A 57,671-nucleotide genomic window follows, 5' to 3' on the forward strand; every position below is an offset into this window, starting at 1 on the left:
CCACTTCGTTGCTCCAAGTAACGTACATATTGAAGTGGGTGTCGCTCATGCTGGACATGGCGGATATCATGCCCCCAAAGATAAAAAAGTGTCATCGATCGTGGTTGATTTTATTAGCCCTGAAACAGAAACCTCACATTGGTATTTTTGGGGAATGGCACGTAATTTTCAACAAGATAACCCGACCCTCACCGATCTCATCCGCGAAGGTCAAGGCAAAATCTTTACCGAAGATTTAGAAATGTTGGAACAGCAGCAACAAAATATTTTGCGAAATCCCCATCGCCAGTTACTGATGCTAAATATCGATGCTGGTGGCGTACAGTCACGTAAAGTGATTGACCGATTACTGGCACAAGAAAGTACGCTCACCCCTGAAACAACAAAACATAAGTTTCCAAATATTCGGGTGATTTAAAGGAGAATAAACATGGACGTTGTTATTGATAAAATTCATCAACTTACTCCATCAATTCGAGCATTTGAATTGATTTCAAGCAATGGTTCTGCCCTTCCAAGCTTTGAGGCAGGTGCACATATTGATGTACATCTCAAAAATGGCTTAACGCGTCAATACTCACTTTCAAACTGTTGTCGTGAAAAACATCGTTATGTGATTGGTGTTTTGCATGATGAGCATTCCAGAGGTGGTTCTCGTTGTATGCATACCGAGTACCGTGAAGGTGATCAATTACGTATTGGCACACCACGTAATTTATTTGAAATTCATCCTCATACCCAAAAGGCAATCTTATTTGCAGGCGGTATCGGTATTACCCCGATTCTTTCAATGGCTTATCGACTTAAATCCCAGCGGATCCCATTTGAATTGCATTATTTTGTACGTAGTCATGAAATGATTGCCTTCTATGGAAATTTAACCGAACACTTTACAGGTCAGATTCATTTTCATATTCAAGATCAACCAGAAACTCAATGTGATATGTCATCAGTCTTGGAGCAGAACGCATCCGATAAACATTTATATGTTTGTGGGCCAGCAGGTTTTATGGCATTTGTGATGGAGTCAGCTCAACACATGGGCTGGCAGACAGAGCAGCTACATCAAGAACACTTTGTCGCACAAAAGTCAGAGACATCTAACAATGCAGCTTTTACCATTGAAATCAAAGGCACTGACCGTCGAATTGAAGTACAGCCTCATCAAACAGCAACCCAAGCCTTAATTGAAAACGGCTTTGATGTCCCTATTTCTTGTGAGCAAGGTATTTGCGGAACCTGTATCACGCGTGTGCTTGCAGGAATTCCAGATCACCGTGATGTATTTATGACTGACGAAGAACATGCATTAAATAACCAGTTTACCCCCTGCTGTTCCCGAGCAAAATCTACAAGTTTGCTGATTGAATTCTAATGAAAAACAACCCTTTGATTCGATTAAAAGAGCTGCTTAGGGTCTGTTGATATTTCATTTCGGTTTTATTGAGACAACACATTTCTTAAGGTCTCGCCCAAAACCACAACACTGCTATGCTCACGCATCAATGTTTCAGCACGCCCGGCTTGTCTATGTATTAAGGCATCGTAAATTGAACAATGCTGTAGATGGGCATAATGTAAACGACGATATTCTGAAAGTGCCTGAGTTTGGTCATAAGTAATGGCTTGGGCCGAGGCCATGGGCAATTGATTGTTTTTGGCTAAGGCTTGGATCAGCGCAACATTTTGTGCACCTTGAATAATGGTATCGTGAAAAATCACATTAAAGTGATGATAACGTTCCAGTTCATGATCACCAAACTCAGTTTTTCCATCAAAAAGTTTTTCTGTTTCGACAATGCAATTTTGTAGTGTTTTTTTCTGCTCTTCTGTCAAACCTTGTTCTGCAATGGTTTTAGCTGCCAGTCCTTCAAGGATACCTCGTACTTCAAGTGCATCATTGACCAGCTTTTCTGAAATTTCTCGAACCGTATAACCTCGAGTCGGATTTTTAATCAGTAAGCCTTCTTGCTCAAGCAAACGAAATGCCATACGCACAGGCTGTCTGGACACCCCAAGCAACTCAGCCGTTGGGATCTCTGCTACTCTGGCACCGCCCTCTAGCTCTCCAGCAATAATCATTTTTCTAAGTTTAATTAAAACTTGTTGACCTGAAGACATTCACTGTCACACGCTATCAAAAATACCCTTTGATGCTAACAAGTTCATCTATAAAATGAAAACAAATTTTCGATTTGAATCTATTTGGTTTGAAGCTAATGTTTTGGTTTACGAAGTTACATTACAGGCATAAAACCTATTTAGTATTAAACTCAACCTTAACTATAACTATTGATCCCCTCTCAATTGATGCAGTTCTTTGATAAAAAAGCAACACGTGTGCTTTTTTATCAAATCTTTGACATATCAATTACGTAGGAGAATAATTCTATTAGTCAACAGCGATGATTGCAGGCTCGCTAGAATTATAATCAATATAGTGCCATCCATTTAAAACGGTTGAACAACTATAGTCATCACCACTTAAATCATAAAATGTAAATCCCCAACCTTTTGTATTACGAAATTGTATGCGGCATTGATATATCTTACTGATACCGCCTATTACATTCCCTTCAGCAATACCTAATGCTTTTGCGCAATCCGATGTATAACCTGGTTTTACATTGACTTCCCATTTCAACTCACAACGGCTTCCTTCAACTTTATCAATTTGCTTTTTATTCAATGTATTTGTCACTAGTTCTAAGCTATATCCTGCAGATTTTGGATAGCCAACCTCATAGCTTTTACCCTCATTATTTTTAAGGGAAACCACAATGTACTCTTCATTTTGATCAATACTTAAAATATTTAAATTAGTCATTTTAATTACTCTTTGAGTTATGGAGTAAATAAATTATTATTTTCCAATTGGTAAAAAAATACCCAATTCTTGGTATTTTCTCATTCTTAAGTATTTATTTTTATAAAATAATTTGTAACATCCAGAACCATTTGTTTTTTAAATCTCAAAATTCCAGTATTTTTTATCGCATTATTTATGAACAATCACACTACTTTTTTCTAATCTTAGTATCCTTTTCTTAACTATATCTTTTCATTGTTTATCAAAAAGTTGCTTAAAATACTTTTAAAAAAAACTTTAAATAAAACCATATCATTTTAAATTTAGCTTAATCATAAACATGAAGATCAAGCTTTTTATTTTGCGTTTAATTTGGTTAGCAACAAAAAAGTCACCTATATTTAATTAAGATTTAAAAACCTTGCTCAAAATAGGTAACTTTCTATTTTTCAAAATTAATGACTAACCAAGTCTGAACGACTACCCTGCATCTCATTAAATGTTTTAATTTCATAAGGTAAACCCACATAGTTTTCAGCCAATGTGGTTAAACCCGCATGTGAATCTAAAATATAACTCAATTCAGCCTGCTTAATTTTATGATCAAACTCACTTTCCGTTTCAAAATGATGTAATAAATGCGTCATCCACCATGAAAAACGTTCTGCTTTCCACACACGTTTTAAGCATTTTTCAGAATATTCCTCGATGCCTTGTTCTGAACCATTGAGATAAAATTCAATTAAGGCATTTGACAAATAAGCGATATCAGATGCAGCTAAATTTAAACCTTTTGCCCCAGTCGGTGGAACGATATGTGCCGCATCTCCTGCTAAAAATAGTTTCCCAAATCGCATTGGCTCTGTCACAAAACTGCGTAAAGGTGCAATACTTTTTTCAATTGAAGTGCCTGTAACCAAATTTTTACGACTTTCTTCATCAAGGCGATTTTTTAACTCATCCCAAAATCGTTGGTCAGACCACTCATCAACGTGATCCGTCACTGGAACTTGCAAATAATATCGGCTACGGGTTTTTGAACGCATACTACATAAAGCAAAACCACGTTCTGACTGCACATAGATCAATTCATCTGAAACAGGTGGAACATCTGCAAGTACACCTAACCAGCCAAATGGATAAATTTTTTCAAAAGTTTTGATTTTATCTTGAGGCACACTTGCACGACAGACTCCATGATAACCATCACAGCCTGCAATAAAATCACATCTAAGCTGGTACGATTGACCATTTTGCTGAAAGCTAACATAAGGGTTTTGCTCAAAATCATGAATTTGCACATTCTCTGCTTCGTAGTAAGTGCACAAACCAGCCGCTTCACGTGCATGCATTAAATCTTTTGTGACTTCCGTTTGTCCGTAAACCGTAACTTGCTTTCCCTGAGTTAACTCAGATAAATCCACACGATGCTTTAAGCCATTGGTTAAAATTTCAATACCATCATGCGCTAAGCCAAACTTGTTTAGATTTTCATCCACACCCGCTTGCTTCAATAAATCAACCGATACTTGTTCAAGTATCCCTGCTCGAATACGTGCAGCTACATATTCAGCACTGCGTTGCTCAATGATCACGTGCGAGATACCTGCTTTAAACAACAGTTGTCCAAGCAATAGCCCAGCTGGGCCTGAACCAATAATCGCCACTTGCGTGGTTAAATTTTCCATAACATTTTCTCCATATCCTGACCATTAAATTAATTTTTTTGATCTCTTTTTGATATGGTGAAAACTGGATAATCGCCGTATAGTGGCAACAATGACCGTATATCGGCCATAAAATTATAATCAGGAATGGATGAACGATGAGATACGATTTAATTGAGAACGAGGTTTCAGGTGAAACCATTAAGCAAGACGATTACATCGCTGGACTCGCCAAAGGACTGAGTTTGCTTGAAGCCTTTGGAGTTGATCGTCAAAAACTCAATTCGACTCAAATTGCGGAGCGCACAGGATTGAGCCGTACAGCGGCACGAAGATATTTACGCACTTTAAAATATTTAGGTTATTTAGAAACTGATGATCACTACTTTTGGTTAACTCACAAAGTATTACGCTTATCGAGCTCCTATTTAAGCTCTGCACATCTGCCTAAAGTTGTGCAACCTATTCTCAATCTGTTAAGCGCACAAACCAGTCTGACTTTTTCACTGGTGGTTTTAGATGAACATGAAGTCGTTCCAATTGCCCGAAGCTACCTACCTCAACACGATAATTTACGCCTCAGTCCTTATGGGATGCATTTGGGCAATCGTTTGCCTGCACATGCAACCTCAACAGGCAAGGTTTTATTGGCAGCATTAAATTTAGAAGAACAAAAACACTGGGTAAATAAATATAGTTTGAAGCGCCTCACCGCTTATACCATTCAAGATGAAGTCCAGTTTTATCAAGTATTGGCAGAGATTCAAAAACAAGATTATTGTCTATCAAAAGAACAACATGAATTAGGGGTTATTGCGATTGCAGTCCCAGTATTAAATGCACAAGGCAAAGCCGTCGCTGCATTAAACTGTATTGCACAAACACATCGTGTCACTGAAGAACAGCTGATTCAGCAAGTTTTGCCTTTACTGAGAAATACAGCCTATGAGTTAAGGAGTATGGTTTAAAACACGCTGAATAAATTTTAATGGGAGCCAATCTTTCAGCCGACATATCAATAGAACTCAAATATTTTTTTAGTCTGTAAGTATGCTTGTACAAAGCAACATAAATTTATAAAACATATAGATCCATATTGATTTTTACCACCAACTTAAAAGATAATAATTATTATTCGCATATTTATAAAAATCAATTTTATGATCCAATCTATTCTTATTCAGCCAATAGCAAATCGTGTACTCAGCTCTATAACTTTGGTCAGTTATAAAAATACAAACAGATGCTGCAAAACACCTGTTCCTGCTAAAAGCACTATCAGCCAACAATTAAACCTGAACTGAATTTAATCTCATTTTTCTGTAAATCATCAGTACCCATACTTGAGCAATCAATAAGTTTACTCGACTGGGGTAATCACATCACTGTTATCGAATAGGTCATTTTTCATGTTGAAGAAAACTTCTCTCTATTTGGCGCTAGGCATGTTGATCATGCAAATTTCAATACATACTTTTGCAGATAACAGCATTCGTATTGGAGAAACACAAAACATATCTTCCGCTATTTTAAATGAAAAAAGACCAATCCAGATCTATCTCCCTGCTACATATGGCAAATATCCCAAGCAAAAATATCCTGTGATTTATCTATTAGATAGCGAAAGTAACTTTCATTATTTGACAGGAATTGTCGAAAAATTATCGAAGTCACCTTACCCTTCGATTCCTGAAATGGTCATTGTGGGCATCGTCAATACAGATCGTGCCCGAGACTTAACCCCAACCAAGCAAAAGCCTGAAATTAATGAAGAACGACTGATTGAAGGTCAAACTGGCGGAAATGTCGCATTTTTTAAATTTTTAGAATCAGAGCTCATGCCTGATATTGAGAAAAAATATCGTACTAATGGGTTAAATATATTGATTGGTCATTCTTTTGGAGGTATTACCGCACTCAATCATATGCTCAATGGTCAACAAAATATCCAAGCCTATATTGTCCATGACCCTAGTATTTGGTGGGATGATGAGATCATGCTGAAACGTTTTAAGGAAGCGAACAATCAAGATTTTCAGCATAAAACTTTATTTTTAACCCAAGTTGGTGCCAGTGAAAATACAGACAGTTTAGACAACCATTACAAGGGTATCAAAAAGTTCAATCAATATTTAAGTCAACAGCCTTTTACTCAACTGAACTATAAATATGTCCAGTATGAGGGTGAAGATCACGGTACTGTACCAATCAAAGGTAATCTTGATGGTTTGCGTTATATTTTTGAAGGTATGCGAGTCAATATTAAAGCGATCCCAGAAAATCCCAATCTTATAAAAGAACATTATGCTCAATTAAGTCAAAATTTAGGTTTTGAGATACAACCCAGTGAGGCTTACTTAGATCGTGTTTTAGACTATTTAAAGCGTTCAAACAATCCAAAAGTGATACAACAATTTCAGGACTATATCCTTTCGATCTATCCTCAATGGCGTGTTAAAACATCATCATAAATGTTGTTTTATATAAATATACCCATCACTTTTTGGTAGATCTCAATGCTGCTATCACCCACCATTGCTTTGTATATTCCAAGTTTGATTCTTCAGCGAATTCAAATCCGTCGCAGATGCCTTGCTGGTTAATCCAGTGTTTACATCATTGACCTGACTATTCAAGCTATTGAAATCCGACTGTGACACTTTCGTCGCCAGCCCTGTGCTTGAATCATTCACTTGGTTATTTAAGCTATCAAAATCAACCTGTGATACCTTAGTGACCAACCCCGTAGAGGTATTATTAACTTGATCATCAAGGGTATTTAAATCATTTTTTGTTTGATTTAAATCAGTATTTACTATTGTTAATGAAACACCATTTGCAACTACATCTCCAGTTGCAGTTAAACTACCATTTACATTTAAACTCTCGTTAATATCTTGCGCTAAAATAGCATTTGAATTAACAATAAATAATAAAAACATCGAACCTTTCACAATTTTATTAATTTTCGATTTCTTATTACCTTTTACAATTTCAGAAACTACAACCCAGCTCCCTATTGCAGTATTCCAGACCAATTTATACACTTTATTCATGATATATATACCTAAATTTATAATGATGTTTTGATTTATTAATTACTTTTCAAATAAAATGCACAATATATTTATATTTTTCTATACTGTTTACCAAACGATACACTTTGCTAACACCAGAAAAACAAATATCCAATATTAAAATAAATAATATATTATTTTCAATAATTTATGATAAAACAACCATCGATACAAACACCTTAAAAATACAAAAGAATTTGTTTATATTTATTAAATTTATTTTTTAAATAAATTAACTTTTAATAAAAAATTACCAATCAACATAGTTACATTAGAAATAAATAAGAAATTCAAGCACAAAATAAAGGTTAGAATTTTTATTCAGTTAAGTAAAATTTAATATTCTATATATTTTTCATATTATTAAAATGAATAAAAAAACAATGAAATAATATATTTTAAATATGAGTGTTTTACACAACCTCGATTGATATAGTATTTTCCATTTAACGTAAAAAAATGAACATTCTATTCATAATCAAATATAGATTAAATAATAAAGGTGGGGCCGTAAAATGATTGAATGGCTACAAGGTGAATTAAAACATAGTCCTGAAATCCTATTATTTTTATCCTTAGCAATAGGGTTTTGGATCGGTCAATTTCAATTTGGAAAGTTTCAATTTGGTGGTGTTGCAGGATCATTACTTGTCGCTGTTATTCTAAGTCTTATTGGGGTACCAATCGACAATGGTGTAAAAGCGATTCTTTTTGCTTTATTTATTTACGCAGTCGGTTTTGAAAGTGGCCCACAGTTTTTTAAATCGCTTGGACCACAATCCATTAAAGAAATTTTGTTGGCTATTTTTATGGCTGTATGTGGACTCATTACGGTCTTAGTCATGGCAAAAATCTTTAATCTAGATAAAGGCTTAGCCGCAGGTCTAGCTGCAGGTGGGATGACCCAATCTGCGATTATTGGTACGGCGGGCGATGCAATTTCTCGTCTAGACTTACCACTTGCAGAAATTCAAAAACTTCAAGCCAATGTTGCGATTGGATATGCCGTGACCTATATCTTTGGTTCTCTAGGCGCAATTATTGTCTGTGTGAATATCTTGCCAAAATTTATGGGACGAGAAATTCATGATGATGCCTTAAAAGCGCAAGCGGAACAGTTAAAAGGTGCATTTGAACTGGCACCTGGTCAAGAATTGGCTATGCCTGAAATTGTTGGTCGTATTTACAAAGTCAAACAAGCATCAGGACACACCATTGCCGAACTCGAAACACAAGTACCGAGCGTCACCATTGAACGATTAAAACGCAAAGATCAATTTATTGATGTTGCGCCAGAAATTACCTTACAGAAAGATGATGTTGTTCTGGTCGTTGGTCGCAGGGCAAGTATCGTTTCCATTGCCGAGTTTATTGGATCTGAGTTGCAATCCTCACAAGGCATGGAAATGATCATGGACACCACAGATGTCATATTACGAAACTCAAAATATGCCAACCGTACCCTTGGAGATATCAAAGCTAATACACCAGATTATTTAAAGCATGGCATTTATGTACTTGCAATTAAACGTAACAGTGAAGCACAAGCTTTAAGTGATGATACGGTCCTGCGTCAAGGCGATGTGGTCACCGTATATGGAACTAAAAGTGATCTTGAGCGCTTAGTCAAAGAGGCGGGTAAAGCTTTACCAGAAAGCTTAAAAACAGACTGGATTTTCCACGGTGCAGGTTTAGTTGTTGGTTTAGTCATTGGCCTATTTGTTGTCCGTATTGGTGATGTTCCTTTAACCCTTGGTGCAGGTGGCGGTGCGCTGTTATCAGGTCTGTTATTTGGTTGGCTACGTAGCCGTAACCAAGTCCACGGCAATATGCCTTTAGCCGCTTCACAACTTCTCAAAGATTTAGGTCTTGCTGGTTTTGTTGCTGCTGTCGGTTTGCAATCAGGTTTACAGGCCATTCAAACCATTAAAGAAAGTGGCTTGTCCCTGTTTATGATCGGAGTGGTGGTCACACTAGTACCGCTGATTCTTTCAATGCTGTTTGCCCGTTATGTACTCCGTTATAACAATGTCGCCGTAATGGCTGGAGCATTAACTGGCTCACGCAGTGCAAACCCCGCTTTTGGTGGCGTACTCGACAAAGCTGGAAACTCAATTCCGACCGTCCCATTTGCGATTACCTATGCACTCGCAAATGTATTTTTAACCTTGCTTGGCCCTCTAATCGTCGGTTTGGCATAAATAATTTTATAAATTTCAAACTCATTCACTTCAAGATAATTAAGGAGACTTCCCATGGGGAACGTTGATTATTCAAAATATGCAAAACTTAGCCCATTTGAACTCAAAGATGAATTAATTGCTTTAGCACAAAGCCATACCGATCGTATGATGCTCAATGCGGGACGAGGAAATCCAAACTTTCTTGCAACTGTTCCACGGCGTGCCTTTTTCCAATTGGGTTTATTTTCTGCCACTGAATCAGAATTTTCTTTTTCCTATATGCCAGAAGGACTTGGTGGATTTCCTCGTGCGGAAGGATTGCAATCACGCTTTGACCACTTCATCCTAGAAAATCGTGACAAGCCAGGTGTTGTTTTTCTGGGTAAAGCGATTTCTTATGTTCGTGACCAATTGGGACTTGATCCCGATGCATTCTTACTCGAAATGGTCGAAGGTATACTTGGCTGTAATTATCCTGTCCCAGATCGAATGCTAAGAGTCAGCGAAAAGATTATTAAAGAATATGTTTTACGTGAAATGGGCGTACAAGGTATGCCTAAAGAGGAACTCGATTTATTTGCAGTGGAAGGCGGTACAGCTGCAATGGCTTATATTTTTAATTCATTAAAAGAAAATAAAATTATTTCACATGGTGATCGTATTGCCATAGGTTCGCCTATTTTTACCCCTTATCTCGAAATTCCAAAACTCAATGATTATCAGCTCGAAGAAGTACTCATCAAGGCTGATCCTAATCTTGGTTGGCAATACCCTGAATCAGAATTACGCAAATTAGAAGATCCATCGATTAAAGCATTTTTCTTGGTAAATCCAAGCAATCCACCTTCGGTTAAAATGAGTGATGAAGGTTTAGCGATTTTGGCTGATATTGTTAAAAAACGTCCTGACCTGATTATTTTAACAGATGATGTTTATGGCACATTTGCAGATAACTTTAAATCCTTATTTGCAATTTGCCCTGACAATACCATTCTGGTTTATTCTTTCTCTAAATATTTTGGTGCAACTGGCTGGAGACTTGGGGTCATTGCCTTGAGTAATCATAATATTTTAGATAAAAAAATTGCGGCGCTTTCTAAAAAAGACAAGAAAGAACTCGAAGAACGTTACTCATCCCTCACCACAGATCCATCTAGTATTAAGTTTATTGATCGCCTTGTTGCCGATAGCCGTAATGTTGCTTTAAATCACACGGCTGGATTATCCACACCTCAACAAGTACAAATGGTTCTTTTTGCTTTATTTAATATGATGGATTCTCGTCAAAGCTATAAAAAAGCAGTGAAATCTGTGGTTCGAGAACGTGATGCTGCGCTTTATAGACAGCTTGGCGTTGAAGTTCCGCAAGATCCGAATGCCGTTGATTACTATACCTTGGTCAATTTAGAAAATACCTCGCGAAAACTATATGGTGATGCATTTGCTGATTGGGTGATGAAAAATAAGAATCCAACAGAATTACTTTTCCGAGTTGCTGATGAGACAGGTGTAGTACTACTTCCAGGTTCAGGTTTTGGTGTTCAACACCCTTCTGCACGCGCCTCGCTAGCCAACTTAAATGAATTCCAATATGCAGCAATCGGGACTTCATTACGAAAATTTGCTGAAGAAGCCTATCTGGAATATAAAAAAGCCAGCAAAAAGAATAAATAAGCATGAATAGCTTAAGTATTTGTTTAAAAAAAAAGATCGCATTAATGCGATCTTTTTTGTTTGCGAATAGCTAACCAAGTTAAGCTCTATTTACTTGTAGTTATCAAATCTCATCACAGTATTCAAACAGTCTTAATTCTGCACTTTACATTTTATTGCTTTTGCGGGAGTAATATTGGTCGCTGAAACTAATTGAGTTGAATCAAAACCTTCAGTTTCCTCTATAAATAAATGATAGTCTTTAATTTGAATCGTTGCCTGTCCTTCATATTGGCAATAACCTTTTTTAATATTGTCTGGTAACTTAAAAGTCTTTTTTGCTGCATCAAAGTTGCTAAAGCAAAACCATACATCTCGTGTGTCACCTTTTGGGCGTGGAATAAGTGCAGCTGATGTTTTGTTGGGTTCAAAGCAAATATCATCGCCCATATAATCCAAATATTCAGGGTCTAAATTACGTGAAAATTTTCCTGTTAAAGTGGCTACTCCCTGATAATTTTTAAAACCAGACTCGGTGTTTTTGTATTTGAAGCTTTGTGCTTGTGCAAATACTGGCAATATCCCTAAGGCGATTACTAAAATTTTGTTCATCATCATCATCCTAATCTACATTTTATAAAGTGCTAAATTTGCAGTAATTTTACCCAATCTTAGCAAATAAAAGAACCACTTAGACATCTATGACAACAGCCTTTTACGCAACAGCTTGACTTGTTCAATTTGTTGCGTGCTTACTTCTTGTTGAATGGTCACTACGACTTTTGGACAATCGCTAATAAGAGCTTATAAAAATTATTTAAAAACAGATTTTTATTAAAATAAATCCCCATAAGTTGTGCACAACTCATGGGGATATTTTATGTCAAGCCACTAGTCTTGTGAGTCAGGATACAAAGGACGATTTCCGGGACTAATTCGATTGATATGTAAAAAGGTCATATGACGTTCGTACTTATCTAAAATGTCATTAATCACCTGCTCTTTTGTATATCCGACCAAGTCATTGTCCTGCGAACCTTCGTACAGGAAGGTTTCTAAACGATAGTAATGTTGCATACCGCGTTTACCACGTTCACTAAAGGTCGGCGCGATATAACGCACAGGCCAGATCTGATAAACGAAATTAAACTCTTCTTCGATGTAGATGGTTAAATCAAGATGATACAAGGTATCACTATCTTCCACTTCTCCCTGCGTTACTTCGATACTCATGCCACGTTTAACTAACTCATCCGCAACTGTCTGGACTGCAGGTTTACATACGCTGTCGAGCATACTGAGTGTTTCGCGACTACCGGGATGAAACATGACACGAGACAAACGTTGCTTCCAATTTAGAATATCAACATTCCCTACAACAGGTGCTGCATTTGAGCTACGGCTCGCTTTACGATAATCTTCCAAGCGCAAGGATTTATACAAACCCGCCATCACTAACAACATGACAAAACTGAAAGGCAATCCCATAATGATCGTTGCACTTTGCAAAGCGGCGATCCCATTAGCCATTAGCATGGCTACAGTCAGCAATCCGATTGCAATAGCCCAGAAGATACGCAACCAACGTGGAGCATCATGATCAACACTAGAAAATTTCGTCGTGAAGTTACCAAGTACTAAAGCGCCTGAATCTGCCGAAGTAACATAGAAGAGTAAACCTGTAATTGTGGCAATACTTGCAATAAAGGCAAAGCCTGGATACTGCGCTAGTAAGTCATAAAAGCCATGTGCAGGATTGGTCAATACCGTTTGTGCCAATGCGCTGTTACCATCGAAGATCACACTATGTAAGGCGCTATTACCGAAAATAGATAACCAAGTGATAGTGAACAATAATGGAATGATCAAGGTACCGCAGACGAATTCTCGGATCGTACGACCGCGAGAAATTCTCGCCAGAAATAAGCCTACAAATGGAGACCAAGCTACCCACCATGCCCAGAAGAATAAGGTCCAGCTATTCATCCAGTCTTTTGGCCGATCAAAAGCAAAACTTTCCAAAGCCAAACTTGGGAAGCGACTAATATAATCACCAAAGTTTTGTACCAGCGCATTGAGCAGAAATTCGGTATTTCCAAGAAACAATACGAACAGCATCAAACCAATTGCAGCATAGATATTAATTTCAGACAGAACCTTGATGCCTTTATTTACCCCTGCGGTCACCGAAATAATGGTCACAATCACAGCGACTAAAATCAGCGCAATCTGAATCCAGAGATTCTCTGGGATATCCAACAGCACATGTAGGCCATAATTGATCTGAACTACTGCAATACCACAGGTAGTAGCAATACCAAAGATCGTTCCGATCACAGCAGCAATATCAACAGTATGCCCAATAGGCCCATCAATTCTTTTACCAAAGATTGGATATAGCGCAGAACGAATTGTTAATGGCAAATTATAGCGGTAGCTAAAATATCCCAATGCCATACCAACCAAAGCGTACATCCCCCACCCTGTTAAGCCATAGTGGAACAATGTCCAGACCATACCCTGACGTGCAGCTTCATAAGTCTGCCCTTCACCTATGGGAGGGTTCATATAATGCGATAGCGGCTCTGCAACCGAGAAGAACATTAAGTCTGTCCCAATCCCAGCAGCGAACAGCATCGCTGACCAACTCAATAAACTAAACTCAGGTTTCGAGTGCTTTGGACCAAGTTTGATATCGCCATAACGTGAGAAAGCAATAAAAATTACAAAGATTAAATACAATGTTGCAGCTAATAAATAATACCAGCTGAATTTATCACTGACCCAAGCCAGTACCACATTCAGTAAGTGATTGGCAAAGTCGTTAAATAAAATCGTAACAAGTGCAAATGTTAAAATAAGTAGAGCTGAAATATAAAAAACCACACGATTTAAATGGTCTTTATTCGCTAATGTAGCATCATCAACTGCTCTTGGATTATCTGTTGCCATACAATCCTCAGGAAGTTAGAGAAGAAAAAGAAAATATTCATCCACGTCTTTCCATCGCTCAATCAATGAAAATAAATATTTGAATAAAAAATGAAAAACAAAAGTCATTTACTCAAATTAAAATGTTCCTGATTTTTCAGTTGTGTGATGTGATGACTGAATTCACTTCGTGATCACTTGCATTACTTTAGGACTAAATTGATCCTGTTTAAGCGCTTTGACTGAATCAAACATAAACAGCAAAATAATGATGGAGTATGATCAACCAGCGAGTATCACTGCGCTTTACCAGTCGAAACTTTCGAGCAACAGCTGTGAGATACAGACCATAGTAATCACCACAGACCAAAAAATGAGTAATCAAATTGCTGAGACACTTTTATTACGTCCTCTTTCGAGGAAAGATTTGCGACCTGAGTATAACAGAACCTATAAAGTCAAAAACAATACGAAACAAATCACAACACCCCATTTACATAAGGATTGAAAGATTAAAAGGAATAAATGAGACCGAGTCACCGAAGATTTTTGCTATTGTTCTAAGATAAATCACAATATTGCTTAAATCGGCATTCAATCACCAGATAAAGTTCGGCAGAAAAAAGCATAGACCGAGCATAGCATCACTTATGATCAGAATACTTCACCCCAAAATAAAACAGATATTCCCTAAAAAGGGAACTGCCAGCTCAAGTTTGAGCTAATACATATAAATCTTTCCCCCTTTTTACATCCCACTTCAATATTTAAGTCAAAGGGTAAAATCCGTAAAGCCTCATGTCGATATTTAATGAAAATTTCGACAAGTATATATAGATATGTTGATAAAACTTATAAAAATCGGCATGAGATATTAAATGTGTTGATGACATCAGCATAATGCAATTTGAATAAGGCAGCTATTTTTAAAGCAATTGCAATACATCCACTTAAACCTTAGCCACTTTCGCCTTCAAACTTTTTAAAACTATATTTTGGCTCTTTTATATCTTGGTATTGACTCGCCTTATGTGTTAATTCAAAAACAAGATAAAGTTAGAAATTTTCTTTCCAATAAAAATCTATCATTGAATAAACAAAATAAAGGATCAAAAAATGAAAAAATTCCTACTTCTCACCCTCTTAATTAGTGGTGGAACTTGGGCTGAGTTACCAAAATCCAAATCATCATGTCAAATCCAAGTTCAACAATTAAAATTTGCTCGTTTAGTTGCTCTTAGTAGTCTTTGTGATAAAGATGAAAATTCAACTTACGGAAAAAGCTTAAGTGCTTTGTTTTTAAAAAATCAAAAGAAATGTAAGGTTTCCCGTGAACAGATTGACCCTACAGATGAACAGGTAATGAATGCTTATGATGAACTCATTGGTTTACCTATAGAACAGCAAAAAATACGATGCAGAACGGCAGATAAACAGATCAAAGTCCACTTTTAAAAACTTAAGACTTACTCGGTAAAACTATTCCATCATGCCGAATTCTAGAACTGCTTTGGCTAAGATATAGATGTTGAAAGTAAGATTTCAAGTCACCTATATTATGATAATTTTACAGAAATCAGAATTATTGGCATTCTCGTATACTCTTATCCCGACTATTGAAATTCATAATTGAATTTTTTTTACTTAGACAGAAGTAATTTATAAATTCATATTGTCTAAAGGATTTTCCTTTTTTTAGCTCAATACGGATCTGAGTTTCTAAATAATTCGACATAAGCATATCTTTTGAAAGGCAAAAAATATACTTACTATCTTTATTAGACAAATTTTCTAAACTTTGTGCATATATTTTCTTTGATAATTCATCATTGAAACTTCCACTTTCATTTTTAAATGATGTGTCAAACATTGAAAACTCATTAGAATCATAAATTTCTTGGGGTTTTAATGAACAAATGCTCTTATCTTCTAATATTTCATATTGGAAATCAGCTACACGTTTCTCTTTACAACCAATTAATATTATTGATATAAAAAAAACACTTAATAAATTAATATTTTTCATGAGATGATAATTCAGTAAATTAAAGGAATTAATGGAGTCGGAGTAGAATTAGAAACCAGTGTATATCCTGAAGGATTACTTATAATCGGTTGCATTACCTGTCTTATATAATGTGAATTATCAGCTATATGATTTCGCCAAGCTAAACTGAAATTAATCTGATTATATCCTTCAATTCATCCAAAATAATCAGCTACAATATTAGCCTGTTGCTCAGGATTCAATTTTTTAAAATCTGTATCTTTATTTAATTCATAATCATATGGGTCATAGACAGAATCAGGTAAAGTCCACTCTAATGTTTGTAGCACTAGTCCTCTGCCAATTACATTGATATTAAAGCATAAGAAAGAAACAATACAAAACTTGATCACCCTAGTTCAAAACTTTCTCCATTAACAAAATGATTCCTATACGAAATAGCACCTATTTCCAGTACCAAACTAGAATCATCCATTAAACAAAAACCACCCGAAGGTAGTTTTATTTGTCTTAAAAACTCGCTTCAGCTCGACTCCGTAAACGTCTTCCCAAGCTTTGTATTTCATATTTTAATCGCAAAATAAAATACTTATGGAAGATTAAGCCTACGGCAATCTTCATAAATAATTTTGCATTGAGTCTCAGGATAGCCATCATAACGACACGCCTCTAAAACTTTTTTCCGTCCTAAAGCTTTTCTACTTCCTGGGACTAACATTGGAACAACATCGCTTACTTCACCCGCCGTTGTTCGTGCTTTATACAACCTATTTGTTCCTTCCGCTTGACCTACAGTCGCACAATGGTTGTCATCATAAGTAAACCAAATTCTGCAATCAGTCCCACCTTTTTTTTCACAAGCTTGCAATGCTTTCTCTTCTAACTTTCCGCGGAAAATTTTTGCAGTAGCCACACCGATTACACCATTTGTACCCGAAGCCACATAACCTTCTGTGCTTGGTGTCCGGTAGCTTGGAGCTGAATATCCTCCACTGCTTCCATAATTCGGAATAGGCGCACAGCCTTGTACACCTTGACCACCGACAGGATAATAGCCTGGAGGACAATTCCCCTCAGCATGCGCAACACCTGACATCGTTAAAGAAAATAGAGTAAGAGAAATTAACGATATAAAAAATTGTATGATCTGCGGTCTATTGTATTTAGCCATAATTTTTCATCCATGCCGTAAATTATTTTGTGAAATATCTATCATTTATAAATTAACTTTTAGTCGTTCTAAATCTTAAAATAATTCATCACTAAACTCAATTTTTGAATTGGCATTACTTATTTTCATTCTGATGATCATGCTCATCACAACTTGATATTTATAAAATATTCTCAATTAAATCAATATATTGAATAATAGACCCAATATAATAAAGTTTATTCAAAACAGCGCTCAATACAAGGATCGCGCCTTCTAAAAAGATCATCAATGGACTATGAGCAGAGGAAAGTTAACACCAAATTATTTTAGTGAGAATGGGCTTTTGACTATCAATATTTATGCGATATAATCGTGTGAAATATATACCAAATAATAAATTATGATGAATTAATATCTCGCTCTGCTCTGTACGTATAACATTGATTATTTTAGGAGTCTTTTCCATGCCTTTATTCAAATATAGTTGTGTCACCCTCATGGTGCTTAGTATCAGCGCTTGCGCCACCTTGGCCACCAAACCCAATGAAGTCGAAGTGGCTGCACAAAAACTAGTAGGGCAACCAGCCAGTAATGCATTTAAAATATTTGGCAAACCTGATCATGGTCTAGGTCCATCGTCGTATGGTAGCGGTGGCTTCTATGGGTGGAATCGAGTGCAGACTCATGTAACACCAGAAAAAGTTTTCGTGCAGACAGGTGTTGAGTATATTGGCCAAAAGACGACCATGGTTGGAATCGGTGGTGGTGGCGTGGTTGGCCAAATGCCAGTTGGTAGCGAACCTGTATATCGGAAGACTGGATATACAGAAAATCGGACTGTTATCGATTACTTTTGCAATATCACCCTGTACACCGATAAAAATAACATCATCACAGATGCCATAGTGATCGGTTGTGATAAAAAGAAGTGATAGCGTAACTTAAAGCCCATAATTTCAAATGAGCTTTAAGCTGGTTTAGTCTAACTTTAACACTTTATTCTTCACATCATTCAAAGCGCTACACTGATTTTGCTTAGCAACAGTATCAATACCTCAAAGTAAAATATCTTTACTCTGCCCTGATTCTAATTTTTGCGGTAAGGCGATTGATCTATAAAGAAACTATCTAGAATTTCTTATCACGACCATAATTTTAAATTGGTCTATATATTTTGCTATAGTGAATAGCGTAATGACTGATATAAATGAACATATACTTATTCGCCTAGCGACTGAAACTGACACTAAAGACTTAATCGCTATTGACAGTGTTGCCTCACACGATCCGCAGCGAATATTGCAAATCCACAATTGGTGTATGCAGGGTGTCTGCTTTCTTGTTGAAAAAAATGGAAAAGTAATGGGCTACGGCGTTCTAAATTACCATTTTTTCGGATGCGGTTTTATTGAGATGCTGATGGTCGGAGAACCTTATCGTCGTTGTGGTACGGGACATGTATTACTGAACGCATTAAAGGCTAAATGTCAACATCCGAAGCTTTTTACCACAACTAATCGATCTAACTTGCCAATGCAGCAGTTATTACTAAATTCTGGATTTATCGCGAGCGGTCACATAGATAATCTTGATGATGGTGATCCAGAGTTTGTTTATTTTTATTCTAACCATTTAATATAATTACGTTTTAACTTAATTTTTTAAGAGATACGGATGATTCGTAAATACTATGATAAAAACTTAAGTCAAAGACAACGAAAGATTATAGAATTGCTTATCACGATTTCAACCTGTAGAGAAGTTGAATTTTTAATGTGTTAAAAAAGTACCTTAAGGTACTTCTTTATAAAAATAAGTAAGTAAAAACTAGTTCAACACCAATCATACCTAAAAATATTCATCATCACTCCCCTACAGGAACAGAATATTTAAGTTGATTATTTTTCTGTTCTAAAGGCATCTGATTTTGCTTAATCATTTTCTGTTGATAATCGCGCTCTGAAATTACCCCTCTATTGCGGGCCTTTTGCAATGATTTTAGCTGTTGCTCGCTTTCATGTGCATTCAAAGCATAAGTATCGTTATTTTTCAGAAGATATTGAGATCTTTCAAATGGACTCATATTAGAAGTATTTGCCCGACTTTCATACATTTTTGCGACATTTACCTCACGTTGAGCGATACGATCTTGCTCTTGTTGCTTTGACAACTCAAAAAAATCAACACGTTCACTATTGTTATTCTCATATTGAGGTTCTTCATTTTGTAAAAACACATAGGATTGAGGCTTTTTCGACCAATCTTCAGCGCTATACACAGAACCAGCAATTACAGGACTGATCAGCAACATTAATATTTTTTTCATCAAGTATACTCAACTCAAAATAGTGAAAGTCATCGCTACGTATCATACCTTATTTGTAATGTGCGTGATTTTCAAATTGTACTTGTAGATGTCCATGATAGATATTTAGGCATGAAAAAGCGCTGAAATTGTTGATACAAAAAATTAAAGGATTCACTTATTAATCAATTTCCCATAACGATCAATCCATCCTGCTCAGATAAAAATTTTAATTCAACAAGCTTATCAATATCTCTATAAAATGTTCTTTCGGTTTTTCTATCATATAAAATCTGGATTTGTGGAATACGATAAAGTTCTGCTTTTGACAAAAATTTATTACTTTCACTCATCACTCGCATCACATTATGAATAAGATTGAATTGTCTATCTGAAATTTCCTTCCTAAATTTAGCGTTATTTAAAGCTGTTTGGTAAAGCAAATATCCGATTAATTTATTACTTTCATCATGAAGATATTCAATTGTTTCAAACATACCATTCAATATAAATTCAATAAATGGTTGATTAGGGTTATCTTCCTTTTTATCAGCTAATTTTCTACACTGATTGAATAAAGCAAAATATTCATGGATATTCGTTTGATAATACCTCCAAATAGCAGATGAACTAAACCGATATCCTGACTGCTCAAGAATAAACATTTCAATCAGACGCCCAGTACGTCCATTACCATCCCAAAATGGGTGAATTAGCTCAAAATAATAATGTGCTAGCCCTGCTCTAATTATCGCGGGTTGATTAATTACGTTTGGACTATTTAACCATTCTATCCACGCCTGAATAAGATATTCAATATCCTCTATGCATTTGGGTGGTCGATATGTCCCCCCATGAGAATCATTACCAACTATTGTTTTTTGAGTTGGCTGGTTATTTCGTAACTGCCCTGCTGGATTATGTTGCTCTTCTAAATTCTGAGATACTAGTGTATGTAATTGAAACATCGTAGAAAGTTCAAAAGGCTTACCTTCTACAGGCTTTAACTGTTTAGAACTGGATTTTTTTATCCATTCAATAGATTCTTTTAAATTTGTCAGTCTTCGCTCTTCTGACTTTTGAATAGTCTTAGGGTCCTGTTTTAATATGTTTGCAGTTTCTTGTTCTGTAAATTGCCCTCCCTCAATAGTATTGGTACTGTAAATACTGCTTGCTAATACCTTATCCTGCACTTGGTCAATAATTAAGGGTAAACTTGGGGTTTTGTTAAAGCGCTTTTGTGAATCATTGACACGATTGAGCATCGCTTGGACTTGAGTATGTTCAAAACCCAATTGAAAAGTAAAAAAGCCTGATTTATATGTCATGACTTTTAACGTCGTTTCATCTATCCATGTTTTACTTTGTTCAGGCATATTTTGTCAGAAAAAATGTCAAAGAAAATGTCAAATCATTATTATTGTATTTCAGTTATTTAGTCAATTTTTTAATAAAAAATATCAAAAAAATGTCAAAGAAAGTGTCAGAAAAAATGTCAAAAAGAAGCATTTTAACTAAAACATATAAATATCATAAACTTAGTCATATTGAGAAATTCTCTAAAATAGCAAGTATAGACAATCAGCTAAAGATGGTTTTACTAAATTTAACTCAAAATAAATTGTACTGGTAATACTTCCATTTTTTAATGTGTTGAAACAGATCATGGAATATTTATTTAGCCTTCTTGCTAATTTATTAAATGTTATTTGTTGCGCAATTCACTTTTTGCTTTACAGACTGAATATTCAATGAAAAAACTATTGTGCTGCTCGGCACAGAAGTGTTTTCATTTAGTTTTAAAAGAATCATATTTTTCTATGACATATTTAGCCATAACACTTTTTTATTCAATTTTATTTACAGTTTCTGAATTAAATTTATATTTTTCAAAATATTAATTTTCCTCATACATATCCTAACTACTGCTATAATAACCATTGTAAGTCAAATCGCTATTTTTAAATTTTAATGAAAATAGGATTTTTGAAAAAAAATAAAAGTTAACAACACCTCAAATTTAATTTTAAAAAGCATCAATTATATTTTGGACAAAGGTGTGCTATGCAAAAATTAAATTGATTTATGCTACGGAAAGCAAATTATGCAAGATGAAATTAGTGATTTAGATTTCTTTATAACATTAGCCTCATCAAAATCAATGACGCGTGCTTCCATTGAAATGGATATTCCCCTACCAACAGTAAGTAGAAAGTTAGCAAAACTTGAATATTTTTATGGTAAGAGGCTTATTAACAGATCTGCTAGACAATTTGATTTAACAGAGGCTGGTAAATTATTATTAGATCGTAGTATTTACATATCATCTTTAATGAAACAAGTTCATGACGAAGTTTCTCAAAATGTGAATTCTTTTGCAGGTAAATTACGTATTGGTAGCTTAAATTATCTTGGGCGTAGTAAGTTAGGTGATCTAGTAGCAAAATTCAGCGTACCGCATCCAAATCTAGAAATCGAACTCATTCTTTCTGACTCGAAAATGGATCTTGTGGAAAATGAACTCGATATCCTTTTTCAACTCGAACAACCCAATAATGTAATCTACAATTCAGAAGTTTTACTCGACACTAGACGTATATTCTGTGCTTCACCCAAATATTTTAATAAATTTGGCTATCCTACACATCCCTTAGACTTACTTAATCATCGCTGCATTTGCCTAATAAGAAATCGTCACATATATCAAGATTGGAAATACAGCATAAATGACGAAATATTTGAAGTTCATGTACACCCTTATTTAAAGAGTAATAATGCTGAAGTTACACACCAATGGATGATTCAAGGATTTGGTATTGGATATCGTTTATATCACGAGGTCAAACAAGAGTTAGAAGATGGTATATTAATTGAGTGTTTTAAAGACAATCATTCATCTGAATTATCACTTTACATGGTGTATTCAAAATTAAAAAAGAGAGAGGTTGTCAAAGATTTTATTAACTTTACCAAAGACAATATTAATTACTGAATTTTCTTGGAATGTTATAAGCTAATCCACCGATAACATTCCATTTATTTTATGCTTTAAAATTTCCACGTGTAATCAACATTGACCCTCGTCTCATTGGCGGGTCTGAATACGATTCTCTCATTAGGTAAATCATTACGATAACGCGTATAGCGAGCACGGATACCAACACCCTTGAGGATTCCACGAGGTATGCGATAATTTAGATCAAAATCGTAAGAGTCTTCTTCAAATAACTCCCCCTTTAACCGAGGAATTTCAATATCAGTTCCATGACTATATCTCGCCATAAATTTTAAGCCACTTAAAGCAGTATCTTTAAAATCATAATCATATCGAACACTGATAACTTTTTCATTTTGATTGGTGAAATCAGCACTTATACTATCCATAAATACTGCGGGTTCAGCATGACCTAATGTTGGCATTGCGGTATCGCCTAAAGAGTGCATATATCCTAAACTCAAGGTATGAGTATGAATATTTAAACCGACAATCCCACTTAAATGTTGATTGTCTATTTTCCCTGCTAATTCTTTTCCAGCATCTTCACTGAGAAACGCTCTAAAATCGCCAAGAACATGACCGATTCCGACATCATGTTTAGTTTTGACACCAATAAAATTTTGAGAATATACATCATGCAAATTTGCGTGATATAGATCTGCTTTAAAGCCTTCACTAAATTGATATTCAGCACCAAGCATATATAAGCCTGAAGACTCAGCAGCTGTTTTAAATCGCCCATTGATATTTCCTATACGAATTTTTTCATAGTTCGTAGAGTCCCTATGATTGACTCGATCGACATATAATCCATGAAGCTTAAGATCTTTTACTTGATTAAACTGCAAGTGTGCACCGCGGTAATTCTGTTGGAATAATCGTGCAGGGCTTGAAAAAATTACTGGGAACATCGGCGAAAGTGTCCCGATATGAACTGTCGAATCACTTACCTTGGTTTTCAGGGTCCAGCGCAACTCTCCTGTCTGATCAGGACGCTCATTGTTTCTATCTACAGGCAATAAACCTGAAGCAGCATAATCTTTGTTATTTCCCATAAGATTAAAACCTGCTAAAGCAAGAACATCCAAACCAAATCCTACATTTCCACTGGTATATCCAGATTTAGCATTTAGGATAAAACCTTGAGCCCAATCTCTTGCTGCAGGATATGGAACATTATTTATGTAATCTCTATCAAAGTAATAATTTTTTGTCGTTAACGATATTTTACTATCTTTGATAAATTCAGCATTTGTAATTGTGGGCAGCGTAGTCGTGAGGCCGACTAATCCAAGAAAAAATATATTCTTCATGATATGTACCTATTTTTACTTAAATCTTTAAGGTGTAAAAATCCTGACTACCTAAAAATAATTGAGGTAGTCGTTATTGTTTTTTATTTAAACTTTTGAAGTTTGAGGAATTGTCACTTTAGAAGTTGAATAACGCCCTTTTAAATAAAGCGCTAGCGCCGAAATTAAAATAGGCAATGCAAGTACGAAGAAAATGCCGCTCATACCGAGATTAAATGTGAAAATATAAGCGCCAAAAAATGCCCCGAAAATAGCGCCAAAACGGCCTAATCCGTGCATCCATGAAACACCAACTCCACGGCATTCTGCAGGATAAAATATCGCAGCTAAAGATGGCAAGGAGGATTGTGCGCCAACCAAACCAGCGCCTGCTAAGAAAATAAACAATGCGAGTAAATAAATATTTTGTGTAAGAAATCCTGTTATGACGAATAATACGGCTGATATAAAATATGCAAAAGTGATGGTTTTATTCACGTCATATTTACCCATAAACCAACCAATGAGGATTGTTCCTGCAACACCACCAAATGGGAAAACTGCTGTGACTAAACTAAACTGTTCTGGTGTAAATCCTGATTCCTTAAGAAGCGTGGGCATCCAACTTGTAAGTACATAAAATACCAATAAACTCATAAAGCAGCAGAGCCACATCATTGCAGAGGGTACAATAAACTTGCCGACGACAAGACCAACGGGATTGGTATTTTTTTCATTTAATTCAGCATCTAGAGGTGTAACAGGAACTAATTTTGCATCGATAAATTTACCCTGTATATTTTTTACAATTTCTAATGCTTCGACTTGTCCTTGTTTTTTAATCAAAAAATGTAGCGATTCTTTTAAAAGAAAAACTGATACAATGGCAACCACTACAGGAATAGCTCCGCCTATATAGAGAACCATTTTCCAACCATGATTTGATAGAAGTCCTGCTGATAAAACACCGCCAATCGTAATACCAAGCGGTAGTGCACAAAATAATAAATTCACCATCCATGCACGGCGATGCGCTGGCATATATTCAGATACGAGTGTTGCAGCATTTGGCATTGCAGCACCAAGCCCTAATCCCGTTAGGAATCGATATATCACCATTTCAGTCGTATTATTTGAAGTACCTGTCAGGATTGTTAAAACACCAAAAATAAATGCAGAACCGATAATGACCCATTTTCGTCCAATCTTATCTGCTAATATTCCTGCAAATATTGCTCCAATCGCCATTCCTATTAAGGCAACACTCATCACTGGGCGTAGATCATTTTTAGTGATCCCCCAATCATCTAACAATGCAGGAGCGATAAACCCGACTACCCCTGTATCAATCCCATCTGCTAAAATCACTAAAAAACAAAGTATAAATATTATCCACTGCTGCAGAGATAATTTTCTAGTATCAACGGCTTGCTGTATATCTAATATTATTTTCATCATAAAATCCTTTTACTGCATTAAAAATACCAATAACAATCATTGTTATTGGCTTGAGCTACTTTAAATGCTTAACTTGAATAATTTGTGTGCATTATGACGGCCTATTTTTTCTCGATCATTCTCACCAATTTCGGCATGATCAAACCAATGTGTCGCTTCTTCCATGTCTTCAAATGGATAATCACTTGAGAATAAAACACGATCAGATCCAATTTCATCAATTGCATTTTTCATGGTAATAGTTCGGAAGTTACCGCTTGTTGTTAAATAAAAATTCTTACGGAAATAATCAATAAATGGCTTTTCTGCTTTTACACCGAGTGGATTACGACCATTCGCTGAAGCCCAATGCGATGTACGCCAAATATTATTTTGAATTAACTCGCCTAGGTGTCCTAAAATAATATTAATATTTGGATACTTATCAAATAAACCTGAACCAATTAAACGTAGCGCATGTACACCTGTTTCAACTGAGAATGACCATGCAGGGCCCATTAACCAAGGATGATCTTTGATACCCAATTGCTGACTTAAAAGTGGGTTACGCGGATGTAAATAGAATGGTACGTCGAGTTTAGCAACCTCAGCCCAAAAATCTAAATATTCTTCAGCATCATAATATTTGGCTGTTTCATCGTTATTTAAATTTGAGAAACCGTTTACTAGAGCACCCGCAAAACCAAGTTCTGTTATGCAGCGATTGAGTTCTTTTGTCGCTGCTTCTGGATCTTGTAATGGTAAGGCAGCAAAAGCCCCAAAGCGATCGGGATGTTTAGCGATTAATTCAGCTAAGGTGTCATTTGCAATTTCTGCAACTTCAACAGCTCTTTTCGGATCTGCAATCGCTTGAATCGCTGGTGCATTTAAAGAAATGATTGAGTATTCAATACCCGTTTCATCCATACGGCGTAAACGTTCCCCAGTTATATCGAGTAATTGACTCCGCTTAGTTCTCCAAACATCTGGTACAAAGAATCGTTCAGAATCACCAAGCGTCTCTTGAATTGCAAAATGTTCTTCTAAAGCAATCTTCCCTTTCATTTACGACTCCATATCTTATAAAGGTATAGATGTAGATTAGGTGGATCAAAAGAATACGAGAACATTAATTATGGAAACTTAACTTTCATTTTATGAAAGCTAAATTATTTTGATCGACTTGGACATCGCTTGTAAATATTAATTAAGCGATATGCAAAATGGATTCATGGTGATAAAAATAGGATAGAGATGGCAAAACTAAATACAGGCACTTAATAAGTGCTTTTTTTATGATTTTCAAATAATGCCTATCTAAGTCCATGATAGATGTTTAGGCATTAAAAAAGCCCTGAAACTGTTAAATTTCAAGGCTTTATTAAGTTTCTTGATACATCGTATAACTAAGTGACAGATCATGATTTACAAATTTGGTGGAGATGGCGGGAGTTTAATTAAACCCTTAACTCATTATATATATTAAATATTTCTTGTCTAGGATATGTATTGTGTAACTTATGTGTAACACACTACTTTGATAGTTAATGATTTTTTGTGACAGTTTAAAACTTATTCTGAGTTAGGTTTCCGATTTCCGAATTGAACTCAGATCCTCTTTCTTAATTTTACCATCATTTCCTCACTATTAAAGCAAAACATTATAAAAACAAAACGTCTTATTCTGACTCACCTTAAGATATATATTTTGAATCACTTACCAAAATTTCCACCAAGCTTTATGTGGCCAATTAGCACAAGGGTTAGGTAATAAACCGTAAATTTTGACAAATTCATCTTCTACAAGTTTTCCATCTTGATTTTCATCTAGATATTTAAATAATTTAAGTTTTTATCTTTGCCTTGAAACCGTCTATCATCTGGCCAAGGATATGGTTCAAAATNTTCATCTTCTACAAGTTTTCCATCTTGATTTTCATCTAGATATTTAAATAATTTAATGTTTTTATCTTTGCCTTGAAACCGTCTATCATCTGGCCAAGAATATGGTTCAAAATCTTTAACCTTTAGAAATTCATTAAGTTCAAAAGTACCATTTTTATTTGAATCATAGATTTTATAAAATTTTTCCCAGTCTAATGAAGTCGGATCACAGGCATGACTGAAGCTTGAAAGTACACTACAACTGAGAATCAGAATACAGATTATTTTTTTCATTTGTTTTATCCCATCTTTAATTAGCTTTGATTATATAGACAAATTGATTTAGGAAAAATCATTTAAAGAAAGCTATTTAGCAACTGTATAAATGATCCAAAGTGTGATTTCTTTGCCCTGCCCTGACTCAAGTTTTAAAAATTTGAACAAGGTTTTTCTGTTATTGGTGATTGATTAAGTTATCGATTTTAGCAAGCAACACCTCTATTTTTACGATTAGAAAGAATCTATAAGTAAGCTATTATTTTTAAGATTTAATTTAATATTTGACAACTCGTTCCATAATATCTAGTATCCCTCATAGTTCACTCCCACTCAGGCTCATCCATGAGTGATGACAAATCCAATTATCCAGGCCGTCCAAGACAGTTTGAAGATAAAGAAATCATTGATGCAGCTATAACTGTATTTAGTAGCAATGGCTATGCAGGTACTTCTGCACAGAATTTATGTGATGTTACTGGATTAGGGCGCGGAAGTTTATATAACGCCTTTGGTAGCAAACAAGCTTTATATGAACAAGCTTTGTTGCGTAGCCATGAAAAAACCATGGCGGCTCAATTATCCATTCTCACACAGTCAGGGCTGTTCAAAGAAAGATTACGATCCCTTTTACTTTGGGGGATTGCCGAGGATCTTTCACAATCAGAACAGCACGAAGCCATGGTCTTATTCTCTGCTTTAGAAATGGGTGATAAAGATCAGGTTGTCTCCAGCCTGAATCTAGAATATCGACAGCGCCTAGAGAACTCTCTCCTCACAGTATTTGTCGAAGGACAAGCCAATGGGGAATTCAGTACAAAAGCCTCAGCCCTTGAAATGGCTCGAGGATTTTTAGCTGGCTACTACGGTTTGCGTGTACTGAACAAAAATATTTCAGATAAAAGCTTTCTGAAAGATGTAGTTAATGGTCTCTTAGCTAATTTGTAATCACATACTTAATGCTAAAGAAACTAAACCCTTTCATTTTGTAATGAACGTTCAAGAAATAGGAATTTATTCAAAAAATGCCATTAGCAGTATATATATTAGGTCTAGCGATTTTTTCAATTGGTACAGCAGAATTGATGGTCGCTGGTATGACCGCCACTTTATCCCAAGCCTTTGGAATCAGTGTAGGTGAGGTTGGACATTTAATTTCATATTATGCCTTTGGTGTCATGTTAGGTGGACCTGTACTCACCTTCTTCTTCCTCAAATATAAAGTTCAATATCGTAAAGTCTTACTGATTCTCTTTGCACTCTATGTAGTGATCCAAGGCCTAAGCGCCTTTATCTCTAGCCATGCTATTTTGATTGCAATCCGTTTTATCACTGGCGTCTTATGTGCAGGTTGTTTGAGTCTTTCACTTGCCACAAGTATGGCTATGGTTCCTAATCATAATCGCCCACGAGCAGCAGCCATTGTTATTGGAGGTTTTATGATTTCCAATGTGTTTGGAGTCCCGCTTGCGACTATGATTGACCAACAATGGGGCTGGCGTGTTACTTTTGGTTTAGTAGCAGTATTGGTATTCATTTGTTTGATTGCTCTATTGCGTCTTTTACCTGAAGTGAAAAGCAGTGGGCAACTTAGAATGGAAGAAGAGATTAAAGCCTTTAAAAATAAAGCTTACTGGAAAGCATGTGCAACAAGTTGCTTAATTCTTGGAGCAAGCTTTGCTGCATTTAGTTATTTCGTTCCTGTTTTGGTCGATATCACTGGATTTAGCATGCAAGTAGTTCCATTTATTTTAATGGCATTTGGTTTTTCAAATATTGTGGGAAATACTATTACTGGCCGTTTAGCACATGACCACAGCCTAAAAATCATGCTTATCGGATTAACCGTATTAAGTATCTCCTTATTCGCTTTTGCAATATTTGCCGAATATAAAACAGTAGCAATTATTACAATAATTTTGATTGGATTATCTGGTGTTCCAATGAATCCAGCAATGATGGCAAGAATTGTCAGTGTTGCTCATCCAGGTCCTATGGTCAATGCAGTACACACCTCAGTGATTAATATAGGTTTAGGTGGCGGTTCGTATATTGGAGGTCTAGCAATTACGAATGGTTACGGCTTACGTTCAGGCTTATGGATTGGTGCTGTACTGGCAGTATTGGCATTGGCTTCACTTCTTCCTTACGCTCTTAATCGTCAAAAGGGTTGGTCTTGAAGCAAGTTTCTTAAAATCATTAAATATAATGAATCATTTAACATAGTAACCGTTTTCCAAATCAGCCCTCGCTCAGAGGGCCATGCTTCAATCAATCTTTCCGCATCAGCTGCTCGCAACTTTAAGCTGCTTTGACAAGATGTCAGCGCTGAGTTTTCTTCTATAGATCCCATTGGAAAGTAAATTTTTCATTGCTCATAAATTGGGTTCAATAAAAACCTACCGAAGTGAGCTAATCAAAATTTAATCATATAATTTCGCTTTTGAAAGTTTTACCTTTATTTTCTTAGGGAGATCAGGAAAAAATTCATTAATATCTTCTTTAGGCTCATCTCCAGTGTAGATTAGCGCCCTCCATTCATTACTATGAATATCTCTTACAAAAAAGACATCAGTTAGGCTTATACCTTGTTTCCCATCAATATTTACGAAGTAGTACATGGGAATAATACATACCTCACCAACACTAGAAATGAAATCTGCCTTAGGCTTGAGAAGTTTTGCTTTATGACCTTTAGATTTACCGCTCTTAATCTTAAAAGAGATAGAATTAAGTGTTTCATCGTATTCACTCTCATCCATCCAGCCAAACAAATAAAATTGCCCTGGGTGATTCTTATTAAATAAAGCTGGGTAATCATAGCATTCATTATGTGCTTTGATTTGTTTTAAATCACCACTTCTTCTAACCTCTACAGCCCCCCTAATAATTCCCTGAAATATATCGTAAGATTCTGAACACTTTAGCTCACTGGAATATGAACTAAAAGATAGCAACCCAATTGCTAATCCCAATAATAATTTTTTCATTTATTTCCCCTTATTTTCATATAGTTTATTTGACTTATTGTTGAAAAACTATCTAAAGGTTAGAAATTATTGATGATCTGGAATGCACAAACCCACTCAAGTGAGTGGGTTTGGTTTTACTAAATTCTGTAAAAAATTTCTATCCTTCTTCAGCAGAACCTAGAGGAAAGTGAAAATCTTCAGTCTCTTTAATTGGATAAGGCTTGCCATTAATATTTAAGGGCTTAAATCTTGCTTTATCTTTAAATTCTTTCAGTACGTAATTATCTAATTTATTTATTCCGCTACTTTTAGTGACCTTGGTTTTAGATATTTTGCCGCTATTGTCAGCTTCTACATATATACTTAATGATCTACTTTCACCCTTTAAATCAGATTTTTTTGGAACAATATTTGGGAAAAATTCATATTTAGGAACCCTGGAAACTGAAAATTCAAAAGGTAGTTTTAAGCGTGATGGGTGATTTGTTTTTATATCCCATTCATTCCAAACTTTGAGTTTTGATCTTTTCACAGCCCTTAATACTAAATTGTCTAAGTCATCCAATCCGCTACTTTTGCTTACTTCAGCTTTTTGAACCCAGCCACTCTCATCGGTTTCTAAATAGATTAATATATCTCTGTCGTAACCCTTTAATATTTCATTTTTAATAATAGTTTTTGGCGGTATTATCCATTTCATTAACATTCCACTAGCTGAATCTCTCTGTACTTCTCGAACCTGAGAATCTGCTCCAAAACAAAAAATGGAAACCAATAAGCCGAAAATTAAAAGTAAGCTTTTCATGATATATCTCTAGTATATTTAGTCCAAGATACTAATTATTCGGATAAAAAGAAACCTCCCGAGGGAGGTTAAATAAAATTCAGCTTCTAGATTGTGTTGCCACAGATGTCTTTTGTACCAGTTGGGTAGGTTTGAGTCAGTTTAGTTGAGTCTGTGATTAACTCTACAGAAAATTCTTTATTGATATCTGCATTTGCCATACCAGAATAATTTGATGCAATTGTAAAATACATATTCTTAAGTTTAGATGGGTATGAAAATTCATAGCCCTTATTTACTCCATTGAATGTAATACCAATCTGCCTAGTGTTTTGATTTAAATAAATTCCTATATTTTGATAAGAATCTAAAGTGTTCTGAGGCTGTAATTGAATTAATGTACCAAATTCATTTTCTGCCATATTTCTAGTGGTTATATAAAAACTATTTACTGGACCAAGCTTTTGGTAGTTGATCATTACTGCAAAATTATCACCGTTTTCCATTTTTCCAGATGCTAGAATAGGAAAAGCATTTAACATGGTTTCACTTGTAGTAATGTTTGGCAATTTAAACTTTAATTCGAAAGCCTGTATAGCATTGCTAGAGATTATTTTGTCTCCATTTGCATATAGTAAAGCATTACCAGGGTCACTTGAGTTTGCCACTTGATTGTATAGATTTTTACTTAAAGCCATAAAAACCTTGTCTTGAAGTGTGGTGTTATAAGATACTTTTGCGTTTGAAATTATTGGAAATGCTTCCGTATTAAATTTCTGTAGGTCTTGCTGCGTTGCATCAAAATTATAAGTACAAGCACTCCACCCGCTTACACTCATCAACCCTGTTAGAATTCCTAATGTTAATTTTTTCATCTCTATATCCTTATCATTCTAAAGTTAGAATATAAGGTAATTAACAAATTTGCTTGATATTTTCCGATGAAAAATCTCCCGAAGGAGGCTTGGTTTATTAATTGATTAACTCTCTAAATTATTTACCTAATTCGTCCCAATACAACTGGCATATTTGAGACACCTACTCTTTCATCCCACAACCATTGCACTACATATATTCACAATGTAGCGCAAATATAAGCACATGATATAAATAGCAACTTCATAAATTTTTAGAGGTTTATATGCTAATTAATAAAAGCGAAGAGCGTGCTCAAGAAAGGTCAGAGAAAGCTACAGAAAATCTCATAATGCCTATATATGTTTCGATCTTTATAGGCCTCGTTTTAATCGAAATTGTGAGCTATGTACTTTCAAACTGGTTGAATTAAATTAAAAAACCCACTTAGGTGGGTATTGTTTAACTTCTTTACGGCACAATATGAATTTCACCATTTTGATCTATAGTAAATTCTTTAGAATTTGCTCCTATTTTTTTTGCACCATAAATTTTTGCAAAATACTCGATGGTAATGTTTACTGAATTACCAACCTGATAAATATAAACATTTATTGGAACATAAGAGTGTCGATTTTTAAGACCATCTAGAATTGAAATCTCTGTCATTTTGATCCCAATCAAAGCTTGATCTCTAGTTAATTTTTTCCCATCTTTTTGGTCTACAAATGTTGATACATTCACAATAACGTCTTTTTTATTACCATCTTTAAGTGTTACATCATAATATTTCCCATCTAAAACATAATCATCATCTGTGAGCCTTACAATAGCCGAAGTTTGATTGTCCTTAATTTCTACTTTTTCGCCTTTAGCGTTTGTGACAAACTCTGCATTACTTAACGCTGGCAATAACCCCAAAGTACCAATTAATAGTAATTTATTCATTCTAAACCACTCCTTGCGTTGTGTATAAAGTAGCAATAAATTAATTAAAACCCACTCTGTTGAGTGGGTTTGGTTTTAATACAAAAGTAAAATCTTCGAAAAATTGTTATTAGCGACTGCTCTTAGTGGTATAAAAATTATACTTATTTCTTTAAATCATTCTCAACTAATGGATTCTCACTCCATCTTAAAGCAAGTAATTCAAGCTCTTTATAATAGGTAGTTTTCTGAGATTTCTTTCGTAGGTGTGTTACTGCTGGGCTAACAGCCTCCCATAGATTAATTATATTATTACAATGCATTCTTTTAAAAAGTTTTTCATCTAACAAATTGGTATTAATTCCAATGGCATAAAATTCATGACGATTTAACACGTGGATCATATGACGACGTATATCAGATTCAATTTTTGTTAATTTATTTGGATCGAACTCACACAATTCAGAAAGACTTACGCATGGTTCCCTTGAGTTAGCGTCAGAAAAATCTTCTTTGCTTAAATCTAGATACTTCAATGGATTTTTATCAAAATTCAAAACTAGGACTTTAGCTAAAGATAAATCTCGGTCATTGTTATCGTTTAAGATAGTGTCTAATGTAGCTCGTTCTCGTGAACTATTTTTTGAAGCTTTGATCGTCATAAATGCAATTAAAGCTGATACAAACACCACCAACAATTGTAAAAATAATAACCAATCGCCAACATGCCATTCTTTAAAGTCATAAAAGTTAACTATTTTAGGCCAGGACAAATATATAGATATTAAAAAAGCAGAAAGCGCTATTAGAAACGTCAATCTGCTTGTATATGGAATTTTAATTATGACGGAATTAGCCATCCCAACCTTCAAAAGCTTTATAAGTTGGCATGATTATAGTCGAAGTATTTTTAAAAATCATTAGTTTAGCCATTTCTATTTTCCTCATTTAATTAAGAACCTTCTTATCACGTAATAATAAGGTGTCTAGTGAAGATATAATACCCACCAAACATGGCGCAAGTCAACATTTAAACTATAACCATATACCACAAATTAAACATAGATTTCCTTTAAAGAATTTAAATTAATTAAATATATATCAATAACTTACTAAAAATTAAACATAAATCAAATTGCTCTAAAACCTCTTAGCTAAAAGTATAGTTTTGTTATCTTAAACCCTCTATAAAGATTTCAATTTAGTTTTAAGGATTTTCTTTAAACCTTTAAGAGTTGCTCTAATTTATCAAAAAGAAACCTCCAAGGGGAGGTTTAGTCCATTATGAGAAAAGCATCTTAGGGTGCTTTGCTTTAAGTTAATTTTAGAAGTTATATCGCCCCCCAGCCTTGTAAGTTATGCCGTCAAAATCGCCACTTTCTGAAGTTGCCTATATGGCAGTCAACCAAATCAATCAAGCAAATGATCCTAACTATAATTTCTAAGCTGCCTATATGGCAGTGAACTAAATTGAACTTGCACGAATAAAGCCTCCTCATTTCTAAGCTGCCTACGTGTCAGTCAACCCGCGTTAGATGCTCCCCAAACTGCGCAAGTTTTTCTAAGCTGCCTACATGGCAGTCAACATAGTTCGTAGCTACTGGGGTTTTGTTTGGGGGTAAAAAAGCACATTAAGGTGCTTTTCTTTCAAGATATATTAAAATCCTAAATTGAAATCATTTTTAAACTTTAGGAATATACTTTTCATGCACTTCTTTTAAATATTTTTGAGAACTTTCTTGATTAACCTCGTACTCAAGATGTCTATTAATAAATTGTAATTTTGAACGCGCGTCAGCTATAACTTCAGCCCAGCTTTTCACAAGTACTGTGATATTCAATTCACCATCTTGAAATACTACACTTTTAGGCATATTTCTTTGATTTGCTTTTCTAGTTGCATAAGCATCTAATTCATTTGAAATAGCTAAAAAGGTCCACTTTGCTTTTACATTCAAAAATCTCTCATCTTCTGCAACAGCTATAGCGTACTTTTCAATCTGACTTAAGACGTCAGAATCAATTTTTTTTGAAGGACGTTTCAATTCAACTACTAAGTAGTCAAATTCGCCAGCACGAGGTTGGTCCACTTTATTAAGCATGAGATCAAGACGTCCAGTGCGACCATCTGGAAGCATTACAGGTTCAGTAACATTAATCTCATCAGCTCTTACACCTAATTTAGAAATATGCTTTTCTAAAACTTTCTCTAACTTTACTTCCGAAGTTGATAAAGCAAATTGCTCATCAAAAATCCATGCTTCCTTCTCTAAAATCTTATGTAATTGATCACGCTCAGTAAAGATTTTTTTAGTTTCCTTACCAAATAAAAGCTCATCTAAACCATCTAAAAAATTTAATCTGTTTGATACAATTGTAGCAGAAGAAATAATTGAAGAAAGTTCAGTATTATCTAGTAAATTAGCCAACTTATCTTGATCCTCTTTCTTTAATTCCAATACTTCGGTAATAATTTTTTGAACAGATTCAGGATTTTCAGTAATAGCTTGAGCAATTAATTTAAACATAAATTTCTTAGAAGTCTTTTCGGTTTTATCAAAATTAGGTAAAAAAGTTTGTACATTTGCTGCAAGAATATCGAACACTTCTTGCTCAGCTTTTTCAACTGAATTCCTATTGAATTTATCATCATAAGGATAAATATTTTGATCTTTCCATTCCTGAACAATACCACTATATTTTTCAGCAATCCTCTTTCTAAAGTGCTCTTGAATAGTTTGTATAGCAATATCAACTATTCTGCCTACAGATGGTTCGAAAACCCCTAATGCTAAGGCGCCTTGATTTTCTAGCTCTTGAAAATATTCACTTTTTAAATATGCTGTAAAATTAAAACCTTTTGCCTTGATTCTGTTTTTGGGTTCATATTCATTTAAAGAAATTCCTTTAGCTGAACACAAATTTATTACTCTTTCTGTTTCTATATTCCATTCAATAATAGTTAATTTAACAGGGTGAGATGTTATCTCAAGACAGTCCTCTGTTAAATCGTAGTCTTTTGAACAAATTTGAACACTTTTAGGGTCTATCTTATGACCATTAAAATTTAATTGTAAGTTTGGGTACTCTGTAAGAAATACTGCAAAACTCTTTGTAATTTCATTAATTGTTTTATCCTTGCGTAATTCATCAGCCTTTTTATACAAGTTTGATATGATTACTTTGGTACCCTTTTGACCTTTAGTGCTATTCTCTAGTGAGCTTGTTTTAAATTCTTCGATATGATTGTGGTTTCCAATAATTGAAAAAGTACTAAATAAATTCTTATCTTCAAATGTAGTTTTCCACTCAATATCAGCTCCTAAACAAAATGCTTTGAAGCGTCCCTTTCCATTTTGTCCATGCAAAGGATGATGGTAGTTTTCTTTTTTAATTTTTTTCCATGAATCCCCAATCTCCCCAAAGAAAGTTTGCGCATCTTTAAAGGGAATACCCTCCCCTCGATCCTCAACAGTGATTGTCTCAAGTCCATCAATAGCATTTATATCAAATTTCACTGAGACAACTTGAGATGAAGCATCAAAACCGTTCCAAATTAGTTCACATAACGCTTTAACTGCAGATGCTTCTGCTAAAGTTTTAATATGTCCTGGAGTAGCAACAATTTTTAAAGGTTTAAAATCTATAGTTTTATTATTCATGAGCTATAACATACTGATTTCAACAGTAATTATCCCAGTCTAAAAGGTTACTTATGATCAACTATTTATTGATGATTAGTCAAATAGAAATACTCAAATCAATTGAATTTATTTGAGTAATCTTAATAAAAAACCCGCCTAAGCGGGTTTGTTTTATAGATTGAAAGCAAAAAAGTAGTTTTTACTTATTTTGCTTTAGAAGAGTTTTTTGAGTTATCTTCCAAGGATCCCATTTCACCCTTTCTACGACATATTTAAATTTATTTGCTGGAAAGTTATTTCCACCATCTTTACCACCATATTTGTCATCAGCATAATCCCAGCTAATAATTTCGAACTTATTTGAATTAATTTTCTTTAAAGACTCAATAAACCGGAAATTCATATCTAAGTCTGAACCAAAGGCAGTATCAGATTGGATTGTATAAGGCTTCCATTCGCCACCATAAATAGCAACCTCACTAACAAACCCAGACATTGTTCCAGAACCACCAGCGCACCCCATATCCCCATACCACATTACATAAAATGACTTTGAATCTTTTTCATATTCAACTGTATGCACATCTTTAATAGTAGTGGGTTTACCAATGTCAGAATCTTTCTCAAAAGAACTCATACATGAAACTAATTTAGAATATTCTTTAACAATATTAAAAACTTTTTGTTTATCTTGAGGTTCGGAAGCAGCATTCGCAATACCCGATAAAGCCAGCAAGCTAGCTAAAACTATTCTTCTCATAATGTAACTACTTTGTTAATTATCGTAACCATATTAACAGAAGTAATTTGAATAAACATTAGGCGAAAGTGGGAAAACCACTGTGTGGCAGTTGGGTGCAATAAAAAACTTTCTGCATCAGCTGCCTATTCTTCACTTAAGAAACAAAGATTTTAGTAGGTCCTTTTTATTTCAGTGATCATAAGTGGTCAATGAGTCGGGATATGTTGTCTAAGAATTATTTTACAAAGAATGGGATGATAAAGGTTAAGTAAGTTTTAGTTGGGATGAATTATTGCAAATTAATGGGTAAAATATCAACTAAATTTAGATATTAAGCACAGTCATGAACAATGAAATAAAATCAATTTTTGCCAATACAATTGGAACAATTTCATACCTAATAGTAATATTCTTTTTTGTTACTTTGATTATGTTTATTCATAATGAAGTACATGATGCACTAAAAGAAGCATGGGTTGCTAGTATTTATTTCCTTTCCGTTCTGGCAACTTTAGGGGCGGCATTTATTGCTTCTAAACTATTTAATGACTGGAGGGACATAGAAAAATTCAAAAGAACATTAGAGTTATACGAATATGGTATCTATTCACTCCAAGAAACAATAAATAAGTTAAACAAACTTCAGTTATATTTTAATGCTATAGAAATCGGAATAAGATTTTCAAGTAATAATAAAACATTTAGTCAAAGATTTTTTGAAAATAAAGAATCTCAAAAAAGAAATAAAGATTATGAAAAATTCTTGACAGAAAGAGAAAGTCTTCTTGAAGAATGTTTTTTGCATTGCTTTGAGTTGAACAATAAATATTATATTGACTATTTAAAATGTTTGGAAAATGATGAAAAATTAAAAAAAATACTGTCAGTTAATACAGATGTTATGAATTTACTAAAAATTGTAATGTTAGATTCTGATAATTGCGCTTACATGCTTAATTTTATGCAAATGAAAGAAAGAGTACTTGATGAATTCAAAATAATCACATCTTAAAAATTTTGTAGGACTTCGTTCTTCACATCATTCAAAGTACTACATTTATTGTATTTAGTAACAGTATCAAATAGTTAATAGAATGATTTATTTGCTCAAATTTAACACAAGTTTGAGCAATCAATTGATTTTTGATTTTTTCATTTAACTGTTCTTAAATTTATGATATTAATGTTTTTTTATTTAAAAGAGCAAGATATAAAATGAGTAATACAGTTGCAATCTCTGAATTTAGAAAAAATAATGATTTAGTTGTAAATAATAGGGGTGATATTCCAAAATTCAATTGCCAAGTTAAATACACTGTTAAAAAAGAATGTATCGATACTAAAACTAAAGCTCGATTAATCATTGATACTAAAACTAAAGCTCGATTAATCATTGATACTAAAACTAAAGCTCGATTAATCATTGATACTACAGAATATGGAAAAATTACCATAGACGATACAGACGAACTATCTGAAGAAAAATATCACTTATCATACTCACCAACTTGGCAAACTTACGAATATAATTCAGAAGATAAAAGCTTGAATATTTCAGGAGAGTCAAAAGTGAAAGGTGATTATACTGTCAAGATAATAGTTCTCGACAATTAACCCCTCACTCCGAGGGCCATGCTTCCATTAATCTTTGAAAAATTAAGTTATCCCTATCATACATGATAGAGCTGTTTATCTGTCAATGAACAATTAGATGTGCTCAGTTTTGAGCACATCTATTTTCTAAGCTACCTACTTGGCAGTTAACATTATCTTGATCTTGGTATTCACTCAAATACATTTCTAAGCTGCCTAGGTGGCAGTCAACCAATACGGCGTGATGATGATTCGATTTGCCAATTTCTAAGCTACCTACATGGCAGTGAACAAGAAAGGGTCTGTCAATTGTACAGACCCTTTTTCTAAGCTACCTACATGGCAGTGAACAGCAAAACCACCTAAATAATTTCACTGTTTTCAAAAGATTACTACAGTTTTACTTTAAATACCCAAGTTTTTAATAAGCAAATCAAAACATTAAAAACAATGTATTAAAAATTATTAAAAAACTTGGAGTAAAATTTAACTGTTAAAAATGCTCTTTAACTTCACTCCGTAAACTTCTTCCCAAGCTTCCTTAGGATAAATTTTTACAGTACCAAAGTTTGGATCTGCAATGTCTTTAATCTCTCTACCTTTTTCAAGACACCACTTTTTAAGATTACGCCAGTTATACTTTCCACCTGTCTTATTCTCTACAGCCTTAACAGAAGCGTACTTCTTAGATTCGCCCAACTGTTCTTTTAGTGCTTCAGCTTGGCGGCTTTTTACTGATGCAGTAGCCATTGCTGTTGCTGTCTTACGATCACTAATCTCGGCTTTCGTTGCTATAGCATGATCACGTTCTTGTTCAGCGATTTGTTTCGCTTCGTATTCAATAGCCCAAGCTCGTGCAGCTTCGGCAGGGTTTGAAAAATTCGGAAGTAAAATAGCGTTTTGTTTTACGACTTCTTCGAGTTCAGCCCAGCGACGATTAATCTTGATTCGCAATTCAGGTTTATAACCAGTCACTAAATCAATTGTTTGTTCTTTGTTTAAAAGAAACTCTCGATGTTGTTGCAATCCAGTTTTCTGATGTTTGTAATACCCCTCTCCAATTTTGGATAAGCCCATTTTTTCGTAAGTTTCATTGAGCAACTCAATGTCACGGCAAACATGCCCATCCGAGTATGCTTTATTGTTACTAGCATAAGCCTGACTTTGAGAACTTGCTAAAGCTGTTTTTTGATAATCTAAAGGATTCATAGAATATTGTGCGATTTTATCTCGCGCACTATTCATGCGATCTGCATACATCAAACTATATTCTAATTGCTTAGTTGAGCCATCAAAACCATTTGTTCCTGCAATATAGCCTTTTACGTTTTGAACATATTGACGATTTACTGGTCCAATTTTAGTACCTTTTTCTACGTTCCCTTCGCCTGCATGATAAGCAGATATTGCCTTATCCCACGAGCCAAATTTTTTATAGAGAATTTGAAGGTATTTAGCTGCTGCCTCTGCTGATTTACCTAAGTCAAATACATCGCTTCCAGTCAATTTGAAACGCTTAGCGGTATCATCAAGAAATTGAAATCCACCTTTTGCAGTACCATATTTAGTCATTGGACCAATGGCATTAGCATTTACAAGGTGTTCAAAAGAAAGGAGCTAAAGCAGATCTTCAAGAAGCATTCAAAGGACAAAATAAAGAGTTAAAAGATCTAAACTATTTATTTAATGCTCACATCATTGAACTTCAAAATGCTTATAGAGGGAATCTTCAAATTGTTGAGATTTCCAATAAAGTTCGACAAGGAATGATGAGCCAAGAGGATGCACTTAAAAAGCTGAATAATCTTGACTTTATTTCTCCTGATCAACTTAAACAACTGCAAAAAGATAATGATCTTTATCGTGAAAAGTTACCCGTAGTTCAAAGAGTACAAGAAGCTTTAAAAGTATTTGGAATTGAAGCTGAACTTGCAGGAAATAAAGCCTCTAATTCTTCAAAAGGTTTTGGTGATATTGCTAAAGAAGCTATTACAACCTCTGAAAAAGTCAAAGGACTAAGTGAGGAAATTCAGAAGTTTATTAGTAATTCACTATCTTCATCTTTACAAAATGAAGAAAGATTGAAGTTATATAATCAAGGGCTTTCTAAAGAATCTGCAGATATTATTCTTAAAGCAAGAGAAGCAGCAAGGATAGTAGGTACTGATCATCAGCTTCCTTTAACTTGTATCTGTTTTAACTCTCACTTCTCCATCCAAAGGAGAATTCCATAGAAATGAATCAGCCCCCTTATGTCTATCAAAGAAAGCTTTGATTTGAAGAATTTCTTCCTTGGTAGATGTAAATTTATAAGGCCACTCACCTTTTCTGTTGTTGATGCCTACTGAGATATTCTGTTCGTAGCCATCTCCAAATTTAGAAGTCAAAATATTGAAGTTTTGTTTGCCTGAGTTTCCATCTAGATCACATGGATATGTAAATTTTTCATTGCTCATAAATTGCGTCCAATAAAAAACCCACTCGGTTGAGTGGGTTTGTTCTAATAAAACTTAGTCCTTATATTTATATCGAAAAGAAGCAATGATCAACATATTTGAAGCTATCTTTCCTGAAATATTTAAAGGTGCATTCAGAAGCATTAAATTTGCCCTTTGTTCTGTATTTGCATTCACCAAAACATTAATATTATTATTTAAATTAAATCCAATAATTTGATTAACAACACCATGTCCTGAAATATAATTAGAAATAAATTTATTCTCAGGAACTGCTGTAATTGGCAAGCTTATTGAAATTAAGCCAGAATTTAATGTAGAGCTAAATAGTAGACTTGAATAAACATTAATAAACTTACCATCAATCTCATAGTATCCAACAGAATTCAAAATATTTACACCAGCACTCAAAGAACCGTCTATAAGTAAATTTGGGTTATAAGATAATCGCTCATCTGGAAAAGCAGAATCAGTAATATTATTTTTTACAAAAACAGATTTATTGCCTATTAATGGTGCATCAATATATTTTTTGGGTAGTTGTTTTTTTGAAAGGATAGTATTATTGATTATTTCAATATTTGATACTTCCGCAGAAGATTGTAGAATACAGGCATTACTTTGCAGATCACCAAAACCCACAAAACTATTACTTGAAATTTTAATATTTTTAGTTAAACCTGTTGTTTTTACTACACCATAAATTAAGTCCTTTGATGATGTTCCAAGAATTAATAAGCCGTCAATATCTGTATATCTATGAATAAATGAAATTCCTTTCGAACGTTCATTTGCAATATTATTTTCAGCAATAATATTATTCCAAGAATTACCTATGTCACTAACATTTTTTGCTCTTGGTATATCAAAGACCCCAGAAAAATTTGAACTTCTGTGGCTTGCTATTGAAATATTATTTCGGTATATCGGGCTAATTAAAGTACAGTCATTAGACTTTACCAGAACTCCAGCAAGTGTAATTTCATTATCTGAAATAGTTAAACCATTAATGTAATCTTTTAATTTATGCTCACCAGTAATATTAACTAATAGACTACAAACATCAAAACGATTATTAATAATTTTATAATTCCTCATACTACTTTCTAGAGAATGCATTGCTTGTACATCACCAGCAACTATTAAGTCATTATCACAAGCAATTTCTAGTAATGCCCTTTCTCCACCCATTCCAGCACTACCATTTCTAAATGTGAAGCCTCTACCAGATACACGAGCAAAGCAACTAAACCAATAAACATTTACACCTTCACACAGGATATCTACATCTAAATATTTATTTGGTAGTTTTGCTTGTATTATGTATGGGATAGCTGGATTATTTTGATCAGGATACTTAGCTGTTAAACTCCCATTAAAAAAAATATTTTTTATTTCAGTGTTTTCGTTTTGAAGAATAATCCCCTGTCCCGCTGGATCAAACCAAAGTTGTGATAATTGTCCTTCCCCAATTAAATTGAATGACCAATAAGCCATTCCCTGACTAATTGTGAAGCCTTTTAACCGATAATTACCAACTAATACACGCATAATGCGCGAACCACCAGCTCTCGGATTATTTTCATTATTGACTAGATAACTTGCATATTTTTGAAACGCAACAGTGTCGTCATGGCCTGTTTGTGCAGTCGCATTCCAATCACCATAAGCGCCAAAATCATAAACATTATGTTTTGTTGCTTCCAATCTTATCCATCCATTAAAATGAAGACCTCCATCATTCAAATTTAATTTTGTTGAATCATATTTAAAATTACCCCCTCCTTTACCGCTCCCTATTTGGTAAGAATTCACTAACACTGTTTGCCCATCTACTGGGCTTTGAATAGCTAATAATTCAGCAATACTTTCTACTGTTGTTATAGTGCTCATTGAATTTTCCTTTTATAATTAATTTTACGCAATTAAACCCTATCTACATGTTTTACAAATACTTTTAATAATTACGCCAGACTATTTTGATCTATTCATAGTACAAAAACAATGGAAGTTAAGAGACTTACGACAGTGTGTGGCGCAATAAAAAACCACTCGGGTGAGTGGTTTTTTATGTTTGATGGGATTAAATTACATTAGTCCACTACGATTTCGTAGACAGTTTTACAAAGTTGTTTTGGGTAAGCGGATGGTTAGTTAATTTAGTATGATCCCTGCGTATCTAAGCAAGCCATATAATGCTTTAAAGGAAAACTCGATAGTTCTGCTTCCTTTTCGGAATCACTTGAAGAAATTGGCTTTGAATAAGCTTCTTTTATAATGGTATCAATTTCTTTATAAGTTGCTTGATCGTTNTTCATGAATATCGTTATCTAACTGTTTTGTGTCCGCAAAACATAAACTAGGTAAAATTGCAGATAAAATTAATATTTTTTTCATATAAACCCCTTGGTATTTGCTCATAAAATAACAAATAATCCAATTCTTTGTAAGTTGGGCAAGGGCTTATTGCGGACATTAAAAAACCGACCATTTGTAGGTCGGTTTAAAAATCAATATTCATTTTTGTCTCTAACTATTTAGGCGCCAAACCAAAACAGCAAGTGAACCCATGAGAGTTGCAGTGCTTGCTATAACAAGGGATATCGACTTCCCCCAAGCCATTATGATGGCTACTTTACCAGCATCTTTATTGCTCATTTTTCCCTCTATACTAATATTGGGTTTAGTGTTACTATTTTCTGACATAGATATATCTCCTCTTTTCTTTGCGGTTAAGCGGATGTAAAAAAACCCCGAAAGCGCCAACTCTCGGGGTTTTGTTTTGGAATCAAGAAAACCATATAAATAGTTCTCTCTTATACGTGCACCTCTAAATAAAATTTGTTAGAAGTTTTGATTAAATAGCTCTCATGCCTTATTCATTTCACTCAAGTACTTCCCATCCAGTGCAAAAATAGACTCAACAAAAAGCCCTCGATCCAAGTCACAACCGTACACATCAAAATAGCTTTTAATATCCGCAAGAGTTAGTGAGTCATAGAATCCACCTCCCTGCGGAAAGGCAATAAAACGTCGAGCTTTTGAAATTAAAATAAAGGCTTTGATGATGTGATCTGCCGTGAAACTTGGTTCTAATCGCTCAGGTGGTTTTATGCCGAGCTTTTGGTAGACTTCTGCGGTTTTTTCTTCGCACCATTTGATGTTTCTTTGTTCGTAGTGCTTGAGGACTTTCCCACTTCATCAGCAATCTCTTCAGTCTTAGAGTCATGGATCACTTTAGCCTTTTCCATGATGAAGACAATAATTTCAAGTGATTGCTTCGAGCTTGTACAAATCAGTTCAGCATTTTGTTGGCTGTATTCGATTGGCTTTTTATCTTTACCAACTAAACCCACCCAGCCGAGCAATAAATGTGAAACAGCACGGTTAAAACCTAATTTGGCTTTAACCGCTCCTTCATCTGTAACGGCCTTAATGCCTGCAAGCTCTTGCTCAGCTTGAATCCCATTGAGTTCAAGTGAACGCTGAAACGATGGCTTATCAATACTCGCAATGAGTAGTTTCACACCCTCTTTAAAATCAAACCATTCTTGAACGTATTCAATGGACTTCTGTTCTTCGATTTCAATTAACATGATTAAGGCCCCGCAACTACAGGAATACGTGTAAGAGTCGGTGCAACATCCGCGACTGTGAACGAGAATTGGGTAGTTAATACATCACCAGCACCACCACCACCACTTGGCAAAGGTGCAGATACTTGAACCTTAGGTAGTTTGCCTGATCTAACTCAGCCTGTCGGGATTGATGACCTGCTTGATATGCGTCATAACGTTCATCAATAAATTGTGAAGTATAAAAATCATGATCAGCACTATAAAAAGTTGAAGCTTTACGCCCAAAATTTGAATATTCAGAGTCAAACCATTCTTCAAACTTATCCATACTCATTTCCCTATCAACCATCCCAAAAAGACACCAATAGCCATACAAATTAGGCAAACAATAATTGCTTCAAACTTATCCATGACGTTCTGCCTCCAAATCCTTGACAATCGTACTCGGGCTAACGTGATTGCGAATGTCGCTACAATTGTCTGATTCAATCCTCTTAACTAAATTAGAAATTGGTCTATTATTCGAGGCGGATTGCCAATGAATGACATTGAATACAAGGTAATTGAAAAAGATACCTATATTCCGCAATCACCTATTTACCGTGGTCGTCGAGGTGAATCATGACCCTCCTAAAACTTTACTCAACTTTAATGGCGTGGTGGTTGTGATGGAAAGAAAACCTGTTTTAGTCGGCTTGAAAAACGGTCGAGTAATAGCCTTATCAATTGACACATCAAATGAAGAACGTCTTTCATTTATTGAAAATGGCTGTGACTCAGTGATTTTGATGCCTGAAAATTCCGATGTACCTGATTTCAAAGTTGAATATGAAATTAAATTTGTAAAGGTGGCGTGATGGATATTAAAGAACAGTTTGAAGAACTAGCTATAAGAATTGGTTTTGATATCTACGAAGAAAATGCCGAATTCTTTTATGCAGAAACAAGAATGGCTTTTGAGCTATTTCAAGCTGCCAAATCCCAAGCCACCCCTGAAAGGTTTGTACTAATGCCAATTAAACCGACTGAAACAATGGTTATGGCAGTGGCTAAAGAACATGAAGGTGATGCTTTTTTACCATATAGCCTTTACGACGCTTTTGTTAGGCAAGCAATGATCGAAGCACAGGAGCAAAGTCATGAACTGGATTAGGGTTGATGAAAGATTGCCTGATGTTGAGCCAAATACCGATGGTAAAGCATGTGCAGTAATTGGAGAAAGTGGAAATATTTACCGCGCTCGTTGGATGCATGATTTAGATGATGTTGTAGATACCAAGTATTGGTCTGAATTCACAATAGATCATATAGGCAGGGAAAATGAGCATTATGAAATTAATGAAAAAATAGTTTGCTGGATTGAATTGCCGGAAAAAGAAGAAAAGGAGCAAGGTTTATGAAATGGTACTCTATGACGCAAGTAGCGAGTGAATTGGGTGTGTGTCTAAATACTTTCAAAAAATACTATTTAGAGAAGTACCCACCTGATCAGGAGTTTGGAGTTCAAAAGAAATATACAGCTTCAACTTTGCTAAGGATGAAAAAAGAAATATTAAAGGAAGGCGCTTAATTAGCGCCTTTCATCCAACGATCAACTTGTTCTGAATACCACTTCATCAACTCTACCCTCTCATCCCAATATTCAGCTCTGTTGTAGATACCGCGAATACGATCTTTGGGAACGTGTGCAATTTGGTATTCAATTACATCAGGTCTGAATAGTTTTGAGTTATTTGTGTGGGTAGAGAATAAAGATCGAAAACCATGTGTAACCATCTGCCCTGCATAACCATTTCGCTTAATGATTGCTAAAATACTTTCAGATCGGACATGCTCACCAGGATTGCGAGTGTGCTTAAAAATATATCCATTATCTGTCTTATGATCATATAGTTCTTTAAATAGCGTGTAAGTTTGATCAGTCAAAGGTACAACATGATCTCTACGCATTTTCATTCGAGATGCTGGAATCACCCACTGTCTATTTTCTAAATCTATTTCGCCACTATCCCAACGCGATTGAAGTAACTCAGAAATACGAACGGCTGTGTAACATGCGAGTTTAAGTGCGTGTAACAGTTCTGGTGTAACATTGCTATGTGTTACACGGTTCCAAAACTCAGGCATCTGTTCTGCATCAAGACTCGGCATATTACGAACGGTTTGCTGTGGGATAACATCAGAAATCAAAGTACATGGATTTTTCTGGGTATAGTCTGAAGCAATAGCAAAGTTAAAGATTTCATTTAGTAATCGAAGTGAACGTTTTGCGGTTTCTAGTGTTCCCTTATTCACGATTTCTTTTACTTTCTTAACGATTATTTTTCTATCAACTTCATCAATCGGCTGGTTTTTAAAATCTTCAGTAATATAGTTCAATCTATAAATAACTGTATCTATGTACTTTTTACTGGACCAACGCGGCGTCATCAGTTTAAGCCATTCTTCAATCACAGCATTTACGGATGGTGAATTTAGCATCTTCCCTTGTGCTTCAGCTTTACACTGACGAGCTAACTGGCGGGCATCTTTGCACACTAGCTCAGGGTATTCACCTAAATTCTTTCTAGTCTGTTTTCCATTTACTCGGTATGAAACGATCCATTTCTTTTTACCTGTAGGTAATACATCAAATGACAAGCCCTCACCATCTGCAAGTGAATATCTCTTTTCTTTTCGGTTTTAAAGTTAAAGCTTTTACTTGTGAGTCTGAAAGCATAGTTCACCCGTTACACGCGTGTCACACCTGTGTAACATCATATAGTGATAGTGCATGATTTTCAGATAGTGCCTGTATATGTCTATGATAGAAATTCAGGCATTAAAAAAGCCCTGAAACTGTTAAATTTCAAGGCTTTATTAAGTTTCATGATACATCGTATAACTAAGTGACAGATCATGATTTACAAATTTGGTGGAGATGGCGGGAGTTGAACCCGCGTCCGCCAACACTACACTCGAGAATACTACATGCTTAGATATCGTCAATTATTTTAACATTAAGTGACCCGACGAACAGGGTACAAAACGCGATCCTCTAAGTTTAGTATAAAGCCCCGAGGCTTGACTTTATACGGACTTGTGTGCGTGCGCTACAGTCGGGTCCACTGACCACAAGTATTCAGTGAAGCGGACAAGCTGCCCTTAGGCAGCTAGAGCGTAAGATTCGTCGTTTGCGACTAAAATATGCAAATTTGATTTACGAGAGAAAATGCGCTCTCGGCATGCATCTATGAGCTTCATCATCGGCGTCGAAGCCAATAACATCCCCAGATAACACGGCCATCATAACATAATTGTTGCAAATTAAGCAGATAATTCACTACATTTATATCAAATGATGCGCCTAGTTCTATAATTGCGCTACTATCACTATTTTTCAAGGGACAAATATAAAAAAGATGAGCTATTTACTCTCACTTGATCAAGGAACGACCTCTAGCAGAGCAATTATCTTCGATGAGCATGGAAAGGTATATGCCTCTGCTCAGCGGGAAACCCAAATTAGAACCCCACATTCGGGCTGGGTTGAGCAAGATGCGATGGAGATTTGGACCACACAAATCACCGTTGTACAACAAGCAATCGCATCGGCAAGACTACTAGCCAAAGATATTAAAGCACTTGGTTTAACCAACCAACGTGAAACTACCGTAGTCTGGGATAAGCGAACAGGTAAACCACTTGCTCCTGCCATTGTGTGGCAAGACCGACGCGCTACAGACTGGTGTAATCAGTTAGTTCAAAACAATTTATCTGAAAAAATTCACAAAAAAACAGGATTAAGAATAGATCCTTATTTTAGTGCTGGAAAACTGGTTTGGTTATTGGAAAATGTACACGGCTTAAGAGCGCTTGCTGAACAAAATCATGTGGCATTCGGTACAGTCGATAGTTGGTTGATTTGGAATTTAACCCAAGGTTCAGAGCATGTCATCGAAGCAAGTAATGCTTCACGCACCATGCTGATGGATTTAAAAACACAGCAATGGGATACTGAATTAATTGAATTATTTAATATCCCAGCGAGTGTTCTGCCTAAAATTATCCAATCCGATTGTTATATTGCCAATACCGCCACAGGGCTTCTTGGCGCGGAAATTCCAATTTGTGGCGTATTAGGTGATCAACAGTCTGCACTCTTTGGGCAATCATGTTTTGAAGCTGGAACAGCCAAAAACACCTATGGGACAGGCTGTTTTATGCTGTTCAATACAGGAACAGATATTCAATATAGCAAAAATAAATTACTCACCACCTTAGCATGGAAGTGCCAAGACCAATCTCATTATGCCTTAGAAGGCAGTGTATTTATGGCTGGTGCGATTGTGCAATGGTTAAGAGATGGTTTAGGAATTATCAAAAATAGTGCTGAAGTTGAAAAGTTAGCTTGCCAAGTTGACACTACAGATGGTGTCGTTTTGGTTCCAGCCTTTACAGGTTTGGGAGCGCCACATTGGGACAGTGAGGCACGTGCTTTACTCTGTGGAATGTCACGTGGAACCAATAAATCACATATTGCCAGAGCTGCCTTAGAATCCATTGCATTCCAAGTTTCAGATGTATTAACTGCAATGCAATCGGATATCGCACAGCCCTTAAAACAATTGCGTGTGGATGGTGGCGCAAGCCAAAATGATATGCTAATGCAATTTCAGGCAGATATTTTAAATGTACCTGTGCTACGCCCTAAACTTTTAGAATCTACCGCTTGGGGTGCTGCTGCATTGGCAGGATTAAAGGCAGGTGTTTTTAATAATCTCAGTGAAATTTCCGAATCTTGGCAATTAGATCGCGCTTTTGAGCCGAAGATGAGCGCAGACCAAAGACAATATCACCTAAGCTTATGGAATGGTGCTTTGCAACGAGCGAAGTCCAATTAACAAAATCCAATTAGCAATTCTACGTAGAAAAGCTTGGCTAAAATTAAAGATAAATTTTTAGTCAAGCTTGCTCAATTTAAAGTCTTTCGACAAACAGTATCCCATTTAAATGGTCAATTTCATGTTGCACAATACGTGCAGGAAAACCATGAAATTGCTGGATAATCTTTTCGCCAGTCAGCGTGAAAAATTGTACAGTAACTGCTTCAGCACGAGCCACTTGCCCTCTTTCATTGGGCACACTTAAACACCCTTCCTCTCCCAAGATGGTCTGTTCAGACTGCTCTAAGATTTCAGGATTAATCATTGTGATTGCATCCATTTCAGGTGCGTCTGGATAGCGTGGATTCGCTCTTGAAGCAATAATAATCACCCGTTTAGAAACATAGACTTGTGGTGCGGCGATCCCAACACCATTACGCTCTAACATGGTGGCCTGTAAGGCCTTGGATAATTCGTTTAGCCAAGTACTTGAAAACTCAGCTTCAGCCACAGGCGCTGCAATTAATTTTAAAACGTCTTCACCACGTTGGGCGACAGGTAACACGGCACTCATTATCTTGTACCTTGATCAAATGTAAATTGAATAAAGATGAGTTTAGCATTTGAAATACGGTTTCCAATTCAATTATTGTGCAAAAGTATGTAGGTTATGTACAAATGAATTTCTATTTACCCAAGCCAAATGACAGCTTGTCTTTTAAGCCATTTTTAATCATGATCGTGTAAATAACAACCGTCCAGTCTATCGTTGAAAATAATGAATACAGCACCCCTATTCTTAGGCTTGATCTTTAGCTCAATTGGCTTAGGCTATTTTATCTATGGGAAAAAGCAGAGAATGAATATACCTTTTATCTGTGGCATCACTTTGATGATTTTTCCTTATTTTATTGAAAATACAATGATTATGTCTGTATGCGGCATTATTCTGAGTGTTATCCCGTGGTTAATTCGCATGTAAGTGATCAATATTTAAATCTATTAGAATCTACCTTAGCGCAACGCTTTTAAAGCAAAAATGGTTTTTAAATCGCCTCTATTACCTATAAAAATAAGTAGAATGCATAAAAATAAATATTGATTTTTTAAGTAAAAAATAGTCAATTAAAATGATTACATTCAATATCTCTTTTAAGGCATTGCATCATCATGGACGAAAAATTGGGCCTCAATAAGGAAGCAAAAAGAACGCTTGCATTGTCTTCTCTGGGCGGTGCGCTCGAATTTTATGATTTCGTCATTTATGTATTTTACGCAAAAATCATTGCTGAACTATTTTTCCCTAGTTCTTTAAGTCCTTTTTGGGCAATGCTGAATACTTACGGAATTTTTGCCGCAGGATATTTTTTCCGTCCTTTAGGTGGCGTGATCATGGCGCATTTTGGTGATCTCGTAGGACGTAAACGCCTATTTAGCTTATCCATTTTACTGATGGCACTCCCCACTTTGTTCATCGGTCTAATGCCAACTTATGCAGACATTGGCTTAGCTGCTCCACTGCTACTGTTGTTGATGCGCGTGGTTCAAGGCATTGCGATTGGTGGAGAAATTCCCGCAGCATGGACATTTGTTTCAGAGCATGTACCAACAAAGAAAATTGGTTTTGCCAATGGTTTGCTTACCGCTGGTTTGTCACTGGGAATCTTACTGGGCGCTTTGATGTCGCTGTTTATTTCGCTTAAGTTTAGCGAAGCAGAAATCCATGCTTGGGCTTGGCGTCTCCCATTTATAGTCGGTGGAGTTTTTGGATTAATTGCCTTATATCTAAGGAGTTATCTGAAAGAAACCCCTGTATTTAAAGCGATGCAGGCGCGTAAAGAACTCTCAAAAGATCTACCCATCAAGCAAGTTTTGGCATCCCATAAATCTGCCGTTGTCATTGGAATGCTGTTTACTTGGTTTTTGACCGGTTGTGTTGTGGTGATTATCCTATCTACCCCAAATTTACTGACCACCACCTTTAACTTTCCACGTGCGGATGCATTTCAAATGCAAAGCATGGCAATTCTGATGCAAATGTTGGGTTGTATATTGGCAGGTCTGCTGGCTGATCGTTTTGGTGCTGGGCGCGTAATTTGTTTGGGATCGCTCAGTGTGGCAATCACTGCAGGTCTTTTTTATTACAGTTTAGGTCATGCTGCTCATTCAACCATCTTCGGATTGTACATGTTGCTTGGACTATTTTCTGGCACAGTCGGTGTGGTTTCCTATAGCTTGGTCAAGATGTTTCCAGCTCCAATTCGCTTTTCAGGAATATCATTTTCATACAATGTTGCATACGCAATTGCAGGTGGCTTAACTCTGCCATTGGTCCAATGGCTAAGTTTATATCGCGATATTGGTGCCGTGTACTATATTGGTGTGCTTTGTCTAATCACCCTTATGACAAGTGTAGTTTATCGCAAAAAATTTGAAATAGTTTAACGGCGTTGTTTGTATCCGAATGAATGGGTAAGTTCTACTTCAAAGAAATGACAAACCTGATTGCGCCCATTCTTTTTTGCCAGATATAGGGCCTGATCAGCCTGACGAATCAATTCTTTTTTTGTTGCTAAAAAAGGGTTTGTTGATACTGCAACACCAAAACTTGCCGTCACTTTGATCGTCTGTTGATGATCTAATCGAATTTCTTCTTTTTCAATTGCTTGACGGCATCTCTCAGCAAGCCTCAGCGCATTTTCTAATGCACTGTTACTCATTAAGATAATAAACTCTTCTCCCCCAAATCGCCCAACGACATCTTGCTCACGAATATTTTCAGTCAAAATTTTTGCGACCTGTTTTAAAACAGCATCCCCAGTATCATGCCCATACTGGTCATTAACACTCTTAAAATAATCTAAATCTAATAACACGATCGCAAAAGAACTTTGCTGCTGTTTTAATAATTCAATATTCTCACCAATCCTACGACGATTATAAATGCCTGTAAGTGGATCCAGAACGCTAATTTGCTGAATCATTTGCTCTCTTTTGCGCCATTGAATTAAAAGAACCTCGAATAAAACCAGACTTGCAAAAAAAATCGGAATATAAAAATACAACATGCAAAACACCCAAAATGTATTTTTATATAGCGACATGGATTGTAAGTGTTCACTAAAAATTGGAGCATACGTCATTTTATTCGACAGGCTTAATCCAAGGCTGATCAACATAAAACAAGTGATTGGAATAACGATTAGATACACCACTTTTCGTTCGAATAATACCAGCGCCACTGTGACTAAGCTGACATAACCTGCACTTGATGCTGGGCTAAAAATTCCGATGCAATGTGCGCCAAAAACAAAGATAAGACCAAAATATGCAACGGCTATATACGGTATTATTATTTCAAAAATAGCAATTTTACTTAAAGCACGAATAATAAAAATCAGTGCAAAAAAACCCAGTGCAGCAAAAGATAATAATTTCATATAGGTTGGATAAAAATCTTGATTAATCCAAGCTTGTAACTCAACTTGACTGTTGCTAAAAAACCACCAGGCAATCCACGATAAAACAGCAATACCTCCCAAGAGGAGCACAAGGCTACACTTCTTAAGATTACTCCAATTCATGATCATAACATCATGCGTGAAGTGTTCCGTTGAGGACTGTATTGCCGTTCTATGTTTTTGTTCCATATAATAACTATTCCATAAAATTGTGAATTTCTATCCGTTGTTTTATTTATCTGTATTGACCACTTAAATATAACACTCTAGTAATTTTATGTAAGTGTATTTCAAAAATATAGATTTTTATTCTAAATAAACCTTAAGGTGAGGATATTAATCCTTTATATTATTTACAAATATTTTCCAAAGAACAATCATTTTATCACGCTTATTTTATCAATTTTAACTTTAAATTTTTCCTAATATTTCAATAAACAAAGGGATTTCTCTTACATGCTTTGGCCGAATGGAATTATTTTTTATTTTACTGGCGATATCCATCAAACTTTAGCCTATTTGGACATATACGCTGAGTTGGATACAAGCACTTTTAAAATAAGATTTGTCGCATTTATCGTTAATTTACTCTAATGTATTTTTTAATTTAAATTTTAACATTCTAAAAAATTAATTTAGGCTGAATCCAAACTTGAAATATCCAATTAGACTGGCCTGAATCTCTGTATTGATTGTCATACTGTTTTAAACTGCACACAATCAATATTGTCATTTAAATTCAATGCCCAAATCACTTTGTCATCACCATCCCAAAATCATTGGGATTCAGTTTTAAGCTTGATTAAAATAAAATAATCTTTTCAAATGCTTAACAAAAAAACTTGGCTTTATATTTTTTTATAAACTCTGATATTTTTACTGTTAAATTTTAAACCGATAGAAGTTGATTGAATTTCTATATTAAAAATCAACTCTCTATATTTGATCTGAACACAAAATTCTTCTGCACCATCATCCAAACCAGAAGTGCTCCAAATTGTGCCCTGTGGGAATTGATCTAACCATTGGGCTTTGTAAAAATCAGAGACTGAATCAAAGTCGAGATATTGCTCAGGTTGGGCCATGATTTTTTCAACAAGTTCTTCAAACTTTTGTTTTTGTGTTTGAACAAAATCAATAATCATGGCAGTCCCTTAAATGATGTTAAATTCCTTTATACATGCTCGCCGATTGTTTCTTTTTGACCTGTTCCCATTGCCACCATCCAAATCCAGCCAGTCCAACAAACGCCGCATATAAAGCAGCTGTTAGGAATAATTCTTTATACATAAACATCCCTACATAGACGATATCAACAAAAACCCAAAGTACCCAAGTCGCAATATGTTTACGGCTGGTCCAATAGGTTGCCAGTAAACTAAATGCAGCCAATTGAGAATCTAACATAGGCAAAGCAGCATCGGTAAAATAGTGTAGCGATAACCCAAATACTCCCCCTCCAACAGCAGCGATGATTATTTGCAGGATCACTGTTTGTACAGCAATGGGCTCTATTCGAATCTCTTGATCTTGCTGCTTGCCTTTTAGCCAGTGATAAAAGCCATAAAAATTCACCACCATAAAGAACACTTGTAAGATTGTTTCACCATACAATTTGAATTCAAAGAATAAATAGGCATATAAAACAAAGGCAAAGAAGTTAAATACCCAACACCACATATTTCGCTTAATCGTCAATGTGACACCAATAATACTGATAATAACCGCGAATATTTCTAATGGTGACATGGTAAAAAACTAATCAAGACAGGAAAGGCTATTATGAAAAAATACGGCATGATTGCAAGCAAAACCAGAACTAAAATTGAGAACGGAATCTTTAATATAATTTTTTGAATTAAAATTCACAAAAAATACTGTTGTCCTGCTTTTTCGAATAGTAGTTATGATAACAATATAAATTCCTTAAAAAGTGAATAATTAGCTTTAAATCACAGTTTATGGCGTATCGATTTTTAAAATCTTAATTCTGCTTCTCAATCAGCATACTCAAACATGATGCAATATAGGAAGTTGAGTTCAATACAATAGACTAATCAGCACTTTTGAAAGCTGTAATTTAAGCTTTGAACTATAGCAAAATTAACTCAAATAGCGGATAAAAACTGTCTCGTTTACATTAAAAAGCAGAGAAAAGATTGATCGGGGAAACGCAGCGCAAAATTTATTTATTTTAAATAATATGTTTAAAAACATTGATTAGCATATTGTTTTTAGTTGATGTTGTTCACATTTTAACCATGTTTACGAGATTTAACACTTGTTTACGTGAATACCAATGAATTTACAGAGGGGAACCTCTACTATCAACCTTAAGTTATGAACAATCCCCAAAGTTCATAACATTTCTCCTTAACCGAACTGTGAAAGCAGATTCGTTGTTCTACGCAGTGATCACCCCAATCATTGCGTATTTTTTTGTCTTCAGTTCCCTCTGTAAACTCAATCAGTTATAAGGAATAGTTGGCTAAAATGCAAGCATTACTTTTCAAGCAATTTTCAAAATATAAAAGAATATATTAAATTATAAGATATTGATTTTAATTAATATCGTAAAATATTTTGTTGCAATACTACGACAAAACCGATAAACTTAATTTATTAATTGAATTAACTGATGATCATTTAATTATTCAGTTCAAATTAAAAATTTTATTTATAAAAATGCGCAACAATAATTTTGAGTAAAACAATATGTGGGAATTATTTACACACTCATCCAACTTACTGTTTAGTGTCAGTCTGTGCCTGATGTTTTTATTGGGTATTGTGGAGTGTTTACTCCTTATTATTGGTTCAACCTCTCAAGGTTTCTTAGACCAGTTTATTCCAGATCAACTGTTAGAAACCCACCATGCGAATCTAGACATCCATACAGATCACAATCTTTTAGTGCAGCTGTTAGATTGGCTCTATCTTGGCCGTGTCCCCGTCTTGGTTTGGTTGATCATTTTTCTGACTGTTTATGCGCTATTTGGTTTTATTGTGCAAAGTATATTTTTCAATTTCACTGGAAATTATTTTTCAATTTGGCTGATTGCGCCAGCCAGTCTTTTTTTATCTATGCCGATTGTTCGAGTGTGTGCAGCACTCGTTGCAAAAATTTTACCGAAAGATGAAACCACTGCGATTCACAGTGATGAACTGATTGGGCGTACAGCTCAGATTATTTTAGGTGAAGCAAAACAAAACTACCCTGCACAAGCCAAAGTCATCGATCAATTTGGACAGACACATTATATTTTGGTTGAACCAGAATTAGATGAAATCTTTCAACAAGGTCAAAGTGTGATTTTGACACAAAGAACAAAACTAGGCTTTCAAGCAACGCCACTTTAATTTTTCAATAACAAACCTGGGTATAATAAAATGTTGAATTCAAACTTATATCAAATCCTTGTTTTAGCAGGCATTATATTGGTGGCACTGATTGTCATCGGGGTTATTATCGCCCGCCTGTATAAACGCTCAAGTAAAGAAGTTTCTTTTGTCCGTACTGGTTTTGGCGGTGAAAAAGTCATTTTAAATGGCGGTGCAATTGTATTGCCAGTTTTACATGAAGTGATTCCCGTCAATATGAATACCCTTCGTCTTGAAGTCAAACGTGCCACAGATCAAGCACTAATTACTCGTGATCGTATGCGAGTGGATGTGATGGCTGAATTTTATGTACGGGTTAAACCAACCGCTGAATCTATTGCGACAGCTGCCCAAACCTTGGGTAAAAAAACCATGTCTCCACAAGAACTCAAAGACTTGGTGGAAGGTAAATTTGTAGACTCACTGCGTGCTGTTGCCGCTGAAATGGCAATGGAAGAGTTACATGAAAAACGGGTTGATTTTGTTCAGAAAGTTCAACAAGTGGTTTCTGAAGATCTATTTAAAAATGGCTTAGAATTAGAAACGGTTTCACTGACAGGTTTAGACCAAACCAGTTTTGAATATTTTAACCCTCAAAACGCTTTCGATGCAGAAGGTTTAACCAAACTGACTGAAACCATTGAAGACCGCCGTAAAAAACGCAATGACATTGAACAAGACAATGACTTAGCCATTAAAGCAAAAAACTTAGAAACTGAACAAGCACGCTTGCAAATTCT

53 protein-coding genes, 1 other RNA gene and 4 pseudogenes (2 of these 58 running past the window's edge) are annotated in these 57,671 nt (G+C 35.2%); 24 read left to right on the forward strand and 34 right to left on the reverse strand.

Going from position 1 to position 57,671, the window contains the following annotated elements; translation table 11 throughout:
- Together ASC84_RS07820 and ASC84_RS07825 are read left to right on the forward strand one after the other, a co-directional pair.
- On the forward strand, positions 1-418 hold the final stretch of the coding sequence (locus tag ASC84_RS07820; protein WP_056513331.1) for an aromatic ring-hydroxylating dioxygenase subunit alpha. The gene continues 659 nt to the left of window position 1, outside the view; the window shows 418 of its 1,077 coding nt (coding positions 660-1,077); its start codon lies beyond the left edge, outside the window; the stop codon is at positions 416-418.
- A 12-nt stretch (positions 419-430) separates the two neighbouring features.
- Entirely contained in the window at positions 431-1,375 is a 945-nt protein-coding gene (locus ASC84_RS07825) for a PDR/VanB family oxidoreductase (RefSeq protein ID WP_056513334.1), read from the forward strand.
- 65 nt (positions 1,376-1,440) lie between these two features.
- Here the strand turns inward: ASC84_RS07825 and ASC84_RS07830 are convergent, their stop codons facing one another.
- The 3 genes from ASC84_RS07830 to pobA form a co-directional block, all read right to left on the reverse strand.
- Positions 1,441-2,121, reverse strand: coding sequence for a GntR family transcriptional regulator (locus tag ASC84_RS07830; RefSeq protein ID WP_056513336.1), 681 nt, complete (start codon positions 2,119-2,121; stop codon positions 1,441-1,443).
- A gap of 271 nt (positions 2,122-2,392) precedes the next feature.
- On the reverse strand, positions 2,393-2,827 hold the full coding sequence (locus ASC84_RS07835; RefSeq protein WP_056513339.1) for a hypothetical protein: 435 nt from the start codon (positions 2,825-2,827) through the stop codon (positions 2,393-2,395).
- A gap of 437 nt (positions 2,828-3,264) precedes the next feature.
- Positions 3,265-4,497, reverse strand: a complete 1,233-nt coding sequence (gene pobA, locus ASC84_RS07840) for a 4-hydroxybenzoate 3-monooxygenase (RefSeq protein ID WP_056513342.1) — start codon at positions 4,495-4,497, stop codon at positions 3,265-3,267.
- A gap of 137 nt (positions 4,498-4,634) precedes the next feature.
- Here pobA and ASC84_RS07845 point away from each other — a divergent pair, with 137 nt between their 5' ends.
- Together ASC84_RS07845 and ASC84_RS07850 are read left to right on the forward strand one after the other, a co-directional pair.
- Positions 4,635-5,444, forward strand: a complete 810-nt coding sequence (locus tag ASC84_RS07845; RefSeq protein ID WP_056513343.1) for an IclR family transcriptional regulator C-terminal domain-containing protein — start codon at positions 4,635-4,637, stop codon at positions 5,442-5,444.
- A 441-nt stretch (positions 5,445-5,885) separates the two neighbouring features.
- A complete protein-coding gene (locus ASC84_RS07850; RefSeq protein ID WP_056513346.1) occupies positions 5,886-6,947 on the forward strand; it encodes an alpha/beta hydrolase in 1,062 nt (353 codons plus the stop codon).
- Positions 6,948-7,001: 54 nt separating this feature from the next.
- On the opposite strand, the gene ASC84_RS07855 is transcribed toward ASC84_RS07850, so the two are convergent.
- Positions 7,002-7,532 (reverse strand): ESPR domain-containing protein, encoded by a 531-nt coding sequence (locus ASC84_RS07855; RefSeq protein ID WP_056513349.1) that lies wholly within the window; start codon positions 7,530-7,532, stop codon positions 7,002-7,004.
- Between the two features lie 536 nt (positions 7,533-8,068).
- Between ASC84_RS07855 and aspT the strand changes: the two genes are divergently transcribed.
- Together aspT and ASC84_RS07865 are read left to right on the forward strand one after the other, a co-directional pair.
- Positions 8,069-9,754: an aspartate-alanine antiporter gene (aspT, locus tag ASC84_RS07860; RefSeq protein ID WP_056513351.1), complete on the forward strand. Its 1,686-nt coding sequence runs from the start codon at positions 8,069-8,071 to the stop codon at positions 9,752-9,754.
- A gap of 54 nt (positions 9,755-9,808) precedes the next feature.
- Positions 9,809-11,410, forward strand: coding sequence for a bifunctional aspartate transaminase/aspartate 4-decarboxylase (locus tag ASC84_RS07865; protein WP_056513354.1), 1,602 nt, complete (start codon positions 9,809-9,811; stop codon positions 11,408-11,410).
- A 132-nt stretch (positions 11,411-11,542) separates the two neighbouring features.
- Here ASC84_RS07865 and ASC84_RS07870 read toward each other — a convergent pair whose 3' ends face one another.
- Positions 11,543-12,001: a hypothetical protein gene (locus ASC84_RS07870; RefSeq protein ID WP_056513359.1), complete on the reverse strand. Its 459-nt coding sequence runs from the start codon at positions 11,999-12,001 to the stop codon at positions 11,543-11,545.
- A 279-nt stretch (positions 12,002-12,280) separates the two neighbouring features.
- Complete coding sequence (locus ASC84_RS07875) at positions 12,281-14,341, reverse strand: choline transporter (RefSeq protein ID WP_056513362.1); 2,061 nt, start codon at positions 14,339-14,341, stop codon at positions 12,281-12,283.
- A 1,095-nt stretch (positions 14,342-15,436) separates the two neighbouring features.
- On the opposite strand from ASC84_RS07875, the gene ASC84_RS07885 reads away from it, so the two are divergent.
- A complete protein-coding gene (locus ASC84_RS07885) occupies positions 15,437-15,775 on the forward strand; it encodes a hypothetical protein (protein WP_056513369.1) in 339 nt (112 codons plus the stop codon).
- Positions 15,776-15,902: 127 nt separating this feature from the next.
- On the opposite strand, the gene ASC84_RS07890 is transcribed toward ASC84_RS07885, so the two are convergent.
- A complete protein-coding gene (locus ASC84_RS07890) occupies positions 15,903-16,346 on the reverse strand; it encodes a hypothetical protein (protein WP_056513373.1) in 444 nt (147 codons plus the stop codon).
- Between the two features lie 571 nt (positions 16,347-16,917).
- A complete protein-coding gene (locus ASC84_RS07895; RefSeq protein ID WP_056513376.1) occupies positions 16,918-17,499 on the reverse strand; it encodes a DUF4189 domain-containing protein in 582 nt (193 codons plus the stop codon).
- Positions 17,500-17,945: 446 nt separating this feature from the next.
- Here ASC84_RS07895 and ASC84_RS07900 point away from each other — a divergent pair, with 446 nt between their 5' ends.
- Positions 17,946-18,413: a hypothetical protein gene (locus ASC84_RS07900; RefSeq protein WP_056513380.1), complete on the forward strand. Its 468-nt coding sequence runs from the start codon at positions 17,946-17,948 to the stop codon at positions 18,411-18,413.
- 262 nt (positions 18,414-18,675) lie between these two features.
- A complete protein-coding gene (locus ASC84_RS07905) occupies positions 18,676-19,122 on the forward strand; it encodes a GNAT family N-acetyltransferase (protein WP_201784135.1) in 447 nt (148 codons plus the stop codon).
- A gap of 223 nt (positions 19,123-19,345) precedes the next feature.
- Here the strand turns inward: ASC84_RS07905 and ASC84_RS07910 are convergent, their stop codons facing one another.
- Positions 19,346-19,807, reverse strand: a complete 462-nt coding sequence (locus ASC84_RS07910) for a hypothetical protein (protein ID WP_056513383.1) — start codon at positions 19,805-19,807, stop codon at positions 19,346-19,348.
- A gap of 164 nt (positions 19,808-19,971) precedes the next feature.
- Positions 19,972-21,162, reverse strand: a complete 1,191-nt coding sequence (locus ASC84_RS07915; RefSeq protein ID WP_056513386.1) for a Fic family protein — start codon at positions 21,160-21,162, stop codon at positions 19,972-19,974.
- A 728-nt stretch (positions 21,163-21,890) separates the two neighbouring features.
- Here ASC84_RS07915 and ASC84_RS07920 point away from each other — a divergent pair.
- The gene (locus ASC84_RS07920; protein WP_056513389.1) at positions 21,891-22,778 is read left to right on the forward strand and encodes a LysR family transcriptional regulator; all 888 of its coding nucleotides are present in this window, start codon (positions 21,891-21,893) and stop codon (positions 22,776-22,778) included.
- Positions 22,779-22,834: 56 nt separating this feature from the next.
- On the opposite strand, the gene ASC84_RS07925 is transcribed toward ASC84_RS07920, so the two are convergent.
- The 5 genes and pseudogenes from ASC84_RS07925 to ASC84_RS22660 all read right to left on the reverse strand — a co-directional run.
- Positions 22,835-24,097, reverse strand: coding sequence for an OprD family outer membrane porin (locus ASC84_RS07925; RefSeq protein ID WP_056513391.1), 1,263 nt, complete (start codon positions 24,095-24,097; stop codon positions 22,835-22,837).
- An 87-nt stretch (positions 24,098-24,184) separates the two neighbouring features.
- Entirely contained in the window at positions 24,185-25,531 is a 1,347-nt protein-coding gene (locus tag ASC84_RS07930) for an aromatic acid/H+ symport family MFS transporter (RefSeq protein WP_056513393.1), read from the reverse strand.
- Positions 25,532-25,594: 63 nt separating this feature from the next.
- Complete coding sequence (locus ASC84_RS07935; protein ID WP_056513396.1) at positions 25,595-26,578, reverse strand: amidohydrolase family protein; 984 nt, start codon at positions 26,576-26,578, stop codon at positions 25,595-25,597.
- Between the two features lie 652 nt (positions 26,579-27,230).
- Positions 27,231-27,417, reverse strand: a pseudogene (locus ASC84_RS23555) (EF-hand domain-containing protein); the annotation flags it as partial.
- Between the two features lies 1 nt (position 27,418).
- A pseudogene (locus tag ASC84_RS22660) lies at positions 27,419-27,691 on the reverse strand (EF-hand domain-containing protein); the annotation flags it as partial.
- Positions 27,692-28,018: 327 nt separating this feature from the next.
- Here ASC84_RS22660 and ASC84_RS07945 point away from each other — a divergent pair.
- Both ASC84_RS07945 and ASC84_RS07950 read left to right on the forward strand, forming a co-directional pair.
- Complete coding sequence (locus tag ASC84_RS07945) at positions 28,019-28,621, forward strand: TetR/AcrR family transcriptional regulator (protein WP_056513400.1); 603 nt, start codon at positions 28,019-28,021, stop codon at positions 28,619-28,621.
- A gap of 77 nt (positions 28,622-28,698) precedes the next feature.
- Positions 28,699-29,853 carry an MFS transporter gene (locus tag ASC84_RS07950; RefSeq protein WP_056513403.1) on the forward strand — a complete coding sequence of 385 codons (1,155 nt, stop codon included), beginning with the start codon at positions 28,699-28,701 and terminating at the stop codon, positions 29,851-29,853.
- 243 nt (positions 29,854-30,096) lie between these two features.
- Here the strand turns inward: ASC84_RS07950 and ASC84_RS07960 are convergent, their stop codons facing one another.
- The 7 genes from ASC84_RS07960 to ASC84_RS07990 form a co-directional block, all read right to left on the reverse strand.
- A complete protein-coding gene (locus ASC84_RS07960; protein WP_056513408.1) occupies positions 30,097-30,663 on the reverse strand; it encodes a hypothetical protein in 567 nt (188 codons plus the stop codon).
- A 139-nt stretch (positions 30,664-30,802) separates the two neighbouring features.
- Positions 30,803-31,450, reverse strand: coding sequence for an energy transducer TonB (locus tag ASC84_RS07965; protein WP_056513411.1), 648 nt, complete (start codon positions 31,448-31,450; stop codon positions 30,803-30,805).
- 86 nt (positions 31,451-31,536) lie between these two features.
- Complete coding sequence (locus ASC84_RS07970; RefSeq protein WP_056513414.1) at positions 31,537-32,304, reverse strand: DUF4882 family protein; 768 nt, start codon at positions 32,302-32,304, stop codon at positions 31,537-31,539.
- A gap of 451 nt (positions 32,305-32,755) precedes the next feature.
- Positions 32,756-33,232: a hypothetical protein gene (locus ASC84_RS07975; protein WP_056513417.1), complete on the reverse strand. Its 477-nt coding sequence runs from the start codon at positions 33,230-33,232 to the stop codon at positions 32,756-32,758.
- Between the two features lie 143 nt (positions 33,233-33,375).
- Complete coding sequence (locus tag ASC84_RS07980; RefSeq protein ID WP_056513420.1) at positions 33,376-34,071, reverse strand: DUF4760 domain-containing protein; 696 nt, start codon at positions 34,069-34,071, stop codon at positions 33,376-33,378.
- A gap of 822 nt (positions 34,072-34,893) precedes the next feature.
- Complete coding sequence (locus tag ASC84_RS07985; protein ID WP_056513425.1) at positions 34,894-36,873, reverse strand: ATP-binding protein; 1,980 nt, start codon at positions 36,871-36,873, stop codon at positions 34,894-34,896.
- Between the two features lie 181 nt (positions 36,874-37,054).
- Positions 37,055-37,615, reverse strand: coding sequence for a hypothetical protein (locus ASC84_RS07990; protein ID WP_056513428.1), 561 nt, complete (start codon positions 37,613-37,615; stop codon positions 37,055-37,057).
- A 325-nt stretch (positions 37,616-37,940) separates the two neighbouring features.
- Here ASC84_RS07990 and ASC84_RS07995 point away from each other — a divergent pair, with 325 nt between their 5' ends.
- Together ASC84_RS07995 and ASC84_RS08000 are read left to right on the forward strand one after the other, a co-directional pair.
- Positions 37,941-38,609 (forward strand): hypothetical protein, encoded by a 669-nt coding sequence (locus tag ASC84_RS07995; RefSeq protein ID WP_056513429.1) that lies wholly within the window; start codon positions 37,941-37,943, stop codon positions 38,607-38,609.
- Positions 38,610-38,812: 203 nt separating this feature from the next.
- Positions 38,813-39,211: a hypothetical protein gene (locus tag ASC84_RS08000; RefSeq protein ID WP_056513432.1), complete on the forward strand. Its 399-nt coding sequence runs from the start codon at positions 38,813-38,815 to the stop codon at positions 39,209-39,211.
- Between the two features lie 465 nt (positions 39,212-39,676).
- Here the strand turns inward: ASC84_RS08000 and ASC84_RS23480 are convergent, their stop codons facing one another.
- Positions 39,677-40,762, reverse strand: coding sequence for a transglycosylase SLT domain-containing protein (locus ASC84_RS23480; protein ID WP_264753249.1), 1,086 nt, complete (start codon positions 40,760-40,762; stop codon positions 39,677-39,679).
- 194 nt (positions 40,763-40,956) lie between these two features.
- On the opposite strand from ASC84_RS23480, the gene ASC84_RS08010 reads away from it, so the two are divergent.
- A complete protein-coding gene (locus tag ASC84_RS08010; protein ID WP_227515110.1) occupies positions 40,957-41,424 on the forward strand; it encodes a hypothetical protein in 468 nt (155 codons plus the stop codon).
- Here ASC84_RS08010 and ASC84_RS08015 read toward each other — a convergent pair.
- The 5 genes and pseudogenes from ASC84_RS08015 to ASC84_RS08035 all read right to left on the reverse strand — a co-directional run.
- Positions 41,383-41,646 (reverse strand): annotated as a pseudogene (locus ASC84_RS08015) (phage tail protein); the annotation flags it as partial. The gene ASC84_RS08010 and the pseudogene ASC84_RS08015 overlap by 42 nt on opposite strands.
- A 54-nt stretch (positions 41,647-41,700) precedes the next feature.
- Positions 41,701-43,539, reverse strand: coding sequence for a hypothetical protein (locus ASC84_RS08020; protein ID WP_056513438.1), 1,839 nt, complete (start codon positions 43,537-43,539; stop codon positions 41,701-41,703).
- A 636-nt stretch (positions 43,540-44,175) separates the two neighbouring features.
- On the reverse strand, positions 44,176-44,352 hold the full coding sequence (locus tag ASC84_RS22670) for a hypothetical protein (RefSeq protein WP_155860321.1): 177 nt from the start codon (positions 44,350-44,352) through the stop codon (positions 44,176-44,178).
- 404 nt (positions 44,353-44,756) lie between these two features.
- Positions 44,757-45,242, reverse strand: a complete 486-nt coding sequence (locus ASC84_RS08030; protein ID WP_056513440.1) for a hypothetical protein — start codon at positions 45,240-45,242, stop codon at positions 44,757-44,759.
- A 76-nt stretch (positions 45,243-45,318) separates the two neighbouring features.
- Entirely contained in the window at positions 45,319-45,552 is a 234-nt protein-coding gene (locus tag ASC84_RS08035) for a hypothetical protein (RefSeq protein WP_056513443.1), read from the reverse strand.
- A 286-nt stretch (positions 45,553-45,838) separates the two neighbouring features.
- On the opposite strand from ASC84_RS08035, the gene ASC84_RS08040 reads away from it, so the two are divergent.
- The 4 genes from ASC84_RS08040 to ASC84_RS22900 are packed head-to-tail and all read left to right on the forward strand — an operon-like array spanning position 45,839 to position 46,794.
- Positions 45,839-46,081, forward strand: coding sequence for a hypothetical protein (locus ASC84_RS08040; protein ID WP_056513446.1), 243 nt, complete (start codon positions 45,839-45,841; stop codon positions 46,079-46,081).
- Positions 46,081-46,377, forward strand: coding sequence for a hypothetical protein (locus ASC84_RS08045; protein WP_056513447.1), 297 nt, complete (start codon positions 46,081-46,083; stop codon positions 46,375-46,377). Before ASC84_RS08040 ends, ASC84_RS08045 begins: the two co-directional genes overlap by 1 nt.
- Positions 46,364-46,624, forward strand: a complete 261-nt coding sequence (locus ASC84_RS08050; protein WP_056513450.1) for a hypothetical protein — start codon at positions 46,364-46,366, stop codon at positions 46,622-46,624. The genes ASC84_RS08045 and ASC84_RS08050 overlap by 14 nt, the downstream gene beginning before the upstream one ends.
- Entirely contained in the window at positions 46,621-46,794 is a 174-nt protein-coding gene (locus tag ASC84_RS22900) for a hypothetical protein (RefSeq protein WP_171252532.1), read from the forward strand. Before ASC84_RS08050 ends, ASC84_RS22900 begins: the two co-directional genes overlap by 4 nt.
- Here ASC84_RS22900 and ASC84_RS08055 read toward each other — a convergent pair.
- Positions 46,791-47,943 (reverse strand): annotated as a pseudogene (locus tag ASC84_RS08055) (tyrosine-type recombinase/integrase). The gene ASC84_RS22900 and the pseudogene ASC84_RS08055 sit on opposite strands and share 4 nt — an antisense overlap.
- Before the next feature lie 193 nt (positions 47,944-48,136).
- Positions 48,137-48,495: a transfer-messenger RNA gene (ssrA, locus tag ASC84_RS22235) on the reverse strand.
- Positions 48,496-48,625: 130 nt separating this feature from the next.
- Here ssrA and glpK point away from each other — a divergent pair.
- Complete coding sequence (glpK, locus tag ASC84_RS08060) at positions 48,626-50,107, forward strand: glycerol kinase GlpK (RefSeq protein ID WP_056513453.1); 1,482 nt, start codon at positions 48,626-48,628, stop codon at positions 50,105-50,107.
- 76 nt (positions 50,108-50,183) lie between these two features.
- Here glpK and def read toward each other — a convergent pair whose 3' ends face one another.
- Positions 50,184-50,663 (reverse strand): peptide deformylase, encoded by a 480-nt coding sequence (def, locus tag ASC84_RS08065; RefSeq protein ID WP_056513456.1) that lies wholly within the window; start codon positions 50,661-50,663, stop codon positions 50,184-50,186.
- A gap of 204 nt (positions 50,664-50,867) precedes the next feature.
- Between def and ASC84_RS23205 the strand changes: the two genes are divergently transcribed.
- Positions 50,868-51,071, forward strand: coding sequence for an amino acid transport protein (locus ASC84_RS23205; RefSeq protein ID WP_081409335.1), 204 nt, complete (start codon positions 50,868-50,870; stop codon positions 51,069-51,071).
- Positions 51,072-51,259: 188 nt separating this feature from the next.
- The gene (locus ASC84_RS08070; protein WP_056513460.1) at positions 51,260-52,534 is read left to right on the forward strand and encodes an MFS transporter; all 1,275 of its coding nucleotides are present in this window, start codon (positions 51,260-51,262) and stop codon (positions 52,532-52,534) included.
- Here the strand turns inward: ASC84_RS08070 and ASC84_RS08075 are convergent.
- From ASC84_RS08075 to pnuC, 3 genes are all read right to left on the reverse strand, one after another.
- The gene (locus tag ASC84_RS08075; RefSeq protein WP_056513526.1) at positions 52,531-53,673 is read right to left on the reverse strand and encodes a GGDEF domain-containing protein; all 1,143 of its coding nucleotides are present in this window, start codon (positions 53,671-53,673) and stop codon (positions 52,531-52,533) included. The two genes, ASC84_RS08070 and ASC84_RS08075, sit on opposite strands and share 4 nt — an antisense overlap.
- A gap of 725 nt (positions 53,674-54,398) precedes the next feature.
- Positions 54,399-54,695 (reverse strand): hypothetical protein, encoded by a 297-nt coding sequence (locus ASC84_RS08080; protein ID WP_056513463.1) that lies wholly within the window; start codon positions 54,693-54,695, stop codon positions 54,399-54,401.
- Positions 54,696-54,714: 19 nt separating this feature from the next.
- Entirely contained in the window at positions 54,715-55,299 is a 585-nt protein-coding gene (gene pnuC, locus ASC84_RS08085) for a nicotinamide riboside transporter PnuC (RefSeq protein ID WP_056513466.1), read from the reverse strand.
- Between the two features lie 966 nt (positions 55,300-56,265).
- On the opposite strand from pnuC, the gene ASC84_RS08090 reads away from it, so the two are divergent.
- Together ASC84_RS08090 and ASC84_RS08095 are read left to right on the forward strand one after the other, a co-directional pair.
- Positions 56,266-56,910 carry a YqiJ family protein gene (locus ASC84_RS08090; RefSeq protein WP_056513469.1) on the forward strand — a complete coding sequence of 215 codons (645 nt, stop codon included), beginning with the start codon at positions 56,266-56,268 and terminating at the stop codon, positions 56,908-56,910.
- 30 nt (positions 56,911-56,940) lie between these two features.
- Positions 56,941-57,671: the 5' end (the start) of a flotillin family protein gene (locus tag ASC84_RS08095; protein WP_004723634.1), read on the forward strand. It continues 976 nt past the right edge of the window; only the first 731 of its 1,707 coding nucleotides appear in the window; its start codon is at positions 56,941-56,943; its stop codon lies beyond the right edge, outside the window.

The sequence above is a fragment of the Acinetobacter sp. Root1280 genome, from assembly GCF_001425285.1.
GTDB classification, from domain to species: Bacteria; Pseudomonadota; Gammaproteobacteria; order Pseudomonadales; family Moraxellaceae; genus Acinetobacter; species Acinetobacter guillouiae.

What these genes read in the sequence shown, in the direction of transcription:
- ASC84_RS07825 (WP_056513334.1), top strand. Translation starts at nt 431, where the DNA reads ATGGACGTTGTTATTGATAAAATTCATCAACTTACTCCATCAATTCGA.
- ASC84_RS07830 (WP_056513336.1), bottom strand. Translation starts at nt 2,121, where the DNA reads ATGTCTTCAGGTCAACAAGTTTTAATTAAACTTAGAAAAATGATTATT.
- ASC84_RS07835 (WP_056513339.1), bottom strand. Translation starts at nt 2,827, where the DNA reads ATGACTAATTTAAATATTTTAAGTATTGATCAAAATGAAGAGTACATT.
- pobA (WP_056513342.1), bottom strand. Translation starts at nt 4,497, where the DNA reads ATGGAAAATTTAACCACGCAAGTGGCGATTATTGGTTCAGGCCCAGCT.
- ASC84_RS07845 (WP_056513343.1), top strand. Translation starts at nt 4,635, where the DNA reads ATGAGATACGATTTAATTGAGAACGAGGTTTCAGGTGAAACCATTAAG.
- ASC84_RS07850 (WP_056513346.1), top strand. Translation starts at nt 5,886, where the DNA reads ATGTTGAAGAAAACTTCTCTCTATTTGGCGCTAGGCATGTTGATCATG.
- ASC84_RS07855 (WP_056513349.1), bottom strand. Translation starts at nt 7,532, where the DNA reads ATGAATAAAGTGTATAAATTGGTCTGGAATACTGCAATAGGGAGCTGG.
- aspT (WP_056513351.1), top strand. Translation starts at nt 8,069, where the DNA reads ATGATTGAATGGCTACAAGGTGAATTAAAACATAGTCCTGAAATCCTA.
- ASC84_RS07865 (WP_056513354.1), top strand. Translation starts at nt 9,809, where the DNA reads ATGGGGAACGTTGATTATTCAAAATATGCAAAACTTAGCCCATTTGAA.
- ASC84_RS07870 (WP_056513359.1), bottom strand. Translation starts at nt 12,001, where the DNA reads ATGAACAAAATTTTAGTAATCGCCTTAGGGATATTGCCAGTATTTGCA.
- ASC84_RS07875 (WP_056513362.1), bottom strand. Translation starts at nt 14,341, where the DNA reads ATGGCAACAGATAATCCAAGAGCAGTTGATGATGCTACATTAGCGAAT.
- ASC84_RS07885 (WP_056513369.1), top strand. Translation starts at nt 15,437, where the DNA reads ATGAAAAAATTCCTACTTCTCACCCTCTTAATTAGTGGTGGAACTTGG.
- ASC84_RS07890 (WP_056513373.1), bottom strand. Translation starts at nt 16,346, where the DNA reads ATGAAAAATATTAATTTATTAAGTGTTTTTTTTATATCAATAATATTA.
- ASC84_RS07895 (WP_056513376.1), bottom strand. Translation starts at nt 17,499, where the DNA reads ATGGCTAAATACAATAGACCGCAGATCATACAATTTTTTATATCGTTA.
- ASC84_RS07900 (WP_056513380.1), top strand. Translation starts at nt 17,946, where the DNA reads ATGCCTTTATTCAAATATAGTTGTGTCACCCTCATGGTGCTTAGTATC.
- ASC84_RS07905 (WP_201784135.1), top strand. Translation starts at nt 18,676, where the DNA reads ATGACTGATATAAATGAACATATACTTATTCGCCTAGCGACTGAAACT.
- ASC84_RS07910 (WP_056513383.1), bottom strand. Translation starts at nt 19,807, where the DNA reads ATGAAAAAAATATTAATGTTGCTGATCAGTCCTGTAATTGCTGGTTCT.
- ASC84_RS07915 (WP_056513386.1), bottom strand. Translation starts at nt 21,162, where the DNA reads ATGCCTGAACAAAGTAAAACATGGATAGATGAAACGACGTTAAAAGTC.
- ASC84_RS07920 (WP_056513389.1), top strand. Translation starts at nt 21,891, where the DNA reads ATGCAAGATGAAATTAGTGATTTAGATTTCTTTATAACATTAGCCTCA.
- ASC84_RS07925 (WP_056513391.1), bottom strand. Translation starts at nt 24,097, where the DNA reads ATGAAGAATATATTTTTTCTTGGATTAGTCGGCCTCACGACTACGCTG.
- ASC84_RS07930 (WP_056513393.1), bottom strand. Translation starts at nt 25,531, where the DNA reads ATGAAAATAATATTAGATATACAGCAAGCCGTTGATACTAGAAAATTA.
- ASC84_RS07935 (WP_056513396.1), bottom strand. Translation starts at nt 26,578, where the DNA reads ATGAAAGGGAAGATTGCTTTAGAAGAACATTTTGCAATTCAAGAGACG.
- ASC84_RS07945 (WP_056513400.1), top strand. Translation starts at nt 28,019, where the DNA reads ATGAGTGATGACAAATCCAATTATCCAGGCCGTCCAAGACAGTTTGAA.
- ASC84_RS07950 (WP_056513403.1), top strand. Translation starts at nt 28,699, where the DNA reads ATGCCATTAGCAGTATATATATTAGGTCTAGCGATTTTTTCAATTGGT.
- ASC84_RS07960 (WP_056513408.1), bottom strand. Translation starts at nt 30,663, where the DNA reads ATGAAAAAATTATTATTGGGATTAGCAATTGGGTTGCTATCTTTTAGT.
- ASC84_RS07965 (WP_056513411.1), bottom strand. Translation starts at nt 31,450, where the DNA reads ATGAAAAGCTTACTTTTAATTTTCGGCTTATTGGTTTCCATTTTTTGT.
- ASC84_RS07970 (WP_056513414.1), bottom strand. Translation starts at nt 32,304, where the DNA reads ATGAAAAAATTAACATTAGGAATTCTAACAGGGTTGATGAGTGTAAGC.
- ASC84_RS07975 (WP_056513417.1), bottom strand. Translation starts at nt 33,232, where the DNA reads ATGAATAAATTACTATTAATTGGTACTTTGGGGTTATTGCCAGCGTTA.
- ASC84_RS07980 (WP_056513420.1), bottom strand. Translation starts at nt 34,071, where the DNA reads ATGGCTAATTCCGTCATAATTAAAATTCCATATACAAGCAGATTGACG.
- ASC84_RS07985 (WP_056513425.1), bottom strand. Translation starts at nt 36,873, where the DNA reads ATGAATAATAAAACTATAGATTTTAAACCTTTAAAAATTGTTGCTACT.
- ASC84_RS07990 (WP_056513428.1), bottom strand. Translation starts at nt 37,615, where the DNA reads ATGAGAAGAATAGTTTTAGCTAGCTTGCTGGCTTTATCGGGTATTGCG.
- ASC84_RS07995 (WP_056513429.1), top strand. Translation starts at nt 37,941, where the DNA reads ATGAACAATGAAATAAAATCAATTTTTGCCAATACAATTGGAACAATT.
- ASC84_RS08000 (WP_056513432.1), top strand. Translation starts at nt 38,813, where the DNA reads ATGAGTAATACAGTTGCAATCTCTGAATTTAGAAAAAATAATGATTTA.
- ASC84_RS23480 (WP_264753249.1), bottom strand. Translation starts at nt 40,762, where the DNA reads ATGACTAAATATGGTACTGCAAAAGGTGGATTTCAATTTCTTGATGAT.
- ASC84_RS08010 (WP_227515110.1), top strand. Translation starts at nt 40,957, where the DNA reads ATGATGAGCCAAGAGGATGCACTTAAAAAGCTGAATAATCTTGACTTT.
- ASC84_RS08020 (WP_056513438.1), bottom strand. Translation starts at nt 43,539, where the DNA reads ATGAGCACTATAACAACAGTAGAAAGTATTGCTGAATTATTAGCTATT.
- ASC84_RS22670 (WP_155860321.1), bottom strand. Translation starts at nt 44,352, where the DNA reads ATGTCAGAAAATAGTAACACTAAACCCAATATTAGTATAGAGGGAAAA.
- ASC84_RS08030 (WP_056513440.1), bottom strand. Translation starts at nt 45,242, where the DNA reads ATGTTAATTGAAATCGAAGAACAGAAGTCCATTGAATACGTTCAAGAA.
- ASC84_RS08035 (WP_056513443.1), bottom strand. Translation starts at nt 45,552, where the DNA reads ATGGATAAGTTTGAAGAATGGTTTGACTCTGAATATTCAAATTTTGGG.
- ASC84_RS08045 (WP_056513447.1), top strand. Translation starts at nt 46,081, where the DNA reads ATGGATATTAAAGAACAGTTTGAAGAACTAGCTATAAGAATTGGTTTT.
- ASC84_RS08050 (WP_056513450.1), top strand. Translation starts at nt 46,364, where the DNA reads ATGAACTGGATTAGGGTTGATGAAAGATTGCCTGATGTTGAGCCAAAT.
- ASC84_RS22900 (WP_171252532.1), top strand. Translation starts at nt 46,621, where the DNA reads ATGAAATGGTACTCTATGACGCAAGTAGCGAGTGAATTGGGTGTGTGT.
- glpK (WP_056513453.1), top strand. Translation starts at nt 48,626, where the DNA reads ATGAGCTATTTACTCTCACTTGATCAAGGAACGACCTCTAGCAGAGCA.
- def (WP_056513456.1), bottom strand. Translation starts at nt 50,663, where the DNA reads ATGAGTGCCGTGTTACCTGTCGCCCAACGTGGTGAAGACGTTTTAAAA.
- ASC84_RS23205 (WP_081409335.1), top strand. Translation starts at nt 50,868, where the DNA reads ATGAATACAGCACCCCTATTCTTAGGCTTGATCTTTAGCTCAATTGGC.
- ASC84_RS08070 (WP_056513460.1), top strand. Translation starts at nt 51,260, where the DNA reads ATGGACGAAAAATTGGGCCTCAATAAGGAAGCAAAAAGAACGCTTGCA.
- ASC84_RS08075 (WP_056513526.1), bottom strand. Translation starts at nt 53,673, where the DNA reads ATGAATTGGAGTAATCTTAAGAAGTGTAGCCTTGTGCTCCTCTTGGGA.
- ASC84_RS08080 (WP_056513463.1), bottom strand. Translation starts at nt 54,695, where the DNA reads ATGATTATTGATTTTGTTCAAACACAAAAACAAAAGTTTGAAGAACTT.
- pnuC (WP_056513466.1), bottom strand. Translation starts at nt 55,299, where the DNA reads ATGTCACCATTAGAAATATTCGCGGTTATTATCAGTATTATTGGTGTC.
- ASC84_RS08090 (WP_056513469.1), top strand. Translation starts at nt 56,266, where the DNA reads ATGTGGGAATTATTTACACACTCATCCAACTTACTGTTTAGTGTCAGT.